We start from the raw sequence: 54,944 nt of genomic DNA, 5'->3' as shown, positions 1-54,944 counted from the left end.
CGCGGACGGCCGGCGAGCAGTGGCCCGCCGAAACCACCGAGGGCAAGGCGGTGCTGGAGTTCGCGGTGATCACCACCAACAAGGGTTCGGCGATTGACACATTGCGAGAGCGCGACTTCGGGGGTGCGGGGGCCACTGCCGTCGTGTACCTGGGCGACGACATCACCGACGAGAAGGCGTTCGCCCGGCTGCGGGACGGCGACGTCGGGGTGAAGGTCGGCACCGGGCCGTCGGCCGCGCAATACCGCGTCGACTCCCCCGAGGATGTCGCGGAGGCATTGGCCTACCTGGCCCGGCGCCGGGCCGGTTAGGCCGGTGGGCCCGAGGTGCGGCCCCGGACCAGTTCGGTGTCGAGCACCTCGATCACCGGGATCCCCGACCGCGGCGGATTGTTCAGCAGGTAGCCGGCCCGCCTGCCCTTCTCCAGGCTCGGCTGGGCCACGGTGGTCAGTCCGCGCGCCAGCGCCTCGGGGACGCCATCGAATCCGGTGACGGTCATCTGGCCCGGCACGTAGATGCCGCGCGACCGCAGGTGGTCCATCGCCGAGAGGGCGAGTACGTCGGCGGTGCACATCAGCGCCGTGATGCGCGGATTGGCTTGCAGTGCAACATCAGCCGCGGCCCCGCCGGAGCTCGGCAGGTGCTCGTAGGTCTCGACCACGGTGAGGGCCTCGGGGTTCAGCCCGGCGGCGGACATCGCGTCGCAGACACCGAGGATGCGCTCGCGCTGCACGTGGAAGTGCGGCGACGTCAACCGCTCCGGGTCCGCGACGGCCGACTGCGCGTCGCCGTGCGGCCAGTGCCGCCCCAGCCGCATGGTCAGCAGACCGATCTCGCGATGCCCAAGGCCGACAACGTATTCCGCGAGCCCGCGCATGGCCGCCCGGTCGTCGATGCAGACCCGCGAGGCCCCCTCGACATCCTTCGGCTGGTCGACGACGACGATCGGCACGCCCCGCTGCTGCACCACCGGCAGATACGGATCGTCGTCCGACGCCGCGTAGACCGCGAACCCGTCGACCCCGGCCGACAGCACGGCGGCGGTGCCGTCCTCGACCGAGCGGTTCGGCCCGGCCGCCACCAGCAGCAGGCCCTGCCCGGCCTCCTCGCACGATTCGGCAAGCCCGGCAACGAAATCCAGCGCAGCCGGATCACGGAACGAATAGTTGAGCGGCTCGGTGATGATCAGCCCGAAGGCACCGGCTTTTCGGGTGCGCAGGGAACGTGCCACCGGATCCGGTCCCGGGTAGCCCATCTCCTTGGCCGCGGCGAGCACTCGCTCACGCAGCTCCGGCGACAGCTGGTCGGGCCGGTTGTAGGCATTGGAGATCGTGGTGCGCGAGACCTTCAGCTCGGCAGCCAGTGAGGCCAGGGTGGCCCGACGCCTCGGGTTGGGGCTCCTCGGCATGTTGTGACGCTAGCGCATCCGATTCGCGCTGCACGGCAACAGTGCACTAGATTTATTGCAAACGGTTTTCATTAACACTAATCCGCAGGAGCATCCATGACCCGGACCAGGCTGATCGCACTGTCCGCCCTGACCGCGCTGACCGTCGGCGGGCTGGCCGCCTGCGGGTCGCAAGGCGACTCCGGGCACGCCACCGGCTCGTCGAAGGTCGTCGCCACCACCAACGTGTGGGCCAGCGTGGCCACCGCCGTGGCCGGCGGGCACGCCGACGTCAAGTCGATCCTCAACAACGACGCCGCCGACCCGCACTCGTTCGAGGCAAGCCCGGCAGACGCGGCCGCCATCGCCGACGCCTCCCTCGTCGTCATCAACGGCGGCGGCTACGACCACTGGGCCGACGACGTGCTGAAGAACCACAAGAACGTCACCACCGTGGACGCCTACTCGCTGTTGCCGCACAGCGCCCCGGGTGAGGCCAACGAACACGTCTTCTACAACATGGCCGTGGCCAAGGCCGTCGCCACCAAGATCGCGGACGACCTGGCCAAGTCCGACCCCGCGAACGCCGACGCCTACCGCACCGACGCCGCTGAGTTCGGCAAGAAGGCCGACGCCATCGCCGCCACCGAGCACGCCATCGGCCAGAAGCATCCGGGCGCCGCGGTGGTCTCCACCGAACCCGTCGCGCACTACCTCCTGTCCGCCGCGGGCGTCGTCGACCTCACCCCGCACGGGTTCGCCGCGGCCGCCGAAGAAGGCCACGACCCCGCTCCGGCCGACGTGGCCGCGGTGCTCGACCTGATCAGCGGCCACAAGATCGACGCGCTGGTGGTCAACAAGCAGACCGAGACCGCCGTCACCACGCAGCTGCAGGATGCCGCCCGCAAGGCCGCTGTGCCCGTCGTCGAGGTCACCGAGACGCTGCCCGCGGGGCAGGATTTCCTGACCTGGCAACGGCAGACCGCCGAGGCACTGGCACACCAGTTGGATACCGCGTCGGCCCCGTCGCGATAATCGATAGCCGTGCCCCCAGATCCCACCCCAGCAGTCGCCGAACTGACCGGCGCGCGGCTGTCATTCGGTGACCGTGTCCTGTGGGACCGGCTGGATCTGACGGTGCGCCGCGGCGAGTTCATCGCGGTGCTCGGCCCGAACGGCACCGGTAAGACCTCGCTGCTCAAGGTGCTGCTGCGCCAACAGCTGCTGACGGCCGGGCGGATGACCACCACCGGTGCCATCGGTTACGTGCCGCAGCACCGCTCACTGGACACCGGCCTGACGCTGCGCGGCCGCGATCTGGTCGGCCTCGGCTGCGACGGGCATCGCTGGGGCTTCGCCGGTCCACGCAAGCGCTCACAACGGCGAGCGGTGGTGACCCAGGCGCTGAGCCAGGTGGACGGCGCCCGGCTGGCCGACGTCCCGGTGTCGGTGATGTCGGGCGGCGAACTGCAGCGAGTCCGGATCGCGCAGGCCCTGGCCTCCGACCCCGCGCTGCTGCTGTGCGACGAGCCGCTGCTGAACCTGGATCCCGCCAACGCCAAACTCGTGTCGAGCCTCATCGACCAGCGTCGCAGGGAGGCCGGTACCGCGGTCCTGTTCGTCACGCACGAGGTCAATCCCGTGCTGCCGTATGTGGACCGCGTGCTGTACCTGGTCGACGGCCGCTTCCGCATCGGCACCGTCGAGGAGGTCATGACCTCCGAGACGCTGTCCGCGCTCTACCGCGCCGACATCGAGGTCGCCCGGATCGGCGGTCAGTACGTCGTCGTCGGCCAGGACGGTGCCGGCGTCGACAACTCCGAGCACGCGAGCGGACACTGCTGTGAATAACTTCTTCAACACGGCACTGACCGCGGACCTGCTCAGCCGCGACTTCGTCCAGCAGGCCGTGCTCGCCGCGGCGCTGCTGGCGCTGCTCGGTGGCCTCATCGGACCGTTCATCGTGATGCGGCAGATGTCGTTCGCCGTGCACGGCTCCAGTGAGCTGTCCCTGACCGGCGCCGCGTTCGCACTGCTGACCGGGCTCAACGTCGGCCTCGGCGCCCTGGTCGGAAGTGCCCTGGCGGCAATCCTTTTCGGCATCCTGGGGCAGCGCTCACGCGAGCGGGACTCGGCCATCGGCGTGGTCCTGGCCTTCGGCCTGGGTCTGGCGGTGCTGTTCATCCACCTGTACCCCGGCCGCACCGGCACCAGTTTCGCGTTGCTCACCGGGCAGATCGTCGGCGTCGGCTATTCGGGACTGACGCTGCTGGCAGTCGTCACCGTGCTGGTGGTCGCGATCCTCGCAGCCTGTTACCGGCCGCTGCTGTTCGCCACCGCCGACCCGGAAGTGGCTGCCGCCCGCGGGGTTCCGGTGCGAGCGCTGGGCATCGTGTTCGCCGCGCTGGTCGGTGTCGCGGCCGCCCAGGGCGTGCAGATCGTCGGGGCACTGCTGGTGATGTCGCTGTTGATCACCCCGGCCGCCGCGGCGGGCCGGGTCTTCAGTTCCCCCGTCACCACCATCGTGGCGTCGGTGGTGTTCGCCGAGATCGCCGCGGTCGGCGGCATCGTGCTGTCGCTGGCGCCGGGTGTGCCGGTCTCGGTGTTCGTCACGTCGATCTCGTTCGGCATCTTCCTGCTGTGCTGGGGCGCGGGAAGGCTCAGTCGCCGGTAGCGGGATCGACCACCCGTCGCTACGCTCGCCCGACCGCTCGGCCCGGCTCGTTGCTCCACTGCGACCACGAACCGGGGAACAGCGCGACGTCCCGACCCGCCGCCGCCAGTGCGGCCACCGCCACCGCCGCGGTGACGCCCGAACCGCAGTAGACACCGTCCACGTCTGCAGCGGCATCGGTGCGCAGGGTGCCGTCGGCCGCCAGCACGCTCGGCAGGTTGATCGCCCCCGGAATGTGCCCGGCGATGGGGTCGATGGGTTCGACGTCGCCACGGAACCGTTCCGGTGCGCGGACGTCGCCCAGGCGCGGGCCCAGGGCCGCGGCCTCGTCGGCGGTCAGCGTCGGCATGGCGCCGGCATACAGGTCCTGGTGCGTGACGGTGACGTCGCCCGGTGCCGGTTCGACGTCACCGCGGTCCAGCGGACCACCCGAGGTGGTCCAGGCGGCCAGCCCGCCGTCCAGGATGCGGACGTTCTCGACGCCCGCGGCGCGCAGCACCCACCAGGCGCGCGCGGAGCCCGCACGGTTCCAGTCGTCGTAGATGACGGTCGGCACGCCGTCCCGCACGCCCCAGCGGCGCGCGGCCTCCTGCACGGCGGCGCCCGACGGCAGCGGATGACGGCCGCGGCCGGTGACGGTGTGATCCGACAGATCGTCCTCCAGCGAGACGTAGACCGCGTCGGGGATGTGCCCGTCCAGGTAGTCGTCGCGGCCGTCGGGCTTGGCCAGCTGCCAGCGCACATCGAGCAGCGTCACGTCGCCGGCGGCGATCAGCTGGGCGAGACCGAAGGCGGTGATCAGAATGTCGTCACGAGTGGACATGGCGTCGAGCCTAGGCTGGCTGCCATGGCGGTGGTGGATCTCAATGCCGATCTCGGCGAGGGCTTCGGGGTGTGGAGCCTCGGTGACGACGACGCGATGCTCGATCTGGTCACCAGCGCCAACATCGCCTGCGGCTTCCACGCCGGTGATCCGGCCGGCCTGCTGCGGGTATGCCGGGCGGCCGCCGAGCGCGGCGTGCGCATCGGCGCGCAGGTGGGCTACAACGACCTGGCAGGCTTCGGCCGCCGCTATATCGACGTCAGCCCGGAAGACCTGACCGCCGAGGTGATCTATCAGGTTGGCGCGTTGCAGGCGCTGGCACAGGTCGCCGGGTCGACCGTCAGCTACGTCAAACCCCATGGCGCCCTGTACAACACGATCGTCACCGATCATGTGCAGGCGCGGGCGGTGGCTGCCGCGGTGCACGCCGTGGACCCGGCGCTGCCCGTCTTGGGGCTGGCCGGTTCGGCGTTCTTCGCCGCCGCCGACGAACTCGGGTTACGCACCGTTCCCGAGGCCTTCGCCGATCGCTCCTACCGCCCCGACGGCCAGCTGGTGCCGCGCACGCAACGTAATGCGGTGCTGCACAACGTCTCGACCATCGCCGACCGGGTGGCGTCCATGGTGACCGCGGGCCGCGTCGGCGCCGTCGACGGTTCCACCATCAAGATCACCGTGAAATCAATTTGTGTACACGGCGATTCGCCCGGCGCCGTCGACATCGCCCGGGCGGTCCGCGACCGGCTGACCGCCGAGAACGTACAGATCGAGGCTTTCTGCTGATGCGACCCAAACTCGGCCGGCCCGACCTGGCCGCCTACACCCGCTACTTCGACCAGCCGGCGGCCGGGTCCGACTCCCCGCTGACCGTCACCTGGGCCGGCGTCACCACCATGCTGGTGTCTGACGGCTCGTCAGCGCTGCTGACCGACGGCTTCTTCTCCCGGCCCAGCCTGCTGTCGGTGGGACTGGGCCGGCTGACGCCGTCGGTACCCAGGATCGACGGCTGCCTACACCGGCTCGGCATCGACCGGCTCGACGCCGTGCTGCCGGTCCACACACACTTCGACCACGCCATGGACTCCGCGGCGGTCGCCGCGCGCACCGGGGCGAAACTGGTGGGCGGCACGTCGGCCGCGAACATCGGCCGGGGCGGTGGGCTCCCCGACTCGCAGTTGACGGTGGCCATTCCCGGCGAGCCGATCACGTTGGGCGCCTTCGACGTAACGCTGTTCACCGGACACCACTGCCCACCCGACCGCTTCCCCGGCACCATCACCGCGCCGGTGGTGCCGCCCGTGCGGGCGTCGGCGTACAAATGTGGCGAGGCGTGGTCGACGCTCATCCATCACCGCAGCAGTGGCCGCCGTCTGCTCGCCGTCGGCAGCGCCGGTTTCGTACCGGGTGCCCTGGCCGGGCAACGCGCCGAGGTCGTGTATCTCGGGATCGGGCAGCTCGGTCTGCAGCACGAGCAGTACCTCGTCGACTACTGGAACGAGACGGTCCGGACCGTCGGTGCGCGCCGGGTGGTGCTGACGCACTGGGACGACTTCTTCCGACCGCTGCACGAGCCGCTGCGCGCCCTGCCGTACGCCGGTGACGACCTCGACGTCTCGATGCGGGTGCTGAGCCGGCTGGCCGCCGAAGACGGCCTGCCGCTGCATCTTCCGACGCTCTGGCAAAGCGCCGACCCCTGGCTGTGAGCACCGCACTGCAGGAGGTCGGTCGACTGCTGCCCGTGGTCGGATTCCTGGCCGCGGTCCTGGTCCTCGCCAAACTCTCCGACGACGAAGGACTCTTCCACGCCGCCGGCGTCTACATGGCCCGGCACAGTTGGGGCGCAGGACAATCCGCGGCCCGACGGCTGCTGACCACCGTGTTCCTGATCGCGGCCGGCACCACGGCCGTGTTGAGTCTCGACGCCACCGTCGTGCTGCTCACACCCGTCGTGCTGTCGACCGCGCGCACACTGGGCGTGCCGGCGCGGCCCCACGGCTACGCCGCCGCCCACCTCGCCAATTCCGCATCGCTGCTACTGCCGGTGTCGAATCTGACCAATCTGCTGGCCTTTTCGGCCGCGGGCCTGAGTTTCACCCGGTTCACCGCAGCCATGACGCTGCCCTGGCTGTTCGCCGTCCCCGCCGAATACGCGGTGTTGCGTTGGCTTTTCCGGCGCGAATTGCGGGTCGGTACCAGTGACCGGGACGCCCCGCCCCCGCCGGAGATCCCCTATTTCGTCCTCACCGTGTTGGTCCTGACGCTCATCGGCTTCGGCGTGACGTCACTGCTCGGCCTGGCGCCGGCCTGGGCCGCGTTCGCCGGCGCGGCAGTGCTCGCGATCCGGGCTGTCGTGCGCGGTCACGAGACGCCCCTGGGCATCGTGCGGGCGGCCAACGTGCCGTTCCTGATTGCCGTGCTGGCGCTCGGCGTCCTGGTGAGCGTGGTACTGGACCTCGGGCTGGGGCGCTGGCTCTCCCAGCTGCTACCGCACGGCACCACACTGCCGGCCCTGCTCGCCATCGCCGCCGTGGCCGCGGTGCTGTCCAACCTGATCAACAACCTGCCCGCGGTGCTGGTACTGCTGCCGCTGGTCGCGGCCGGCGGCCCGGTCGCCGTGCTCGCCGTGCTCATCGGGGTGAACATCGGGCCGAACCTGACGTACCCCGGGTCGTTGTCGAACCTGTTGTGGCGCAACGTGGTCCGTGGCCAGATGAGCGCGTCGGCGCGGGAGTTCACGGTCATCGGGCTGGCGACGGTGCCGGTCACTCTGGTTTTGGCCGTCTCCGGATTATGGTTGGGCTGTTCGGTGTTGGGGATGAACTGACGGAAGGGCTGCACAACATGGCCGACAGCTGGAATCAGCAGATCATCGACGAATTCCGGGCCAACGGCGGCAAGGTCGGCGGCCAGTTCGCGAACTTGACCCTGCTCGTGCTGCACACCACCGGCGCCAAAAGTGGTCAGCCGCGGGTGAACCCGGCGGCCACCTTCGTCATCGACGGGAAGCGGCTGATCGTCGGGTCTGCCGGCGGCGCGGACGCCGACCCGGCGTGGGTACACAACCTGCGGGCAAATCCCAACGCCCACATCGAGATCGGCACCGACGAATACGACGTCGTGGCCCGGGAATTGCCCCGCGAAGAACGCGACGCAGCCTACGCCCGCATCGTCGAGCAGGCTCCCGGGTTCGCCGAGTACGAGAAGAAGACCGACCGGGTCATCCCGGTCGTCGAACTGCGGCGCCGCTGAATCAGCGCCGCTGCCGGGCGATCTCGGCCAGCACCACACCGGCGGCCACCGACGCGTTGAGCGACTCGGTGGGTCCGGCCATGGGGATCGAGACGATGTGGTCGCAGTTCTCCCGCACCAGGCGGGAGAGCCCCTTGCCCTCGGAGCCCACCACGACCACCATCGGCCCGGAGGCGTCCAGTTCGTCCAGGGTGGTGTCGCCGCCGGCGTCCAGACCGACGATCGTCAGCCCGGCGTCGGCCCAATCCTTCAGTGTCCGATTGAGATTCGTCGCCCGAGACACCGGCAGCCGGGCCGCGGCACCAGCGCTGGTGCGCCAGGCCACGGCACTGACCGAAGCCGAACGCCGCTGCGGGATCACCACGCCGTGGCCGCCGAACGCCGCCACCGAGCGCACGATGGCACCCAGGTTCCGCGGGTCCGAGATGTTGTCGAGCGCGACCAGCAGCGCCGGGGTGGAGTCCGTGGTCGCGGACTTCAGGAGGTCGTCCGGGTGCGCGTACTGGTACGGCGGCACCTGCAGCGCGATGCCCTGGTGCATGCCATTGCTGGTGATGCGGTCCAGGTCGTGGCGCTGCACCTCGAGGATCGCCATGCCGGCATCGGCTGCGCGAGTGACGGATTCGGTCAGCCGCTCGTCTGACTCGGTCCCCAGCACCACGTACAGCGCGGTGGCGGGCACTCCGGCCCGCAGGCATTCCAGGACGGGGTTGCGGCCGACCACGACCTCGACGTCGTCGGTCTTCTTGTGCCGCCCTTGATTCGACCGGGCGTTCTTCTGCGCGATCTTGTACGCCTTGTGGTTCGGGCGCTGGTCGGCACGCGGGGTTGCCCCCTTGCCCTCCAACCCACGTCGACGCTGACCGCCGGAGCCGACGGTCGGGCCCTTCTTGGTGCCCTCTTTACGAATTGCGCCGCGGCGCTGGGAGTTTCCGGCCATGGTCAGGCCCCATCAGTCAGGGCCCATTGCGGGCCATCAGCGGTATCGGTGACCTCGATGCCGGCCAGCTTCAGCTGGTCGCGGATCGCGTCGGCGGCAGCCCAGTCCCGGTTCTCCCGGGCCTCGGCGCGGCTCTTGAGGGCCCACTGCACCAGGGCGTCAACAGCATTCAGCGCTGCCGACGTCTCGTCACGGCTTTCCCAGCGCTCGTCGAGCGGGTCGCACCCGAGGATGCCCATCATGGCCCGGATGGACGTCGCTGCGGCCATCGCGCCGGCGTGGTCGCCGGCGTCCAGTGCGCGGTTGCCGTCGGCGCGGGCGGCGTGCACCTCGGCCAGTGCCGCGGGCACCGCCAGGTCGTCATCCAATGCGGCCGCGAACTTCTCGGTCCAGGTACCGACCTCGACGGCACCCACCCGGGTGCGGACCCGGTGCAGGAATTCCTCGATGCCGGTGTAGGCCTTGGCGGCGTCCTGCAGCGAGTTCTCGGAGAACTCCAGCATGGACCGGTAGTGCGCACTGCCCAGGTAGTAGCGCAGCTCGGCGGCACGAACCCGTTGCAGCACAGCCGGGATCGCCAGCACATTGCCCAGCGACTTGCTCATCTTCTCGCCACCCATGGTGACCCAGCCGTTGTGCAGCCAGAACCGCGCGAACTCGTCGCCGCAGGCGTTGGCCTGCGCGGTCTCGTTCTCGTGATGCGGGAAGATCAGGTCCATACCGCCGGCGTGGATGTCGAACACGGAGCCCAGGTACTCCTGGCACATCGCGACGCACTCGGTGTGCCAGCCGGGGCGGCCCCGGCCCCATGGCGTCGGCCACGACGGCTCACCGGGCTTGGCACCCTTCCACAGCGTGAAGTCGCGTGGATCGCGCTTGCCGGTCGCCACGCCCTCGCCCTGGTGCACGTCGTCGATGCGGTGCCCGGAGAGCTTGCCGTAGTCGGGCAGGCTCAGCACGTCGAAGTAGACGTCGCCATCAGCCGCGTAGGCATGCCCGCGCTCGATCAGTTTCTCGATGACCTCGACCATCTGCGTGATGTGCCCGGTCGCCCGCGGCTCAGCCGACGGCGGCAGCACGCCCAGCGCGTCGTAGGCGGCCGTGAACGCCCTCTCGAAGGTGGCGGCCCACTCCCACCACGGCCGGCCGGCGTCGGCGGCCTTGTTGAGGATCTTGTCGTCGATGTCGGTGACGTTCCGGATGAACGCGACGTCGTAGCCCTTGGCCGTCAGCCAGCGCCGCAGGACGTCGAAGGCGACGCCGCTGCGCACATGGCCGATGTGCGGTAAGCCCTGCACAGTCGCGCCGCACAGATAGATGGATGCGTGTCCGGGCCGCACCGGGGTGAAGTCCCGCACGGCACCGGTCATGGTGTCGTAGAGCCGTAAGTTGTCGGTCACTCTCGCCGACCGTTCGCTCCGCTCACGACGGGCCAGCTTACCGGCCTAATCGAGCGAGACCACCAGCGCCGTCGCAATCGCGGCCAGACCCTCGCCCCGGCCGGTCAGCCCGAGGCCGTCCGTGGTGGTCGCCGAAACCGAGACAGGCGCGTCCAGAAGCGCCGACAGCACTTGCTGGGCCTCTTCCCTGCGAGGCGCGATTTTCGGGCGGTTGCCGATCACCTGGACCGCGGCATTGCCCACCCGGAAACCGGCTCCGGCCAGCAGCGTGGAGACATGTTTGAGCATGTCGGCGCCGGTGACACCGCGCCATTCGGGACGGTCGGTACCGAAGACGCTGCCCAGGTCACCGAGGCCGGCAGCACTCAGCAGGGCATCACAGAGTGCGTGCGCAGCGACGTCGCCGTCGGAATGACCGGCACAGCCGTCGGCATCGTCAAAGGACAGGCAGAGCAGCCAACACGGCCGCCCTGCCTCGATGGGATGAACATCGGTCCCGAGACCGATACGGAAATTCACTGCGGCGTTCAGGACGCCGCGGCGAGAACCTCGTCCAGGATGGTCGCGGCCTTCGCGTCATCGGTGTTCTCGGCCAGGGCCAGCTCACCGACCAGGATCTGACGAGCCTTGGCCAGCATGCGCTTCTCGCCGGCGGACAGACCGCGCTCCTGATCACGACGCCACAGGTCGCGAACGACCTCGGCGACCTTGTTCACATCACCGGACGCCAGCTTCTCCAGGTTCGCCTTGTAACGACGGGACCAGTTGGTCGGCTCCTCGGTGTGCGGGGCGCGCAGCACCTGGAACACCTTGTCGAGGCCTTCCTGACCCACCACGTCGCGAACACCGACGTATTCAGCGTTTTCTGCGGGTACTCGAACGGTCAGATCGCCCTGCGCAACCTTGAGGACGAGATATTCTTTCTGCTCGCCTTTGATGGTCCGGGTTTCAATCGCCTCGATCAATGCTGCACCGTGGTGTGGGTAAACGACGGTGTCTCCGACCTTGAAAATCATCAGATTCGGGCCCCTTTCACATAGCAATGTTAGCACGGGGGTCGGACACCTGCGGATCAACGATGCAGGTCAGGGGCCATACAGATGCGCGAAAGGGGTTGACAGCGCAGCGTTTACGTGCAGTGGCGAGGGCCACAATACGGTCGAATTGCGCCCGATTCACGTCGTATTCACCAGCCATTCGCGGCCCCCGGACCACTCCCCGATCAGGCTCTGCGCAGCCGAAAGCCGCCTGAACCGGGCCGATAGCGGGGCTCCGCTACCGCCGCCCAACGCCACCTACTACTCTGCATAGTCGAACGCCGGAGCAGTCCGGGAGCACAAGCAGGAGGCTTGAGTGAACCGCATGAAATCGCGCGCTTCTGCCGTCACGCTGGCCGCCTTCGGGCTGGCCACCGCGGTGACCCTCACCGGCTGCAGCAGCGGCCAGATTTCGCAGAGCGCCAACCAGCTGCCCGCGGTAAACGGCACGGCCGCCACCCTCGGCAACGAGAAGGCCGGCGTCGACCTGCGCAACGTGTACCTGCGCGCGCCGCAGACCCGCGACTTCGTCAAGCCCGGCACCATGGTCGAGCTGCTCTTCGTCGCGACCAACAAGTCGCCCGACAACGCCGACAAGCTGGTCGGGATCAGTTCCGACGCAGGTGAGGTGCTGCTGAACGGCAGCACCACCGTGCCCGCCGGCGGCGTGTTGCTGGTCGGCACCCCGGACGGCCAGAAGCAGACCCTGCCGCGGTCCGAGGACGCCACGACCTCCATCGCGATGGTGGCGCTGACCAAGCCCATCACCAACGGCCTGAACTACAACTTCACGTTCAAGTTCCAGAACGCCGGCGAGAAGACCATCGCGGTGCCGATCTCCGCTGGTGAGGCCCCGCGCCGCGAGGTCGGCGAGGGTGCGGCAGCACCCGCCCCGGCCGGCGGTGGCGAGGGACACCACTAACCTCCCGCTGCGCCTGCCCGATTCTGTCGGTGCCGACGACTAAGTTCGCGGCATGGCCAGAACCGGTTCGAAAGTACGTTCGCAATTCCGTTGTTCGGAATGCCAGCACACCACCGCCAAGTGGGTGGGTCGCTGCCCGGACTGCGGCACCTGGGGCACGGTCAACGAAGTCGCGGTTCTGAGCTCTCTGACGCCGGCGACGCACCGCGCCGTCGCACCCGCGTCGCCCGCGGTGCCGATCAGCTCCATCGATCCGGGCACCACGCGGCACTTCCACACCGGCATCAGCGAATTGGACCGCGTGCTGGGTGGCGGCGTGGTGCCGGGCTCGGTGACGCTGCTGGCCGGTGATCCCGGCGTCGGCAAGTCGACGCTGCTGCTCGAGGTCGCGCACCGCTGGGCCATGTCCGGTCGCCGGGCGCTGTATCTGTCCGGTGAGGAGTCGGCAGGCCAGATCCGGCTGCGGGCCGAACGCACGGGCTGCGCCCACGACAACGTCTATCTCGCCGCCGAATCCGATCTGCAGACGGCACTGGGACACATCGAGGCCGTGCAGCCCACGCTGGTGGTGGTCGATTCGGTGCAGACCATGTCCACCACCGAGGCAGACGGCGTCACCGGCGGCGTGACGCAGGTCCGCGCCGTCACCACGGCGCTCACCATGGCCGCGAAGACGACAGGCATCGCGATGGTCCTGGTCGGCCACGTCACCAAGGACGGCGCCATCGCCGGGCCACGGTCCCTGGAGCACCTGGTGGACGTGGTGCTGCACTTCGAGGGTGACCGCGCGTCGGCACTGCGGATGGTCCGCGGCGTGAAGAACCGCTTCGGCGCGGCCGACGAGGTCGGCTGTTTCATGTTGCACGACAACGGAATTGAATGCGTAGCCGATCCGTCGGGGCTGTTCCTCGACCAACGGCCGGCCCCGGTGTCGGGCACCGCGGTGACGGTGAGCCTGGACGGCAAACGACCGATGATCGGCGAGGTACAGGCGTTGATCGGCTCACCGTCGGCCGGGTCGCCGCGCCGCGCGGTCAGTGGCATCGACTCGGCCCGCGCGGCCATGATCACCGCGGTGTTGGAGAAACGGGCACACCTGCCCGTCGGCACCAACGACATCTATCTGTCCACGGTGGGCGGCATGCGGCTGACGGACCCGTCGTCGGATCTGGCGGTGGCACTGGCCATCGCCTCGGCGTACACCGACCTGCCGCTGCCGGCGACCGCCATCGCCATCGGTGAGGTGGGCCTGGCAGGCGATCTGCGCCGGGTCACGGGCATGGAACGCCGGCTCGCCGAGGCCGCCCGGCTCGGTTTCACGACGGCCGTGGTCCCCGCCGGAATCGAGTCGCCACCGCGGGGCCTGCGGGTGCTGCCGGCCGAGAACATCACCGCGGCGTTGCGGGTGTTACGCAAGATCACAGAGAATGTGGACCGAAACAGGTAGAGCAGGAGTGCATTCATGTCGGTGAAAGCAGGAACCCGGGCCGGGCGCGGCAACGTGGTGCATCTGACCCGGCCGACGCTGCGCGAGACGCTGGGCAAGCTGGCGCCCGGCACTCCTCTGCGGGACGGCCTGGAACGCATCCTGCGCGGCCGCACCGGCGGCCTGATCGTGCTGGGCTACGACGACAGCGTCGAAGCCATCTGCGATGGTGGCTTCCCGCTGGACGTGCGGTTCGCACCGACCCGGCTGCGGGAGCTGTCGAAGATGGACGGCGCGGTGGTGCTCTCCAGCGATCTCACCCGCATCCTGCGGGCCAATGTGCAGCTGGTGCCCGATCCGTCGATCCCCACCGACGAATCCGGCACCCGGCACCGCTCGGCCGAACGTGCTGCCATCCAGACCGGTTTCCCGGTGGTGTCCGTCAGCCACTCGATGAGCATCGTGACCGTGTACGTGGCCGGTGAGCGGCACGTCGTCCCGGAATCGGCGACCATCCTGTCCCGCGCCAACCAGACCATCGCCACGCTGGAGCGCTACAAGTTCCGGCTCGACGAGGTCAGCAAGCAGCTTTCGATGGCCGAGATCGAGGACTTCGTGACACTGCGGGACGTCATGACCGTCGTACAGCGCATGGAGATGGTCCGCCGGATCAGCCTGGAGATCGATGCCGACGTGGTCGAGCTCGGTACCGACGGCCGGCAGCTCAAGCTCCAGCTCGACGAATTGGTCGGCGACAACGACGCTGCCCGTGAACTGATCGTCCGCGACTACCACGCCAACCCCGACCCGCCGACGGCCGACCAGGTGACCGCGACGCTCGAAGAGCTCGACGCACTGAGCGACAACGAGCTGCTCGACTTCACCACGCTGGCAAGGGTTTTCGGCTACCCGTCGACGCCCGAGGCACAGGATTCGGCGATGAGTTCGCGCGGCTACCGGGCCATGGCGGGCATTCCGCGGCTGCAGTTCGCACACGTCGACCTGCTGGTGCGCTCGTTCGGATCGCTGCAGGGCCTGCTGGCCGCGAGCGCCGACGACCTGCAGTCGGTGGAGGGCATCGGGTCCATGTGGGCCCGGCACATCCGTGAAGGGCTGTCGCTACTGGCCGAGTCGACGATCGCCGACCGGCTGGCCTGAGATCAGTTGGCCGGTCCGGGCGGCGTGGGCTCGCCGGGAACAGGTGCGGCCGGTGGCGGCGGCGGTGCTTCGCCCGCCGGCGGCTCACCCGGTCCGGGCTGGTGCGCCTCGGACAGGACGAACGGCACCGGAGCCGACCGCAGATTGCCGAGCTGGACGACCAGGTTGTAGGTGCCCGGCCCGATGGCCTGACGCGGCAGCGGGCAGTTGGGCGCCGAGCCCATACCCGTCCAGGTCACCTCGGTGGTCACCTGCTCGCCCGGCTTGAAGCCCCGGACCAGGGTCTCGTTCGACGGCGCGCAGTCGAGGTTGGACCACAGCCGGTTGTTGTCCAGCGAGTAGACGTAGGCGGCGAGTACGGCGGCGCCGACGTCACGCTTGCACTCGACCAGGCCGATGTTGGTGACCACCATGGTGAACTTCGGCTGATCGCCGATGACGTAGGTGGGCTGGTTGGTGATGCCCTTGGCCGCCAGCGTGGTGTCCGGGCAGTCGTCGCCCGCCTTCAGCACCGGCGGCGGGGTGACCGCGGTGGTCGGCGTGGGCGTCGGGGCCGGAGACGCGTTCGGCGGCGGTGCGATCGGACTCTTCACCCCGGGCGTCTCACCCGGCAGCGGGGTCGCGGACGTCGACGTCTTCGCGGTGGGCTGAGTCTGTTTGGAATCGCCCGTGCTGTTGCTGAAGACCACTACCCCGATGATCACGACCAGGAGCACGACGACCGCGCCGACACCGATGGCCAGCATCCGCCGTCGCCAATAGATCTGGGATGGCAGCGGGCCATGTGGTTCTAGATCCGGCACATTGTCACGGTAAGGGCACAAAACGTGGTGCGCCCTGACCCGGTGCGGCGTGTCGTCTGTGAACTGGGCCTCTGGTTACTCCCCGATGTCGCCGACGTGGTCGCGCTTGGTCACGCGCCCCTCGGCCAAGTGGTAGGTGGCGCCGACGATGGCGACCTTGCCCGAGTTCAGCTTGTCGGCGATCACGTTGGACCGCTCGCTCAGCAGGCGCACCGTCTCGTTGACGTGCTTGGCCTCGAGCTCGTCGACCTCAGAGAGTCCCTCGCGGCGGCCGACCAGGATGGACGGCGTCACGCGCTCCACGATGTCCCGGACAAATCCGCCCGGCACCGCGCCGTCGTCCAGAGCCGTGATGGTGGCCTTCACCGCCCCACAGCTGTCGTGGCCGAGCACCACGATCAGCGGTACCTCGAGGATCGCCACGGCGTACTCGATGGATCCGATCACCGCGGAATCCAGGACGTGGCCGGCGGTGCGCACCACGAACATGTCGCCTAGGCCCTGATCGAAGATGATCTCGGCGGCGACGCGGCTGTCGGCGCAACCGAAGAGCACGGCGGTCGGCTTCTGCCCGCCGGTCAGCTCGGCACGGCGCTCGATGCTCTGGCTGGGGTGCAGCGACTCGCCGGCAACGAATCGGTCGTTACCCTCTCTGAGTGCTTTCCAGGCGTTTATCGGGTTCGAGTTGGGCATGCCGCTCATTCTGCCCTGTTCACATAGCCGCGGCGCAATGAGTTCAGGGCAAATTCTCATCCCCGCCGACGAGCTTCTCGGCTGGTACCGCACCGCCCAGCGGGACCTGCCATGGCGCGCCCCGCATGTGACCGCGTGGCAAATCCTGGTCAGTGAATTCATGTTGCAGCAGACCCCGGTGTCGCGGGTCGAACCTATCTGGCGCGACTGGATCGCCCGCTGGCCCACCCCGTCCGCGACCGCCGCAGCCGGCGCCGCGGACGTGCTGCGGGCCTGGGGCAAATTGGGTTATCCGCGCCGCGCCAAGCGGTTACACGAATGCGCCGAAGTCATCAGCACCGAGCACGGCGGTGAGGTGCCCCGCGACGTCGAGACCCTGCTGACACTGCCGGGCATCGGTGCCTACACCGCAAGGGCCGTCGCCTGTTTCGCCTATCAGCAGGACGTCCCGGTGGTCGATACCAATGTCCGCCGGGTGGTGGCACGCACCGTGCGCGGTGTGGCCGATACCCCGGCACGTGCCCGGGATCTGGACGACGTCGCCGCCCTTCTGCCCAAAGATGGCACGGCGCATGTGTTTTCGGCTGCGCTGATGGAACTCGGAGCCATCATCTGTACCGCCCGGGCGCCGAAATGCGGGATCTGCCCGCTGACCGCGTGCGCCTGGCGGAACGCCGGCCACCCGGAGGTGGATGCGCCCACTCGGCCCGTGCAGAAATACGCAGGCACCGATCGGCAGGTCCGCGGCCGGTTGCTGGATGTCTTGCGCGGCAGTGCAACTCCGGTGACGCGGGCGCAATTGGATGTGGCGTGGCTCACCGATCCCGCGCAACGCGACCGGGCGTTGGACTCACTGCTGATCGACGGCCTGATCGAGCAAACCGCCGACGATCGGTATGCGCTGGCCGGTGAGGGCGAGCGCTGAAACCCCGTTTCCATGAGAACGGCATGAGTTCCTACCACGCGCCGTGATCCTTGGCTAGAACGGAAGCATGACCGCATACCGAATTTCAGGTGAACAGAAAGCAAACAACTACCGACGCGGCCTCGTTATCGCCGGAGCCGCCGCGGCCGCATTTGCCGCCGTGGCCATCGCCCCGGCCACGGCATCAGCAATGCCCACCGGCGGCGGCTCAGCAGTCGAAACCATCAACGAGCTGCAGGCCCGGGGGTATCACGTCCAGCTCAACAAGAACAACACCGCGCCTCTGTCGCAGTGCTCGGTCACGGACGTACACGGGTTGTCCGGCACCAACTTCGACAGCAAGGGTCACCGGATCAACTCCGGACAGTTCGACACCGTGCACGTCAACGTGTCGTGCCAGCCACAGGACTAGTCGATCGGTTGTGCCGCAACCAAATTGGGGCAGGCAAAGCGCCGCCGGTAATCCGACGGATTGACGCCGACAACGCGCCGGAAATGGTGCCGCAGCAGAGTCGCGGTACCGAATCCGGCCTTGTCGGCCACCCGGTCCACATCGAGGTCCGTCTCCTCCAGCAACCTTCGCGCGTAGAGCACCCGCTGATCGGTGACCCACTGCATGGGCGTCCGGCCCGTCTCCTCCACGAACCGCCGCGCAAAGGTGCGGCCCGACATGCTCGCCCGCTTGGCCAGGCTGGCCACCGTGTGCGGTTGACGCAGGTTGGTCAGAATCCAATCCAGATGTGGCGCAAAGCCTTCCGAGCACCGCACCGGGATGGGCTGCTCGATGAACTGCCGCTGCCCGCCCTCGCGCTGTGGCGGCACCACCATGCGGCGCGCGATCTTGTTGGTGATCTCGCTACCCATCTCACGGCGCACCAGGTGCAGGCAGGCGTCGATACCGGCAGCCGTCCCCGCGCTGGTGATGAGATTTCCGTCGTCGACGAACAGCACGTCACGATCGACGCGGGCAGTGGGAAACATGCGGGCCAGCTTGTCCGCGTGCATCCAGTGCGTGGTGCACGCACGACCGTCGAGCAGCCCCGCGGCGCCGGCAACGAACACCCCTGAGCAGATGGTCAGGATGATCGAACCGGAGTCCGCGGCATTACGCACGGCGTCCAGCGCCGATTGCGGATAGCCCGGACCCGCCACCGCCGGAATTGCGACGAGGTCGACGCCCAGGAGCTGGTCGAACCCGTGATCAGGGATCAGTGACGCACCGACCGACGTGCGCACCGGCCGCCCGGCCTCCGGACCGCACACCTTGAAATCGAAGTTCGGCACGCCGTCACCCGACCGGTCGATGCCGAACACCTCGCACACCACTCCGAACTCGAACGGTGCGACCCCGTCCATCACCAGGACCGAGACACTCTTGATCATGGCTGTATTTTATCGAATGCCGTCAGTACTGCCACTGTTTATTCGGTTGCCCGCGAACCGAGAATGAAAGACATGAACACCGTCCTGACCCTGATCGCGATGATCGCGATCATGGTCGCCCCATTCGCACTCGGCGCCGCGCTGAGCGCCATCACCCGAAATCCCGGTGCGCGCAATGGTTTCGGCAACTTCAACTGGACCGACGTAGGAGACTCCCGGGACCTGGACCGCGCCGTGCACGACCTCGCCGCGGTGCGCTCCCGATTCGAGTAGTCACACGGACGCGAGGAAACCCTCGACCGCGCGGCGGTAGGCGTCCGGATCGTCGTCGTGTACCAGGTGACCGGCGCCCGGAACCTCCAGATATGTTGTCTGATAGCCGATTTCGGCCATCTTGCGCATCTGTCCGGGCGGCGCGACCCCGTTGCCGGCTTCGATGAGCAGCGTCGGCACCCGCACCGCGGCCCACTGCTGCCAGTAGTCCCGAGTGCCCCACTCCGCGGCGATCGCGACCCAGTGCCCGGCCTCGCCGTGCAGCCGCCAGCCGGTCTCGGTGCGGTCGAACGCGTCCAGGAAGTACTGGCCGGCGATAGGTCCGAACAGATCGAAAACCTGCTGCGCCGAATCGAATTCGACGGGAATCGAGTGGGTCCACGGGTCCCAGGCGCCGATGGTGAAGCCGACGAAATCCGCGGCCATGTCCTCGACCACCAGCGCGGTGACCAGTTCCGGATGGGCCGCAGCCAGGCACCAGCTGTGCAGCCCGCCCATCGAGTGCCCGATCAACCGCGCCGGACGCCCCAGCGAGCCGACCGCGTCGGCCAGGTCGGCGACGAAGCGCTCGGTGCTGATGGCCTCGGAATCGGGGACATCGCGGCCGCGGTGCCACGGCGCGTCGTAGGTGTAGACCTCGCCCAGTTCGGTCAACCACGGCAGCTGCCGGTCCCACGTCGTACCGCGGCCCATCAATCCGTGCACCAGCACAATCGGCTCGCCGGCGCCGCCGCGGGCGGTGAGCAGGTCGGTCGTCATGGCCCCATCCTGCCTGTCGACTAGCGCGGTAACCTGAACCACATGCCTGTGGTGAAGATCAACGCCATCGAAGTTCCGCCCAACGCCGGCCCGGAATTGGAGAAGCGGTTCGCGAACCGTGCTCACGCCGTCGACGGCCAGCCCGGCTTCCTCGGGTTCCAGCTGCTGCGCCCCGTCAAGGGCGAGGATCGCTACTTCGTCGTGACGACGTGGGAGTCCGACGAAGCGTTCCAGGCCTGGGCCACCGGCCCCGCCGTCGAGGCGCACGCCGGGCAGCGGGCCAACCCCGTCGCCACCGGCGCATCCCTGCTCGAGTTCGAGGTTGTGTTGGACGTTGCTGGTTCCGACCAGCAGGCGTAGGACCCGCACTGCGCTGGCCACGGCCGGCGCAGTCATCGTCGTCCTCGGTGGCTGCAGCACGCCTGCCGCCGCCCCGCCGCTATCGAGCGCTGCCTACGGTGCGCTGATCGACATGAGCACGCCTCAGGGCATGCGGTCGCGGCAGACCATGGACATGCTCAACTCGGACTGGTCCATCGAGCCGGCCGGTGTGAAGACGCTGGCAGCGCCCGATCAGGTGGACGACATCACCTACCGGATGAAGTGGATTTGGTGGGACCGCCCGTTCAAGCTCACGGGCATCGACATCGGCGCCGGGCACTCGACGCTGCACGTCACCAACTCCTACGGCGTGAACCAGGACATCGAGCTACACGTCGACAGCAAGGGCACCGTCGACCGCATGGAGGTCTCGCTGCGTCCGCCGCCCGTCAAGTCCTGGGCCGACGTCGACGCGGCGATCGCGAAGTCCGGCGCGCACTACTCGTATCAGATCGCCAAGGTCGTCGACGGCAAGTGCGTCAAGGTCGCCGGCACCAACGTGGACGAGCCGATGCCGCTGGCGTCGATCATGAAAGTCTATGTGCTGCTTGCCGTTGCGCGAGCGGTGTCGGCGGGGACCCTCAGCTGGGACGACAAGGTCACCGTCACCGCCGAGGGCAAGAAGCTCGGTTCGGCGGGCCTGGACAACCTGGCGCCGGGTACGCAGGTGACGGTCCACGAGGCGGCCCAGCAGATGATCTCGGTCAGCGACAACATGGCCACCGACATGCTGATCAACAAGGTGGGGCCGGCCGCGGTCGACGAGGCGCTGGTCGTGGCCGGACATCACGACCCGGCGAGCCTGACGCCCTACCCGACCATGCACGAACTGTTCTCCATCGGCTGGGGTAAACCGGATGTCCGCGACCAGTGGAAGAACGGCGACAAGGCGCAACGCACGGCGCTGCTGCAGCAGGTGAGTTCACGCCCCTACGAACCGGATCCGTACCGCACGCGAACACCGGCCTCCAGCATCGGGGCCGAGTGGTACGGCAGCGCCGCCGACATCTGTCGCGAGCATGTCGCGGTGCAGGCCGCCGCCACCGGCCCGGCCGCGCCGGTGCGCGACATCATGTCGAAGGTCGCCGGCATCGACCTGGACCGCGACAAGTGGCCGTACCTCGGCTCCAAAGGCGGGAACCTGCCGGGCGACCTGGGTTTCAGCTGGTATGCCGTCGACCGCACCGGTCAGCCGTGGGTGGTGAACTTCCAGTTGACCTGGCCGACATTCAAGGGGCAGACCGCGGCGCAGTGGCTGCTGAGCATCATCAAGCAGGCGTTCGACCTGATCCCGGTGCGGTGAGCACGCAGTCGCCGCAGCACGCCTCCCGGTCGCCCGCCAGCTGGTAGATCAGGCAGCAGCTGTTCCGCCGGAATTCCGGACCCGAGCGCAGCACTCCCCCGTCGACCCGGGGATCGGCGAGCACCCGGTCGGCCGCCGCGGCAGCCGTTTCGGCCAAGTCGGGCTGCGCCCGGGTGATCTGCTGAGCCGCACTGTTGGCGGCCGATCCCACATTGCCCCACAACACTTTCGGGCTGACGCCGAATGGCCCGAAGGCTTCGGTGATGGCCTCGACCGCGGACCGCCCACCAGCAGGCGCAGCCGACACCGACAACGGATACGGCCCACCCAATTGGTCCTGCCAGAACAGGTCCGCCAAAGACCACGACACCGGTTCACCGAGAGCGGCGGCACCGATCATCGGGGCGATCAACCGCGCCACCAGCCCGAGGTGCGCGACCGACGCGGCGACGCGAATCTCCGGCTCCCCGTTGCCCATCAACGCAGACCGCACCTTCTGCACGCGAGCGAACAGCACGTCGGGATCCGTCAGCTCGCTCATCGGGCGCCACGGCGGCGCCGGCGAATCCTGATGCCGCGTGGCGGCAAAGAACGGGCCGAACCCGGCCAGGTCGTCAGGCACCGGCGGGCTGCTGAACCAGTCGGCGGGCGGCTTCGGCGGCAGCGGACCGACGCACGGCAACGGTTTCCGGGGACAGCGGCTGGTCGACGATGCGGTCGATACCGAACCCGCCCGCGGCGAGCGCGTAGGTCATGTCGTTGAGCAGTACCAGCAGATCCATGGGGCGCCACGATGGGTCGATGATCCCACTGCGCTGCGCTTCGGCGATCCGGTCCAGCTTGGACTGGAAAATCCGGCGCAGCACGTGGTCTCCGAACATCCCGCCGGCGGCTTCCAACTCGATCCACCGCTGCAGCCGCGCACCGACCGGATCGGCCACCATGTAGTCGAACAGCGCAACGGCATACGCGGGAACGTCGTCCGGCTTGAAGATGGCGTCGTAAGGCGCGTCCTGAATCCACTGCTCGATCACGGCCTCGAACAGGTCCTGCTTGCCCTGGAAGTAGCTGTACAGCCGTTCCTTGCTGGCATTCGCTTCGGCCGCAATACGATTCAGCCGGGCGCCGGCGAATCCCAACGCGGAGAACTCCGCTTTCGCCGCAGCCATGATGCGCTCACGTGTCGCATGCCCAGCGGCTCTCACCGGTCACGTTCGAGGAGGAAGTAGAGGAACTGACCGTCGGCGCGCTGACGCTTGCCGTTCATGATGCCCATCAGGGTGTCGTCGTCGACGCGCTTGAAATGGTCGAACACGGGCTGGCCGTCGTAGACCATGGTTCCGGTCACCTCGCCGCGAAACTCGATGTCCCACAACGTCGCTCCACCGCGACTCAAGTCGCGGTTCGAAAACAGTTGTCCCGCTTCGTCGTAGCAGACGATGGGCTCGACGTCGTTGATCGACTTGAACGTCTTGCCGTACCACCGGGCAGCTTGAAGTTGGCCGTTCATCTTGTGGCCGGTATGGAACTCGTCGCCTTTCCAGTTCCCGATCATGTCGTCGGCGCGAACCGGTTCCAGTGCAGCCCAGATTTCGTCCAGCTCGGCCGGATCGACATTCGTGTGGCCCCGCAGTTCAGTGAATCGGGCACGGGCGGTAGCAATGTCCACAAGGACCGACTCTAAATCCGAACCAACTGGTTCGGCAAGTGGCTTACGGCACGATGACGAGCTTGCCCTGAACATGGCCGGCCCGATCTGTTCCGTGCGGGCCGGCTACCGGGGCCGATTACCCTGTGTGGCCCGGGCCGGCCGGGCCACCGCCGTAACCCAACTGCTGCGCGGTGTAGCGGGCGGCGTCGGTGACCGGAACCGCTTGCACCGCAGTGCCGTACGCGCAGATCTCGGTCCACACGTCGCCGATCTCGGTGGTGTCGAACCGCATCCCGATGATGGCATTGCCGCCGCGGGCCTGACATTCCTGGAGCAGCCGGCCCATGGCCTCGTTGCGGCTTTCTGCGAGGTTCTTGGTCATGCCCTGCAGCTCGCCGCCGAACATCGCCTTGAAGCCTGCGCCCATCTGGGCGAACGCGTTCCGGGACCGGACGGTCAGGCCGAAGACCTCACCGCAGACGCGCTGAATCTCCCACCCGGGCAGGTCATTTGTCGTGACAACCAGCATGCTGCAGCCTTTCTGTGTCGGTACGGCTCGAACTGTAGTGCCCGCCGACGTAGCGCTCGACCAGCCAACCGAACACCAGCCCGAGGACCGCCCAGATCAACGCCTGATCGATCAGCGAGTACCACCGGAACTTCCACAGCAGGTCGGCGTCGAAACCCGGATAGATAAGCTGTCCGGGCGCGTAGACCTTGCCGTCGACCGTGACCGGCGTGGAGAACGTGTTGGTGATCGGCTGCGGCGTCTCGGTTGCCGCGCGCGCGAAGCCGAAGTCGCCGGAGTGCTCGACGTTGGCCGACAGATCACCCAGCGACGGCAGGGCCGCCAGCAGACCGCCGTACACGACGAAGAACCCGACGACCGCGATCCCCACCGCGCGCCCCCAGCCGACCTTGCCGGACAACCTGCGCGCCACGAACACCGCGAGCCCCAGCAGCGTCAGCGAGCCCCAGACCATGCCGAGGTACAGGAAGCCGCGGGTCTCCATGGTGAACTCGTGGCCGATGGCCGGCGGGTTCGACGGGTATTTCACGAACGGCAGCAGGTAGACGCCGAGAAAGCCGAATCCGGCGACGGTCCAGCCCAGCACCTTCGGCCGCACCCCGAACCGGCCGTGCAGCACCAGATACGCGACGGCCACCAGCGCACCCATCGCCACCGAGAACGCGATGATGCCGGTCGCCGCACCGACTCCCGACTGGATGGATCGACTGAACAGCTCCGGCCCGTCCGGTTCGACCGGATGCCCCATGGCGGTGTGGACGGTCGAGAGCACGTTCATGCGGCCGGACTCGTAGTCGATGGCCTTGTCGATGGTGGGCTCGGCAAAAATCCAGGCAAACAGGAACCCCACGAAGCCGGCGATCAGGCCGGCGAGGGCTCCGCGCCCGATGACGCGGATCTCCACAAGAAGTCCCGTGGGTCAGTGGCAGGGGAAGCCGAGGAAGTGCCTCGAGTCGTGCACCCACTCGTGGACCACGACGGTCTTGCCGAACAGCGACATCATGCCCTCGTCGATACCGACCAGGTAGTACGCCAGCATCGCGAGGAAGATCGTCACCCCGAGCAACACCGCCACCCGGACGCCCGAAAGCGCCTTGGTCGATACACCCGGCTTCGCAACCGCAATACTCGTCATGGTCAAACCTCCTACGGGGTCACGCGCCCCTACTTTGTTCGGTTCTGCACGACGGCGAAAGATCTGACTCGCCGCAGAGGGCTCACAGTGGCGCAACCGTGCCGGATTCTCACCGGCTTCCATGCACCGTCGTAACGGGATCAACATACACCGACGACTTCCCGGGCCGCGCAGATCTGTAGGGACTTCCCTGATATCGGCGGCTGCGCTGCGCGCATACCGTCAATCTCAGGCCATCCCCACAGCGACGGAAAGGCACAGCGATGTTCCTGGTCACCACAACCAAATTGGCCTGCGCCGCGGCCGCCACCGTGCTCGTGACCGCCGGATGTGGCGGATCCGGCCAGAGCTCGAGCGCCGGCGGCGCAGCAGTCCCACCCGCGACCGGCGGCGGCAGCAGCGCCAGCGACTTCTGCACCCTCGACGCGAAGCTGGTCGCGCGCAAGCAACACGACCTGAGCGCAGCTCTCGGCAGCGAGACGGCCAACCAGAGCCAGATCGTCGACGATCTGCTCAAAGACGCACCCGTCACGCAAAGCGATCTCGCCGCGGCCGCGCCCGCCGAGCCCCGCCGCTACCTGGACGCCCTCGCCGACCCCGGCAACCTGGACGCGGTGACGGACAACATGAAAGGCCTGAACAATTGGGCGCTCAAGAACTGCGACGCGAAGTACCGCCCGCTGTTCGAATGGCAGGACAAGTTCCTCCTCGGCGGCTGATCAACACAAAAAGCCCCCGACGAATCGGGGGCTTTTCGCGTTGCGTAACTACTCCGAGGCGGTCGCTCCGGCCTCGGCCAGGTCGGCCGATTCCTTGCGACGGCCGGCGAAGGTGAACACCGCGTCCTCGATGTTCCCGCTCTCGCCGTCCCAGTTGTCGACGTCCACGGTGACCAGCTGACCGGGCCCGACCTCTTCGAAGAGAATCTTCTCGGAGAGCTGGTCCTCGATCTCGCGCTGGATGGTCCGGCGCAGCGGACGGGCACCCAGCACCGGATCGAAGCCGCGCTTGGCCAGCAGAGCCTTGGCCTTCGGCGTCAGCTCCATCTCCATGTCCTTGGCCTTGAGCTGCTTGCCGACCCGGCCGATCATCAGGTCGACCATCTGGATGATCTCGTCCTGCGTCAGCTGGTGGAACACGATGATGTCGTCGATACGGTTCAGGAACTCCGGGCGGAAGTGCTTCTTCAGCTCGTCGTGCACCTTGAGCTTCATGCGCTCGTAGTTGTTCTCGCCGCCACCCTGGGTGAAGCCGAGGCCAACCGCCTTGCTGATGTCGCTGGTACCGAGGTTCGAGGTGAAGATCAGCACGGTGTTCTTGAAGTCGACGGTGCGACCCTGACCGTCGGTCAGGCGACCGTCTTCGAGGACCTGCAGGAGGCTGTTGTAGATCTCCTGGTGGGCCTTCTCGATCTCGTCGAACAGCACCACGCTGAACGGCTTGCGGCGCACCTTCTCGGTGAGCTGGCCGCCCTCTTCGTAGCCGACATAGCCCGGAGGGGCTCCGAACAGCCGCGACGCGGTGAAGCGGTCGTGGAACTCGCCCATGTCGATCTGGATGAGCGCGTCGTCGTCACCGAACAGGAACTCGGCGAGCGCCTTCGACAGCTCGGTCTTACCGACACCGGACGGGCCGGCGAAGATGAACGAGCCCGACGGACGCTTCGGGTCCTTCAGGCCGGCGCGGGTACGCCGGATGGCCTTCGAGACCGCCTTGACGGCGTCGACCTGGCCGATGATGCGCTTGTGCAGCTCGTCTTCCATGCGCAGCAGGCGCGTGGTCTCGGCCTCGGTGAGCTTGAAGACCGGGATGCCGGTCCAGTTGCCCAGGACCTCGGCGATCTGCTCATCGTCGACCTCAGCGACCACGTCGAGATCACCCGAACGCCACTGCTTCTCCCGCTCGGCGCGCTGGGCGACCAGCGTCTTCTCCGAGTCGCGCAGCCGGGCTGCCTTCTCGAAGTCCTGCGCGTCGATGGCCGATTCCTTCTCCCGGCGGGCGTCGGCGATCTTCTCGTCGAACTCGCGCAGGTCTGGCGGAGCGGTCATCCGGCGGATGCGCATGCGGGCACCGGCCTCGTCGATCAGGTCGATGGCCTTGTCCGGCAGGAACCGGTCGTTGATGTACCGGTCGGCCAGAGTGGCAGCGGCCACCAGCGCACCGTCGGTGATCGAGACGCGGTGGTGCGCCTCGTAGCGGTCGCGCAGACCCTTGAGGATCTCGATGGTGTGCTCGACGGTCGGCTCGCCCACCTGCACCGGCTGGAACCGGCGCTCGAGTGCGGCGTCCTTCTCGATGTACTTGCGGTACTCGTCGAGGGTGGTCGCACCGATGGTCTGCAGCTCGCCACGGGCCAGCTTCGGCTTCAGGATGCTGGCTGCGTCGATGGCGCCCTCGGCGGCACCCGCACCGACGAGCGTGTGCAGCTCGTCGATGAACAGGATGATGTCGCCGCGGGTGTTGATCTCCTTGAGCACCTTCTTCAGACGCTCTTCGAAGTCACCGCGGTAGCGGCTGCCGGCGACCAGCGAACCCAGGTCCAGCGTGTAGAGCTGCTTGTCCTTGAGCGTCTCGGGGACCTCGCCGTGCACGATGGCCTGGGCCAGGCCCTCGACGACCGCGGTCTTACCGACACCGGGCTCACCGATCAGCACCGGGTTGTTCTTGGTGCGGCGGCTCAGCACCTGCATGACCCGCTCGATTTCCTTCTCGCGGCCGATGACCGGATCGAGCTTGCCCTCGGCGGCGGCGGCCGTGAGGTTGCGGCCGAACTGGTCCAGCACGAGCGACGTCGACGGGTTGCCCGTCTCGCCACCGCGGCCACCGGTGCCGGCTTCGGCGGTCTCCTTGCCCTGGTAGCCCGAGAGCAGCTGGATGACCTGCTGACGCACACGGGTCAGCTCGGCGCCCAGCTTCACGAGCACCTGAGCGGCGACGCCTTCGCCCTCACGGATCAGGCCGAGCAGAATGTGCTCGGTGCCGATGTAGTTGTGTCCGAGCTGCAGCGCCTCGCGCAGCGACAGCTCGAGCACCTTCTTGGCACGCGGCGTGAACGGAATGTGGCCGGACGGGGCCTGCTGACCCTGGCCGATGATCTCTTCGACCTGGCTGCGCACGCCCTCCAGCGAGATGCCCAGCGATTCCAGCGACTTGGCGGCTACGCCCTCGCCCTCATGAATGAGGCCAAGCAGGATGTGCTCGGTGCCGATGTAATTGTGGTTGAGCATCCGGGCTTCTTCTTGAGCCAGGACGACGACCCGACGGGCCCGGTCGGTGAATCTCTCAAACATCGGTGGTTACCTGCTCTCCCTCGTAGCGCACGTCGCAACGCTGTGCGCCTACCGTCCACTCTAATGGGCGGCGACCATGCGTGCCCTGCGGTATCCCCTAGCTCGCAAGGCCACTCAGCGCTGCGAAAAGGCCAACGCGCTGCGGCTACGAAACGTTTCCCGAATCAACTCGACCGGGCTACGCCGAAAGCGAACAGGCAATCCCTGATTATGTTGCCCGGAGGATTCAGGTCGCGGCGTGGAACGCGTCGATGATCTCGGCGGGAATGCGACCGCGGCTGGACACATTGTGGCCGTTGCGGCGGGCCCATTCCCGGATCGCAGCGCTCTGCTCGCGATCGATGGACGCGCGGCCGCGCCCCGTCGAACCGGCGCTGGCCCGGCCGCGACGACGACCGCCGACACGACGGCCGGCCTCGACCCATTTCTTCAAATCATTACGGAGCTTGGTGGCGTTCTTCGTGGTGAGGTCGATCTCGTAGTTCACCCCGTCGAGAGCAAATTCGACCGTCTCATCCGCCGCGCCTTCACCGTCGAAATCGTCGACGAGCGTGACAGTCACTTTCTTTGCCATCGGCCCACACTAACCCTTCTGCCTTGTTAAACACGCAGAAACGACTCTGCCACAACAATGCTGGCATAGGACCGCAATTCCTTCAACAAGTCCGTGGTTAGGGCACTGTTCAGTCGGCCTGACGGCGCACAATCGGGAACAAAACCGTGTCCCTAATCGTCAACCCCGTCAACGCCATCAGCAAGCGGTCGAGTCCCATTCCTGTTCCGGTGGTCGGCGGCATCGCATACTCCAATGCGATAAGGAAATCCTCATCGAGTCGCATTGCCTCGTCGTCACCGGCGGCAGCGGCACGAGCCTGGTCCTCGAAACGTGCCCGTTGAATCACCGGATCGATCAACTCCGAATATCCGGTCGCCAGCTCGAACTTCCGGACATACAGATCCCATTTCTCTGTAACACCCGGAATACTGCGGTGGGCCCGGGTCAGCGGAGTGGTCTCCACCGGGAAATCCCTGACGAAGGTCGGCGCCCAAAGGTGATCACCGACGGTGTGCTCCCACAGTTCCTCGATCAATTTCCCGTGTCCGTATCCACGGTCCCTGGGAATCTCGGCGCCGAGTCGCTCGGCCACCTTCCACAGGTACTCGACCGAGGTCTCGGGCGTGATCTCCTCGCCAAGGGCTTGCGACAACGACGGATACATTTCGATGGTCGCCCATTCACCATCGAGGTCATAGGTGGAGCCGTCGGGCAGCGGCACCATTCGGGTACCAATGGCCTCGTCGGCAACCTCCTGAATAAGCTCACGCGTCACAATCGCGGAATCGTCATATGTGCCGTAGGCCTGATATGTCTCCAACATCGCAAATTCCGGGGAATGCGTGGAATCGGCGCCCTCGTTGCGAAAGTTCCGATTGAGCTCAAAAACCTTCTCAAAGCCACCGACCAGGCAGCGCTTCAGGAACAACTCCGGCGCGATGCGCAGATACAGATCCGCATCGAGCGCGTTGGAATGGGTGATGAATGGGCGCGCCGCCGCACCACCGGGCAGGGTCTGGAGCATCGGCGTCTCGACTTCGAGAAAACCGCGCCGCTCCAGTGCCGAACGCAAAGCACGCACCACCGCAATGCGCTGCCGGGCCACATTGCGGGCTTCCGGACGCACGATCAGGTCGACGTAACGCTGCCGAACCCGGGTCTCTTCATTCAATTCCTTGTGCGCGACGGGAAGCGGTCGCAGGGCCTTCGACACAATTTGCCAGTTCTGGGCAAGCACAGATAATTCGCCGCGACGGGAACTGATGACCTCGCCCTCGACGAACACGATGTCGCCCAGGTCGACGTCGGCCTTCCAGGCGTCCAGCGATTCCTTGCCGACCTTGTCGAGGCTCAGCATGGCCTGCAGCTGGGTACCGTCGCCCTCCTGCAGCGTGGCGAAGCACAGCTTCCCCGAGTTCCGGGCGAACACGACGCGCCCCGCCACGCCGACGATATCGCCGGTGGCGGTGTCCGCGACGAGCTCCGGGTACGCCGCCCTCAGCTCGGCGAGGGTGTGGGTACGCGGGACCTCGACCGGATACGGATCGCGCCCCTCGGCGAGCAGCCGCTCACGCTTGGCCTGGCGGATGCGGAACTGCTCGGGAATGTCGGGGCTGTCGGCTTCGCTCACGAAATGCCAGCTTAATGTTCAGACCGGGTCATGCTCTGCGCGCACCCGGGCAGCGATCTGGTCGAGGTGGGCGTCCCAAGTACCGCAGCAACCACCCCAGATATCGATGTGCGGGTACTGGTGCGCGAGCCCACCCATCAGCTCACCGAGCTGGTGTGGGTCACCCGATTCCAGATGCCCGAGCGAGCACAGCGAAATCTTGTCCATCAGGGCGGCATTGGGCCGCAGACACCGTACCCGCTCGAACCACGAACCAGGCTCGATCGCAGGCAGGAACTCCAGCGGGTGGCTGCAGTTGACGCCGTAGAACGCGGGTCGGTCCTGTCCCAGTTGGTTGTCGACGGTCTCGATCGCCTGCTTCAGGCTGGGGCCGGAAGGCAGTCGATTGGTGGCGTGATCGAGGGTTAACGACACCGAGAGCGGCAGCCCGGCTCGGGCTGCGGCGCGGGCCAATCCGATCACTTCGGGAATGCCGTTGAATGTCATGGCCTCCACCAGGTCGACGCCCGCGCGGGCCAGCGTCGCGAGTTGTTCGCTGTGGTAGTCCTCGGCTTCGGGGGCGGTGATCGCCCGGTCGGTCCCATAGGCGTCACCGCGCGGTCCTACGATGCCGGCGTACCTGACGTCGGGCAGCTGCCCCAGAAAGGGTTTTGCCGCATCGCGCAGGAAATCGATTGAGCGCAACTGCATCTCGGCCAATGACTCGGTCGAATAGCCGAGCAGCGAGCCCCAGTCCCGGCTGGCCCGGTAGTCGAGACCACCGACGATGACGCCGAAGCCGTGCCGGGCGGCGGTGTCGAAGTAGCGGTCGTACATCCGGCGCAGTTCCGCGACGGCCCGTGGGTTGTCGAGCAACGGGAACATCGCGAAATGCGGCAGATCAAACCCGTATTTGTACATGATCTCGGTTTCGGTGCCGCCCTCGGTCAGGTAGTTCAGACCAGGCTGCTGCGCGGGAAAGTCGTTGTGTGTCATGGGATCACCGGGACAAGCCGACGAGGTCGGGCAGCGTCGCCTCGCCGGGTGTGACGGCACGCGGGTAGATGGTCAGGCAATCGCCATCTGGAGCGCAGCTCATAACCGCCTTGCGGGTGTAGCAACCGTAGCCGGGATGTTGTTTGTCCGGCGGAAAGTACGTCCCACCGGCTTTCTCACACCCCGCCTTGACCTGGTCCGCAGTGAAGTGATTGTGACTATCCGGGGTTGCGACGGCGGGTGCGACCGCGGCGAAGATGGCGGAGCCGGTGACTAGCGCCGCCGCGACGGCCCGGGTTGATCGAAATTTCATTGGTGCTCTCCTCTGTGGTTGGTGTGGCCAGAATCCGCCGGCGCATTGCAGGGTGGTTGCAGCTCGATTGCGCCGTATTGTTTGCCCATGGACGTGCGGGTCCTCGGTCCCCTTGAGGTGCGCCAGGAGGGTAGGGACGTCACGCCGACGAGTCCCAACCAACGCATCCTGCTGGCCGTACTCGCTTCTCATCCCGATCAATACGTCCGCACCGACACACTGGTCGACGCTCTCTGGGGCGACGATCCGCCGCCGACCGCAGAACGCACCCTGCGCAGCTACGTGTCCCGGCTGCGCACCGTCCTGGGCACTGCCGTCGTCGCCGGTGGCGGCGGATTGTGCTTGCGCACCAACACCATTCGGCTCGATTCTGCCGATTTCGAAAACCGCGTGACCGCGGCGGAACTACTCGTGCCCAAAGCTGCGGCCGATGCCTTGCGATCGGCCATCGGGCTGTGGCGCGGCGGCGCGTTCGGTGAGTTCGCCGACCTCGATGCTGTGAGCACAACTGCCCGTTCGTTGGAAGAACGCAGGGTGACGGCCCGTCGCCAGCTCTCCGATGCACTGCTGCGGTGCGGCGAATTCGCTTCGGCAGTAGTCGAATCCGAAGCTCTGGTAACCGAGTATCCGCTCGACGAGGCCGCGTGGGAAACCCTGATCCGGGCCCTCAGCGGGGCGGGACGCACCGCTGACGCGTTGGCCGCATACCGCCGGGCGTACGACGAACTGTCCGCCGTCGGGCTCGAACCGTCAGAACGGTTGCGCCACGCCGAAAGTGCAGCCTTCGACGCGCCGCCCGCGGTTCCGCCGGCCGTAGCCGATACCGATCTACTCGGCCGAGATCAGGACCTCGCCGCCCTGGCCGACATCGTCGATCAGCACGCCCTCGTCACAATTGTCGGACCCGGCGGAGTCGGCAAGACCGCCCTCGGCCGCGAGGTCACCATGCGCCGAGGTACGGCCCACAGCGGCAGCATCCGGATCGTCGAGCTGGCCGCCGTCACCGAGCCCGCCGCCGTTGCCGACGCCGTGGTGACCGCCCTCGGCCTGACCAGCGACGGCAGCTCACCCCTGACCCTGCTGCGCCGAGCGCGATTCATGGACCTTGTTGTCCTGCTGGATAATTGCGAGCACGCGCTGGACGCCGTCTGCGAGGTTCTGGATGCCATGGTCGGGCCGGAGCCGTCGGCGCTACGGGTCATCGCGACGAGCCGGGAGCTGCTCGGGATGCCGAACGAGCACTCCTGGCCGCTCGGACCGCTCGACACCGCACTCCCCGACTCGCCGGCCCAGCGATTCCTGCGGCGCAGGGCCGACGCCGCCCGCCCCGGCGCGGGGGCGGCGGCCGACCCGGATACGGTCACGGCCATCGTGCGCCGCCTCGACGGGCTGCCATTGGCGATTGAACTGGCCGCCGCCCAGGTGGCGACCATGGGCATTGCCGATGTCGCCGAACAGGTCGACGCGTCACTCGATCGGCTGACTCGCCGGGGCGGCGAGCCGCGGCACCGCACGCTGCGCGCGGCGATCGAATGGTCGCGGCAACTCCTGCCCGGCGACGCGCGTCACACGCTGGCGCAGTGGACTGTTTTCGCCGGATCGGTAGGCCTGGCCGATGCTCAAGCGGTGCTACAGGTGACCCCGCAGGTCATTGATCAGCTGGCCCGGCGCTCGCTGCTCAGCGTCGAAATCCGTTCCGGGCGAACCTATTACCGGATGCTGCAGACCGTTCGCGCGGTTGTCGGGCCACCCTCGCCGAAGACCGAGCAGCGGCATACGGAGTATTTCGTGAACCTGGCGGCAGAGGCCGCGGCCGCACTGGAAACGCCCGATGAGCCCAGTGCGCACCTGCGCATCGTCGACGCTATCGACGAGTTGCGCCTGGCGCATAGCCGGGCGCGCCGCACCGATGTTGCGGCCGCTATCCGAATGTCCATGTCGCTGCACCGGTTCGGGGTATCCCGTCTGCACACCGAGATGCTCGGGTGGGCGGCCATGGTCGAGCCGTTGGTCGGCGACCAGCCTGAGCTCCGGGCCGCGGTCGATTCCACCCTCGCCTACCGCGCCGTCATCGCCGAAGACCTCGACACGGCACAGCACCTTGCCCGACGCGCGCTGGCCGAAGCCGCCGATGACGAGACCCGCTGTCGTGCTCTGGAAGCACTCGGTGACACCAGCCTGTTCCTCGGCGATCTCGAACGCGGTCTCACCTACTGGTCCGAACTCGCGGCAGTCGGCCACCGCGCGGGTCAGCTGTACTACGACCTGATCGGCCACGTCGGCACCGGTATGTCGTTGGCTTACAAGGGTGAAAAGGAAGCGGCCCGCCGGTACCTCGCCGAGGTGGAACGACAGTTCGTCGCGGCACCGTTGAGCAATACGCACCGCAGTTGGCTGGCATACCTACGCGGCGAGGTGTGGCTGGACGATGACCCGGACACTGCGCTCGCGGCGTTCGCGCGGGCCGTCGATCTGGCCGACGCGGCCGGCAGCCACTACGTCGGTGGGGTTGCGCGGGTCTCCGCGGTGACGCTGCAAGCCCGCCATGCCCCGGCCGGCGACGCCCTGCCGCTGTATGCCGCTGTCATCGACCGTTGGCTGGAGGTCGGATCGTGGTCGCATCTGCTCACCACACTGCGCAATCTGGTCCCGACGTTGACGGCTGTCGGGGCGTACTCGGCCGCGGCACGCCTACTCGGCGCCGTCACCCGCCCCGATCAAACGCCGACGTACGGCGAAGAGTCAGAACGGCTTTCGATCAGTGTGGCCGTCCTCCAGGACAATCTCGGCGACGTCGACTTCGCACGTGAGCGTGACGGTGGTAGCGGGTTGGACCTGGCCAGCGCGGGCCGTGCCGCCGTCAAGGCAATCCGCGACTCGCTCTAAATTAGGACCCATGGCAACCGGTTTGGAGCAGTCCGCCGTAGACGCGCTGGACCACGAGCCCATCGACTGGAAATTCAAAGGCCTGCCGTCCTCCTGGTGGGGTCAGACCCCTGCCCAGATATGCCGCCGGCGGCCCAGCCTGTTCGCGGACGGCGCGGTGTCTCCGATCGCCGCACTGCGCACCCAACCGCTGGTGCACAACATGGTCACGATGGCGCGCTGGTGCCGGCGCCGGGGCGTGCAACTCGCGCCGCACGGCAAGACCCACATGGCCCCGCAGCTGCTGGCCCGCCAGCTCGGGGCCGGCGCAGTGGCCGTCACCGCGGCGACCATCAGCCAGGTCCGGGTGTTCCGGGCCTTCGGGGTCCGCCGGATCATCCTTGCCAACGAACTGGTCGACGTCACCGGGCTGCGCTGGCTGGCCGCCGAGCTGGATACCGACCCCGACTTCGAGCTGACGTGCTGGGTGGACTCGGTCCGCGGGGTACAGCTCATGACGTCCGCGCTGACGGGCCGACGCCGCCAGGTGGACGTATGCGTCGAGGTCGGGCAGGCCGGGGGCCGCACCGGCTGCCGGGACGCCGAGACGGTGGACGCGGTGGCGCGGGCGGTGGTGGAATCCGACCGGCTGCGGCTGGTCGGCGTCGCCGGATACGAAGCGGCCACGGGCCATGAGATCACTGAAACGGCCGTGGCGGCAGTGACCGCGTACCTGCAGACGATGCGAGACGCCGTCATCCGGCTGCGGCCGCTGTTCGAAACCGACGAGATTCTGGTGACGGCCGGCGGCAGCACCTACTTCGACCTGGTCGCCGACATCCTCACCGGCTGGCCCGACGACATGACGGTGCGCACCGTCGTGCGCAGCGGCTGCTACCTGACGCACGATGACGGCCTCTATGCCCGCACGTCGCCATTGGGCCGCACCGACGACGGCCACCTGGAGCCCGCGCTGAGCGTGTGGGCGCAGGTGTTGTCGCGACCCGAGCCCGACCTCGCCATCGTGGGCATGGGCCGGCGGGACGTGTCGTTCGATCAGGACCTGCCCATGCCGTACGGACGGCCCGACAGCCGTGTTGAGAAACTCAACGACCAGCACGCCTACCTGCGGCTGGCACCGGCCGACCAGAGCGTCGAGGTTGGCGATTGGCTGGAGTTCGGGATCTCGCACCCCTGCACGGTGTTCGACAAGTGGCAGCTGATCCCGGTGCTCGACGCCGACCACCGGGTGGTCGAGCTGGTCCGGACCTTCTTCTGAGTGATTTGTGCACGATTTTCCGCGGTGACCGCGGAAAATCGTGCACAAATCACTGGTTGCGGCGGGCGTTGCGCTGATTGCGCTCGAAGACCATGCGCAGGCCGTCGAGCGTGAGGTGCCTCTCGTAGTGCTGCACGGTCCGCAGATCGGGCAGCACCAGTTGCGCGGTATGCCCGGTCGCCACCACGGTGACGTGGTTTCCGTCGAAGCCCTCGACATCCTCACGCACCCGGTTCACCAGACCGTCCACCAGCGCGGCGAAGCCGAACACCGCACCGGCCTGCATGCACTCGACGGTGTTCTTGCCGATGACCGAACGGGGCCGGGTCAGCTCGACGCGGCGCAGCGCCGCCGACCGCGCCGCCGCGGCGTCCGAGGACACCTGGACGCCCGGGGCGATGGCGCCGCCGAGGAACTCACCCTTGGCCGAGACGACGTCGACGCAGATCGATGACCCGAAGTCGACTACGATGGCCGCGGTGCCGTACTTGTGGTACGCCGCAAGGCAATTGACGATCCGGTCGGCCCCGACCTCCTTGGGGTTGTCGACCAGCAGCGGGATGCCGGTGCGCACACCCGGCTCGATGAGGACATGCGGCACCTTCGGCCAGTACTGGTCCAGCATCACCCGGATTTCGTGCAGCACCGACGGCACCGTCGACAAACCCGTTGCGCCCAGCAGGTTTTCGGCGTCGTCACCGATCAGACCGTCGATGGTCAGCGCGAGCTCGTCGGCCGTCACCTCCGACTCGGTGCGAATCCGCCAGTTCTGCACCACTTTCGCGTGATCCCCGGAGCCGGAGATCAACCCGACGATGGTGTGGGTGTTGCGGACATCGATTGCCAGCAGCACCGGCGTTACCGCGGCGACAGCAGGCCGTCGACACCGTCCGGGACGTGCGCGGCGTCGTGCGAGAAGTCGATCTGCTTGTTCTGCGCGTCGACGAAGATGACGTTCGGCTGGTACGTGCGGGCCTCGGCGTCGTCCATGGTGGCGTAGGCGATCAGGATCACCAGGTCACCCGGGTGGATGAGGTGCGCTGCGGCACCGTTGATCCCGATGATGCCGGTACCGCGCTCACCGGTGATGGCGTAGGTGACCAGCCGGTTGCCGTTGTCGATGTCGACGATGGTCACCTGCTCGCCCTCGAGGATGTCGGCGGCATCCATCAGGTCGGCGTCGATGGTCACGGAGCCGACGTAGTGCAGGTCCGCCTGCGTCACCGTGGCCCGGTGGATCTTGGACTTCAGCATGGTGCGAAACATCAATTCCTCCAAGGTAATTCGTGGTTGCCGTCCGGGGCCCCGTCATTGCCGAGGGCAGACCCCACATTGGGGTGACCGTCGATCCCTGCGGATGCGCCGATGTCGATGGCGATGTTGTCCAACAATCTGGTCTTGCCGAGCCGGCCCACCACCAGCATCCGGGCCGGGCCCGTCGCCGGTGCCGGACCCAGCCAGGGGTCCCGGACCTCCAGATAGTCGACGTCGATGGCGGGTACCTCGTCGAGGACCGCCCGGGCCGCATCGAGTGCGGCGGCCGCGCCGTGCGGCGCGGAGTACTTGCCGGCGAGCAGCGCCGCGGACAACGCCCCGGCCTGCTCGCGCTGTTCAGCATCGAGGTAGCGGTTGCGCGACGACATGGCCAGTCCGTCGGACTCACGCACGATCGGCACTGCCTGGATGCGCACGTCGAGGTCGAAGTCGTCGACCATCTGGCGCACCAGAACCAGCTGCTGGTAATCCTTTTCGCCGAAGAACGCGCGGTCGGGGTGCACGATGTGCAGCAGCTTGAGCACCACCGTCAGCATCCCGGCGAAGTGCGTCGGCCGGGAGCCGCCCTCCAGTTCCGCGCCGAGCGGACCCGGCATGACCGTCGTGCGCTGGCCATTCGGGTACATGTCGGCGGCGCTGGGCGCGAACACGATGTCGACGTCCTCGCCGCGCAGCTGCTCGACGTCGGAGTCCAGGGTGCGCGGGTAGGCGTTCAGGTCCTCGCCGGCGCCGAACTGCAGGGGGTTGACGAAGATCGACACCACCACGACGGCGCCGGGCACCTTCTTGGCGGCGCGGACCAGCTCGAGGTGGCCGTCGTGCAGCGCACCCATGGTCGGCACGAGCATGACCCGGCGCCCGGTGGCGCGCAGCACCCGCGACACGTCCGACACGTCGGTCGGGTTGGTGTAGAGGTTCAGCTCGCCGGCGGTGAACTTCGGCGGCCTGCGATCGGTCACTGAGCGCTCCCTGAATCGGACGATGTCAACACGGCGAAAACCTCGGTGGGTGCGTGGGCACGTTGTGCGGTGCGCAGCGACATGGCCCGATATGCCTGCGCCAGTTCAGGATTCGCTTCGTCCAAGGCGTGCAGGTGGGCCGCGACAGCAGCACCGTCGCCGCGGGCCACCGGGCCCGTCAGCGCACTCTGCCCACGCTGCAGCGCGTTCTCCAGCGACGCCCGCGCCAGCGGCGCGAGGATGCGTTCGGCGATACCGGCGGGGTCGCCTGTGACCAGTTCCTGGCCGAGCAGTTCCTGACCGGCCAGCGCGCCGCGCAGGGCCTCAACGGCGTCGAGGGCGACGGTGATGACGTGATTGCCTGCGTGGGCCAACGCCGCGTGATAGAGCGTGCGGGCGTCCTCGCGAACCCGGAACGGTTCGCCGCCGATCTCGAGGACCAGGGACTGGGCGATCGCGTAGCCGATGTCGTCGGCCGCGGTGATCCCGAAACAGGTCTCCGAGAGCCGGGCGATGTCTTCGTCCGAGCCGGTGAACGTCATGGCCGGGTGGATGGCCAGCGGAATACAGCCCTGCTCGGTCAGCGGGGCCAGCACGGCGATGCCGTTGGCACCCGAGGTGTGCACGACGATGGTGCCGGGACGCACCGATCCGGTGGCCGCCAGGCCCGCCACGACGGACGTCAGCTCCGCGTCCGGCACGGCCAGCAGCAGGAGTTCGGCCTTGGCGGCGACGTCGTGCGCGGGGAGTATCTGCGTGTCGGGCAGCCGCCGCTCAGCGCGGCCGCGCGACGCGTGGGAGATCGCGCTACACGCGACGACGACGTGGTCGGCGCGCTCCAGCGCAACCCCCAGTGCACTGCCGACCCGCCCTGCCGAAATGATTCCGACAGTGAGCCGGGCCGGACGCAGTCCGTCGAGCTGCTTCATTGCAGCGACCTCACAAGTGGTGTTCACAGTCGTTCCAGTCCTGCCTGGCAGGTACCGGACGGTCACCGCAGAGCGTAGCTCAGTCCTCGCGGCGACGTCGACGGCCACCGCCTCCGGTGTTGGCCTGCAGCCGCGCCAGCAATTCGGCCGCCGGCTGTCCGCCGACGTGCTGACCTGCAGGTTCGTCGTCGGGGTCAGCGCGGCGCCGACGGCCGGATGTGACAGGGGTCTCTGGCTGCGCGGGCTCCGCGGGGGCCCCGTGACGGCCCCGGCGCGGCGGTTCGGGCTCGGGAACGGGCGGGACGACCGGCAGGGTCATGGTCTCCTCGACGGGCGGCACCGGGGGCTGCGCCGGTTCCGGCGCCGCAGGGGCCCAGTTGCTGCCGGGCTGGCCCGCCGGGATCCACTGGCCTTCGGCCGGGGTGGGCTGCCAGTCCGACGGCGCCGGCTGCGGGGGCAGACGGTGTGCCCCGCCGAAAGGCGGCTGCGGGGGCGGCGGTGCCCACGGGTCGGGAGGCACATGAGGTTCGGCCGCCACGTCGATGATGGGGCTCTCCTCGGTGTTCGGCTCCGACATCAGGTCGGGCCGGTCCTCCGTGTCGATCCGGCTGGCGACGACGCGGCCGACGGGCACGGCCTGGCCACTGCGGTCGGTCTCGAGCGCCGGGCGGTGCGCCAGATCGGTGTCGAAGTAGAACTCCAGGTTCGCGCGGAGTGCGGCCAGTTCTGCGCGCAGCGCGGCGACCTCGTCGGCCGATTGGGCACGCAACTCGGCGGCGAGCTCGCGGCGCAGGTGCGATTCGAGCGACAGTTCGTATTCGCGGCGCGCCGAAATCTCGCGGTCGAGCTGGAGGTCGTAGACGAGCTTGAGATCGCGGGCCCGGGCCTGGTCCAGATCGGCCTGACGCCGGTACACGAACGACGCGAACGCCGCCGCCACCGCGGCCCACAGGGCGATGACCACGGCGAGCTTCAGCAACTCGACCTGATCGGTGAACACCAGCGCGGAACTGGCCACGATGGCCAGCACCAGCAACGCCGTCAGCAGCAACCAACCCGGCCTGCGGTTTGCACGCCTGCCGCGCGCCGCCCGGGTCGGATCGATCATGGGCTGACTGTACCGTTCAGCATTCCCCTCGCAGGTCGAGCGACACCGCATCCGGCCCGATCGTTACCTATTCGATTGCCCCGTCAGGCTTCTCCTGCGGGTCCAGCGGGGCACGGCAGCAATGCTGCAGCCACAACGCCGCCACCACGAGCGCCAGCGCACTGACCGCCGCAACCACGGCACCGGGAGTCGCGGCCGCCGGATAGGCGAAATGTGCGCGCCGCGGCAGCAGGTAGCCCAGCACGCCGAGCCACCACCCCAACGCCATCGCGCCCACCCACGCCGACGCCTTGGCCACCACGACCGATCGCGCCACCGCCAGCGGATGGATCCGTCCGCCGCCCACCCCGATGTCACCGGCACGGATCTTGGCGCGCACGTAGAACGCCCACCCGGCTTCCCCACCGGCAAAAACCAACAGCGACAACCCCGTCCAGACCGTGATGGGCGGCAGCCAGCCGTACACCAGGACCACCAGGCCATACGCGGCGATGGTGGCCAGCACCGTGCCGATCGCCAGGTCGCGCTTGCGGGTGGGTCCCATCAGGGCACCAGCACCAGATCGCTCGGCCGGACGCCGTCCCGTTCGTCGGCATCGAGTCCGGCCAGCAGCTCGGCGACCGGAACACCTCGCAGCTCCGCCTCCGGATCGGCGGCCAGCCACGGCACCAGTACGAAAGCGCGCTGATGCGCCAGCGGGTGCGGCAATGTCAGGACCGGATCGTCAGAGCGCAGTTCGACGCCGCCGTCACGGCAGCTGACGATGTCGACATCGAGAGTGCGTGGGCCCCAACGCTGTTCGCGCACCCGGTCTGCCGCGTTCTCGAAGTCGTGGGCCCGGCGCAGCCAGCCCGGGCCGTCGAGGCTGGGGTCGTCGGCCAGCACGACGGCGTTGAGGAACGGCCCCTGCTCGACGCCGCCCCAGGCGTCGGTCTCGTAGACCGGTGAGACGGTCCGGACCGCACCACCGAGCCCCGAGACCACCGACTGCAGGTGGGCGAGGCGGTCGCCCAGATTGGAGCCGATGGAAAGGACGACGCTAGCCACGACCACCACGCCTGGACCTGCGCGCCACCACCGCAACGTCGTTGAACGTCAACGGAATCGGCGCGCTGGGCTTGTGCAGCACCACCTCGACGGCATGGACCCGCTGGTCGGTCATCACCGAATCGGCGATCTCGGCGGACACCGTCTCGATCAGATTGCGCGGCGGCCCGGCGATGATGTCGGCCGCCTGCTGCGCCAGCGCGCCGTAGTCCAGGGTGTCCGACAACTCGTCGCTCATTGCGGCGGCGACCAGGTCGATCCACACCGTGATGTCGACGACGAAGTCCTGACCGTCCTGCCGCTCGTGGTCGAAGACCCCGTGGTTGCCACGAACGGTCAAGCCGCGCAATTCGATTCGATCAGCCATGCCAGGCTCCCACCACTTTCACCGCATCCACCGAAGCTCGCACATCATGCACCCGCACTCCCCATGCGCCGTGCTGCGCAGCCAGCGCCGAGATCACCGCGGTGGCGGTCTCCCGGCCGTCGGGCTCGCGCGGCGTGCCGTCGGCGTCCGCCAGCAGGCTGCCCAGGAATCGTTTCCGCGACGCCCCCACGAGCACCGGAATCCCGGTGCCGACCAGGTCCGGCAGGGCCCGCAGCAGCGCCCAGTTGTGCTGCGCCGACTTGGCGAAACCCAGACCCGGATCGATGATCAGGTTGCCCGGCTCCACCCCGGCGGCGACGGCGGCGTCGACCGCGGCGAGCAGCTCGGCCCGGACATCAGCCACCACGTCGGTGTACTCCGGAATCCGGTGCGGCTCGGCGGCGTCGACCTCGCGCCAGTGCATCAGCACCCACGGCACCCGCGCGCCGGCAAGCAGTGGGGCCATGTCGGGATCGGCCCGGCCGCCGGACACGTCGTTGACGATGTGCACGCCGCATTCCAGCGCGGCCTCGGCCACGTCGGCGTGCATGGTGTCGACGCTGACGGTGATGCCTTGGGCGACAAGCTCTTTGATCACCGGCAGCACGCGGCTGCGCTCGACATCGGGGTCCAGCCGGGCCGCACCGGGCCGGGTGGACTCCCCGCCGACGTCGATGATCTGTGCGCCCTGCGCCGCCAGCGCCAGCCCGTGCTCGATGGCGCGATCGTGGTCGAGGAAGCGTCCCCCGTCGGAGAACGAATCGGCGGTGACGTTGACGACGCCCATCACCACCGGGGCGAGCGGAGCGACGGGATGGCCGCCGGTGTGAAGTGGACTCACTTCCGCAAGATCAGATCCAGCGCCTCGGCTCGCGACGACGCGCAGGTCTTGAACTGGCCGCGCACCGCGAACGTGGTGGTCACCGCGCCGGGCTTGCGCACCCCGCGCATCGCCATGCACAGGTGCTCGGCCTCGATCACCACGATGGCGCCCTGCGGGTCCAGCTTGCGCATCAGGGCGTCGGCGATCTGGCCGGTCAGGCGCTCCTGCACCTGTGGCCGCTTGGCGTACAGGTCGACCAGCCGGGCGATCTTCGACAGCCCCGTCACGCGGCCGTCTTCGCCCGGGATGTACCCGACATGCGCGACGCCGTGGAACGACACCAGGTGATGCTCGCAGGTCGAGTACATCGGGATGTCTTTGACCAGCACCAGCTCGTCATGACCCTCGTCGAACGTGGTGTCGAGCACCGAATCTGGGTCGGTGTACAGGCCGCCGAAGATCTCTTCGAAAGCACGGGCAACGCGGCCTGGCGTGTCCCGGAGCCCGTCCCGGTCGGGGTCCTCGCCCACGGCGAGCAGCAGCTCACGCACCGCCGCTTCGGCTCGATCGTGATCGAACCTCGGCGGGGTGAGCCTGGCCGAATGGATCTGCGACCGCGTCATCTATGCGCCTACTCGTCGTTGGGTTTGGCAGGCGGCGGTGCCGGCTGCTGCGGATACGGCTGGTAGCCGGGCGGCGGACCGGGCTGGCCCCAGCCCGGTTGCGGGTACCACTGGCCCTGCTGGCCGTGGCCATGCTGCGGCGGCCAGCCCGGGGCCTGCCAGCCCGCGGGTGCGCCGTAGTTCGGCTGGGTCTGACCATGTTGCGGCTGCGGCTGCCCGTTCGGCGCGGCGTGCGCGCCGTTGGTGCCGTTCACGCCCGCGGCTGCCTGGCTGGCCGCGGCGATGGCCGCCTTGAACGCCGGCTCCTTGACGGGCGGCGGCCACGGCTCGCCGCGCTCGATGGCCAGCTCGCCGGGCGTCTTGATGGGCGGCTTCTCCGACGGAATCCGGCCACCGAAGTCGTCGAACATCGTCAGCCGGGGCCGCTTCTCGACGTCGGCCAGGATGCGCTCCAGGTCGGGACGGTGCAGCGTCTCCTTCTCGAGCAGCTCGCCTGCCAGGGCGTCCAGCTGGTCGCGGTACTGCGTCAGCACATCCCACGCCTCGGTGTGCGCGGCCTCGATGAGCTTGCGCACCTCGTCGTCGATGAGCTGTGCGACCTCATGGCTGTAGTCGGCCTGCGTGCCCATGGTGCGCCCCAGGAACGGGTCACCGTGTTCGGTGCCGTACCGGACAGCGCCCAGCCTGGCGCTCATCCCGAATTCGGTGACCATGGCGCGGGCGATCTTGGTCGCGTTCTCGATGTCGGACACCGCGCCGGTGGTGGGCTCGCGGAAGATCAGCTCCTCGGCGGCGCGGCCACCGATCGCCATGACCAGACGTGCGACCAGCTCGGAGCGGGTCTGCATGCCCTTGTCGTCCTCGGGGACGGCGACGGCGTGCCCACCGGTGCGGCCGCGGGCCAGGATGGTCACCTTGTAGACCGGGTCCAGGTGCGGCATGGCCCAGCCGGCCAGCGTGTGTCCGGCCTCGTGGTACGCGGTGATCTTCTTTTCCAGCTCGCTGATGATGCGGCCCTTGCGGCGCGGACCACCGACGACACGGTCGACGGCCTCCTCCAACGCCGGTCCGGTGATCACCGTGGCGTTCTCGCGGGCCGTCAGCAGCGCGGCCTCGTTGATGACGTTGGCCAGGTCGGCGCCGGACATGCCGACGGTGCGCTTGGCCAGGCCGTCGAGGTCGGCGTCGGGGGCGATGGGCTTGCCGGCCGAGTGCACCCGCAGCACGGCCTTGCGGCCGGCCAGGTCGGGCGCCGATACCGGGATCTGCCGGTCGAAACGGCCGGGACGCAGCAGCGCGGGGTCCAGGATGTCGGGCCGGTTGGTGGCGGCGATCAGGATGACGCCCTGGCGGTCGCCGAAGCCGTCCATCTCGACCAGCAGCTGGTTCAGTGTCTGCTCGCGCTCGTCGTGGCCGCCGCCCAGGCCGGCGCCGCGCTGGCGGCCGACGGCGTCGATCTCGTCGACGAAGATGATGCACGGACTGTTCGCCTTGGCCTGCTCGAACAGGTCGCGCACGCGGGAGGCACCGACACCGACGAACATCTCGACGAAGTCCGAACCGGAGATGGTGAAGAACGGCACCCCGGCCTCGCCGGCGACGGCACGCGCCAGCAGCGTCTTACCCGTTCCGGGCGGGCCGTAGAGCAGCACGCCCTTGGGGATCTTGGCGCCCAGGGCCTGGTAGCGGCTCGGGTTCTGCAGGAAGTCCTTGATCTCGTAGAGCTCTTCGACGGCCTCGTCCACACCGGCGACGTCGGCGAACGTCGTCTTCGGCATGTCCTTGCCGAGCAGCTTGGCCTTGGACTTGCCGAAGCCGAAGCCCATGCGGCCGCCGCCCTGCATGCGGGAGAACATGAAGAACAGGCCGACCAGCAGCAGCAGCGGCAGCAGGTAGATCAGCAGTGAGCTGAGGATGCTGCCCTGGTTGACGACGGTCTTGGTCTTGACGTTCTTGCCGTTGAGTGCGTCGAACAGCGGCACCGCATAGCCCGTCGGGAACGACGTGATGATCTTGTTGCTGTTGTCGGTGTCGGCGCTGACGCTCTTCAGGTCCAGCCGGACCTGCTGTTCGCGATCGTCGATCTGGGCGCCGGTGACGTTCCCGGCGTTGATCTGAGCGACCGCCACAGACGTGTCGACCTGGTGATAACCACGCGTGTCATCACTGAAATAGAAGAAAGACCAACCCAGCAGCAACACGACCGCGACGACGGTCAGGGTGCGGATGACGTTTTTTCGCTTCATCGACATATTTCGGCCGGCGAATACTCGTCGGCCAGGTCCTTCCGAGACACAGATGCGGGATAGTTCACAGGTTACCGCTATGCAAACGATCGGCAGTTCCCGGAGGGAAACCTGTGCTTTGGTGAAACGGTGATGACGTCCACCGAGCGGTTCATCGAAACGGGCGGCGTGCGACTGCGGGTCACCGAAGCCGGTGACCGTGGCGCCCCGGTCGTGGTGCTGGCGCACGGCTTCCCCGAACTGGCGCACTCCTGGCGGCACCAGATTCCCGCCCTCGCCGCGGCCGGCTACCACGTGCTGGCCCCCGACCAACGCGGCTACGCCGGCTCGTCCCGGCCGGCTGCCATCGAGGACTACGACATCGTCCACCTCACCGGGGACCTGGCCGGCCTGCTCGATGACGTCGGCGCCGAGCGCGCGGTGGTCGTCGGGCACGACTGGGGCTCGCCGGTGGTGTGCAACTTCGCGCTGCTGCACCCGGACCGGGTGACGGCCGTCGCCGCGCTGAGTGTGCCGCCGGTGCCGAGGGCCTCGGCGCCGCCCACCGAAATCTGGCGCCGGCGGGTCGGGGACAACTACTTCTACATGCTCTACTTCCAGGAACCGGGGCCCGCCGACGCGGCATTGGGACGCGACGTCAGGGCCTCGATGCGGCGGATGCTCGCGGAGGAGGGCTTCACCGCCCCACCTGACACGCTCGTCGACAATCCGCTGCCACCGCTACCGGACTGGCTCAGCGAAGACGAATTCGAGCCGTACGTCACAGCTTTCACCGAGAGTGGCTTCACCGGGCCGCTGAACTGGTACCGCAACTTCGACCGCAACTGGGAGCTGACGGAGACCACCCCCGCCTCGACCATCACGGTGTCGACGCTGTTCCTGGCCGGCACCGCCGACCCGGTGCTGAGTTTCACCCCACGAGACCGGGTCCGCGACGTCGTCGCCGGTGACTACCGCGAGGTGATGATCCCCGGCGCGGGACACTGGCTGCAGCAGGAGCGGCCCGACGAGGTCAATGCCGTACTCATCGAGTTCATCGAAGGACTGAAATGACGCTTCGCCCACTGGATTTCGGCGTCTTCCTCACCCCGTTCCACCCCACCGGCCAATCGGTCACCACCGCACTGGAATACGACCTGGAGCGCACCGTCCGGCTGGACCGGCTCGGCTACGACGAGGTCTGGTACGGCGAACACCATTCCGGCGGTTACGAATTGATCGCCTGCCCCGAGGTGTTCATCGCCACGGCGGCCGAACGCACCAGGAACATCCGGTTCGGCACCGGTGTGGTGTCCCTGCCGTACCACCACCCGCTCATGGTCGCCGACCGCTGGGTGCTGCTCGATCACCTGACCCGCGGCCGGGTGATGTTCGGCACCGGCCCGGGCGCATTGCCGTCGGACGCCTACATGATGGGCATCGACCCGGTGGATCAGCGCCGCATGCAGCAGGAATCCCTGGAAGCCATCCTGTCCCTCTTCCGCGCCGGACCCGATGAACGGATCACGCGCGAGACCGACTGGTTCACGTTGCGCGACGCCGCCCTGCACATCCGGCCGTACACCTGGCCCTACCCCGAGATATCCACGGCGGCAATGGTTTCCCCGTCGGGGCCGCGGCTGGCCGGGCAGTTGGGCACGTCGCTGCTGTCGCTGTCGATGTCGGTGCCGGGCGGTTATGCCGCGCTGGACACCGCATGGGACGTCGTCCGCGACCAGGCCGCGAAAGCGGGCCGCCCCGAGCCCGACCGGAAGGGCTGGCGCGTGCTCGGCACCGTGCATGTGGCCGATACCCGCGATCAGGCGATCGAAGACTGCACCTACGGCCTGCAGGACTTCTCGAACTACTTCGGTGCAGCAGGTTTCGTGCCGCTGGGCAGCCGGACCGGCCCCGCACCGACGCCCCGGCAGTTCGTCGAAGACTATGCGGCCAAAGGCAATTGCTGTATCGGCACCACCGCCGACGCCATCGAGTACATCCAGGGCATGCTGGACCGGTCCGGCGGCTTCGGCGGGTTCCTGATGCTGGGCCACGACTGGGCCTCGCCGGCGGCCACGATGCACTCCTACGACCTGTTCGCCCGCGAGGTGATCCCCCATTTCAAGGGCCAGCTCACCGCGCCGCACGCCTCGCACGAATGGGCAAAAGGCCTGCGGGATCAGATGTTCGGCCGGGTCGGCGAGGCGGTGGGCAACGCGATCGCCGAGCACGTCAGCGACACGTCGGTACGGTAGAAACATGTCACGTACCGCTGCCCTGACCCTTGCCGGACTCGCGATCGCCACAGCCGTCGGCGTTGCCGGGTGCGGCTCCGACTCCGATGGCAAACCGACCACCCGCGAGGTCACCGTCGTCGGCAACGGCAAGGTGCAGGGCACGCCGGACACGCTGAACGTCACCGCATCGGTCGAGGCCACCGCGCCAGACGTCACCGCAGCCATGAATCAGACCAGCAGCCGGCAGCAGGCCGTGATCGACGCGCTGGCCGGGGCCGGTATCGACAAGAAGGACATCGCCACCAAGCAGGTCGAGCTGCAGCCCGACTATCGCGACTCCGTCATCACCGGCTACCGGGCCAGCAACACCATCGACATAAAGATCCGCAAGCTCGACACCGCGTCGCAGGTGTTGGCGAAGATCGTCACTGCCGGTGGCAATTCCACGCGCATCAGCAACGTCGCCTACTCCATCGACGACGACTCGCAGCTGGTGAAAGACGCCCGCACCCGCGCCTTCAACGACGCCAAGGACCGGGCCCAGCAGTACGCCCAGCTGTCCGGATTGAACCTGGGCAAGGTGGTCTCGATCTCCGAGGCGACCGCCGGCACCACCCCGACGCCCATGCCGGCGCCGCGGATGGCCATGGCCGAAGCCGTGCCGCTGTCCCCCGGCCAGCAGACCGTCAGCTTCTCGGTGACGGTGATCTGGGAACTCGGCTAGCCGGCAGCCGATATCTCGACCGGGATGCCGTTGAGCACCGCGGTACCCGACAACCGGTCCAAACTGGTTCCGTCGTTGAGCTGGTTGACGTTTACGCCCGGATGGCTGCTGGCGAGCTGCTGACCGGTGCCGCCGCGGTTGTGGCCCCAGCCGTGCGGCAGCGACACCACGCCGCGCCGCATCACGTCGGTCACCTCGATGGGGGCCAGCAGTTCACCGCCCGGGCCCTTGATGATCGCGACGTCGGTGAGGCCCAGGTCGGCGGCATCGTCGGGGTGAATCTGCAGGGTGCACTGGTTGGACCCACCCGAGAGCGCCGGCAGGTTGTGCATCCAGCTGTTGTTGGAGCGCAGGTGCCGCCGGCCGATGAGCAGGAAGCCACCGGCCGAGCGGCTCAGCGCCTCGCGTAGCCGCACCACGTCGGCGACGATGGGCTCGGGCGCGAGTTCGATTCTGCCGCTGGGGGTTCGGAGGACCTCGGGGATGCGCGGCTGCAGCGCGCCCAGGTCGATGCCGTGCGGATTGGCCTTGACCTTCTCGAGCGTCAACCCGCCGGGCTTGGCGCCGAACGCGTCACCGTATGCCCCGAGGCGCAACATCATGTCGAGCCGACGCTCGTAGCCGGGGCCCGCGGGGAGCATGGCGGTCAGTTCGTCGACATCCCGGCCGGCGACCGGAGAATCGGGGTCGGCCACTTCTTTGGCGAGCGTCATCGCGATCACCTGCGCGTCGACCAGCGCGGGATCCGCTTGTGCCCCAAGGCCGGACAGGATCAGGGCGAGACGCGACAGGATCTCGGCCTCGTCCGGCCGGTTGTCGAGCGGCAGCACCGGCGGTGAATAGCGCACGTTGTTGCGCACCGCGAGGTTGTTCAGCAGCACGTCGAAGTGGGGGCTCTGCGCGGGCGGGGGCGGCGGCAGGATGACGTCGGCGTGCCGCGTCGTCTCGTTGAGATAGGGGTCGACCGACAGCATGAATTCGACGCTGTCCAAAGCCTTGTCGAGCCGGTCGCCGTCCGGTGCGGAGAGCACTGGGTTCCCGGCGACGGTGATCATGGCCTTGATCTGCCCGTCGCCCGCGGTGTCGATCTCCTCGGCGAGCGCGGCGGCCGGCAGCTCGGACATCACTTCGGGATGGCCCGAGACCCGGCTGGCCCACCGTCCGGTCCGGAACCCGCGGCCGGGCTTGGGCGGCCGCGGCGCCGGGGCCGCCGCACCGAGCGGGAACATCACGCCACCGGGCCGGTCCAGGTTGCCGGTGAGGACGTTGATCACGTCGACCAACCAGCTGCCGACGGTGCCGAATTCGACTGTGGAGGTGCCGATCCGGCCGTACACGGCCGCCGTCGGCGCCGCCGCCAGCTCACGGGCCAGTTCCCGGATCTCGTCGGCGCCGATCCCGCAGGCCTGCTCGACCGCGTCGGGCGCGAAGTCGGCGGCCAGGGCCCGGACCTGCTCGACGCCGACGACGTGCTCGGCGTTCCCGCCGAGATCGACCAGACCCTCGTCGAACAGCACGTGCACGACGGCGAGCAGCAGCGCCCCGTCGGTCCCGGGCCGCGGGGCCAGGTGCCGGTCGGCGAGCTTGGCGGTCTGGGTCCGGGCCGGATCGATGACGACGAGCGTGCCGCCGCGCTTCTTCAGCGCCCGCAGCTTGCCGGGGAAGTCGGCCGCGGTGGTCACGCTGCCGTTGGACACCAGCGGATTCGCGCCGATGATCACCAGATAGTCGGTGCGGTCGAGGTCCGGCACCGCGAACGCGCCCGGGCTGCCGAACATCAGGCCCAGCGCAACGTGTTTGGGCATCTGGTCGAGCGTGCTGGCGCTGAACACCTGCCGGGTGCCCAGGCCCTTGACGATCAGCGGCGCATACAGCGCGCCCGCGATGGTGTGCGCGTTCGGGTTGCCGAGGTACACCCCGACCGATGCACCGCCGTGCGCGGCGATGACCGCACCGAGGCGTTCGGCGACGACGGCGTACGCCTCGTCCCACGTGGCCTCGGTCAGCACGCCGTCCCGGCGTACGAGCGGGCGCGTCAGCCGGTCGGGGTCGTTGTCGAGCTCACCGAAGCTGGCGCCCTTGGGGCAGATGAATCCGGCGCTGAAGACGTCGTCGTGGTCACCGCGGGCGCCCGTCACACGACCGTCGTCGATGGTGAGGGTCAGGCCGCAGGTGGCTTCACAGAAGGGGCAGATCCGGAGCGCGGTAGGCATGCCTGCGATTCTGCTCCGGCTCAGTGCCCTGAGTACACCTTCGGATCGAGCGTGCCGATGTAGGGCAGGTCCCGGTAGCGCTCATCGAAGTCGAGGCCGTAGCCGACGACGAACTCGTCGGGGATGTCGAACCCGATGTGCGCGACGTCGATCTCGGCACGCATGGCGTCGGGCTTGCGCAGCAGCGTGCAGACGCGCAGCGAACGCGGGCCGCGGGTGGCCAGGTTGCGCAGCAGCCACGACAGGGTGAGGCCGGAGTCGATGATGTCCTCGACGATCAGCACGTCACGGCCGCTGATGTCGCGGTCGAGGTCCTTGAGGATGCGCACCACGCCGGACGACGACGTCGACGACCCGTACGAGCTGACGGCCATGAACTCCAGCTGCGTCGGCAGCGGGATGGCGCGCGCCAGGTCGGTGACGAACATGACCGCGCCCTTGAGCACGGTGATCAGCAACAGATCCTGGTCGCCGGAGTCGGCGCGGTAGTCCTCGGCGATGAGCTCCGCCATCTCGGCGATGCGCGCCTGAACCTGCTCCTGCGACAGGAGAACCGACTTGATGTCACCCGGATACAGCTCCACGGCACAAGCGTGCCATGCCGCCTGGCCCAGTACCAAGACCGTCCCGCTTGCCGGTCGCTCACACGGGCCGGACGGCCACCGTGAGCAGCCCGGCGCGACGGCTGACGATGAGGCGCTGATACCGCAAACGCGAGGTCACCGCCGCCCCGCCCTGCCCGTGCCAGTCCGAGACCAGCGCATCGACGGCGCGCAGTTGGACGTCGGTGAGTGCGGTCGCTCCGACGCCCAGCAGCCAGCCGCGGATCACCCGGCGGCGCAGGGCCGCGGGGAGGTCCGCGAGTCCGGCGACAGTCAGTCCGTCGTCGGTGCGCAGTGTGGCCAGGTGACCGGCGGCCAGGGCGTCGAGCGCGTCGTTGTCCTCCCGCAGCGCCGCGGCGGTGCGGGCCAGGGCCGGCGCGACGCCGCCCGCCAGGACGTCCTCCAGCAACGGCAGCACCTCGGTGCGCAGCCGGACCCGGGTGTAACGGGGATCGGTGTTGTGCGGGTCCTGCCACGGCGTGAGTCCCAGCTCGGCGCAGACGGCTTCGGTGTCGGCGCGCCTTACCTCGAGGAAGGGCCGGCCCCATGGCGGGTCCCAAACCCGCATGCCGGCAATGGATCTCGGTCCCGAACCGCGCCCCAGCCCGAGCAGCACGGTCTCGGCCTGGTCGTCGAGGGTGTGCGCCAGCAGCACCGGCGCACCGTCGCGGGCGCCGTTCAGGGCGTCGTACCGGGCGCTGCGGGCAGCGGCTTCCGGGCCGCCGTCGGTACCGACACTGACGGAAACCACTTGGGCGTCAACGCAACCCAGTTGTCGGGCCTGCGCGGCAGCAACGGCCGCGACCTCCGCCGATCCGGATTGCAGACCGTGGTCGACGATCAGCGCCGTGGTCGGTTTGAGGGCGGCGGCGACGGCTGTCAGAGCAAGGGAGTCGGCCCCTCCGGAGAGCCCGACGCACCACCGGTCTGCCGGGTGCCGGCGCGCGAAGTCGGCCACAGCCGCGCGCAGCGGCGTCAGAGCACTCGATCGATCCATCGCCGCGGCTCATCGATTTCGGTTGGCAGCGGCAGGGTTTCGGCGTCGGTCCAGATCGCGTTGAACCGCTTCATGCCGACGGTCGCCACGACCTCGTCGACGAACTTCTTGCCACGGGTGTACTGGGCCACCTTGGCGTCGACGCCCAGCAGGGCACGGACGATCCGTTGCAGCGGAGACTGTTTGCGATGCCGACGCTCGTCGAACCGGCTGCGGATGGTGGCGACCGACGGCACCACCGCCGGGCCGACGGCGTCCATCACGTGGTCGGCATGGCCTTCCAGCAAGGTGCCGAGCACCAGCAGTTGATCGAGCGCACGCCGCTGCTCGTCGGACTGCATGATCCGCATGACGCCCAGGATGCCTTGCGAATTCGGGTCGGATTCGCCGTCACGCTGCGCCCGCACATACTCGGCCAACCGGGCGACGACGTCACCGGTGTCCAGGCCGGAGTCATCGGTCAGGACGGCCAGCGCCTGCGACATGTGGTCGGTGAGCCACGGATTCGCGCGGAACTGCACGCGGTGCGTCACCTCGTGCAGACACACCCAGAGCCGGAAGTCGGCCGGGTCGACCTTCAATTGCCGTTCGGCGGCAAGCACATTCGGCGCGACGAGCAACAACGTCCCGCCGCCGGCCGCGAACGGGTCGTACTGCCCGAGGATCGCCGACGACACGAACGCCAGCACCGCGCCCGTCTGCGCGCCGGTGATCCGCCCGGTGACCATGGCGGCAAGGCCTGTGGCACTTGAGGTTTCACCGCCCGTCATGACCCGCATGGACTCGGTCGCGGCGCGCACCCAGTCCTGCCGGTCGACGACGCGGGCCGACGGCACCCGCTCGCCTTCACCGAGCAGCGTCACCTCCCGTACCGGAAGCTCGGCACGGCGGGCCGAATCGGCGAGCTGCTCACGCACCTGGTTGCGGGTGTAGTCGGTGGTCGCCGGTTCCGGCCGGGTCAGCTTGACGCCGACGGTGGCGGCGAAGCCCCAGTCGACGGAGCGACCGACGGTCGGGGTCCGGCTCACGAGCCGCACCCGCAGGACCGGAACGCCGCAGCCAGGGCGTCCAGCGCGGTGCGTCCCTCCGGACCGGCGTTGTTCGAGATGAGCGCGAACGTCAGGACCCGTCCGCTCTGATCGGTGACGACGCCCGCCAGCGCGTTGGTCCCGGTCAACGAGCCGGTCTTGGCCCGCAGGTACCCGGCGGACGGGGTGTCGACGTAGCGGTTCCACAGCGTGCCGCTGCCACCGGCGATCGGCAGGACGTCGAGCAGCGGGCGCAGCCGGGGCTCGCTGTTGCCCGCGGCGGCGTTGACCACGTCGTCCAGGACCGTCGCGGTCAGCCGGTCGTTGACCGACAGGCCGCTGGCGTCGAACAGCGTCGCGCCCGACGTCGTCAGGCCCGCTTTCGACAGCTGCCCGAGCACGCCGCGGACCCCGCCGTCGAAGCTCTGGGGCAGGTTCACCGCGGCGGCGACCTCGCGGCCGATCGACTCCGCCATCACGTTGTCGGACGCCCACATCATCTCGCGCAGCCGCTCGATCAGCGGCGGGGACTGCACCGCACCGAGCTGCTGGCCACCGGTCGCCGGCGTGGTCCGGACCGTCACGTTCGCCGGGTCGATCTTCAGCGCCATGGCCAGTGCCCGCCCGGCGTCGAGGGCCGGCGTGGTCGAGCGCCTGGACTCGACGGTGGTGGGCTGGATGCGGCCGGCGTCGATCATCACCGACTGGATCGGCGCGAAGTCGCCGCCGTCGATGTCGGCGACGTCCCAGCCCGGCGCCATGGTCGGGCCGGAGTAGAGGCTGACGTCGACCTGAACGGCGCGCGGGGTGACCCCGGCCTTGCGGACCTGGTCCGCCAGATCAGAGATACGGGCCGCGTCGCCGTACCAGGTGTCGGTACCGGGCGGCGCCGCCGACAGCGTCGGATCGCCGCCGCCCTTGAGCACCACCACGCCCGGAGCATCGCCGGACAGGACCGTGGTGGTCAGCCGGGCATTGCGATCGAGGGTGAGCAGTGCCGCGGCCGCGGTCAAGGTCTTGTTGGTCGAGGCGGGCTGCAGCGGAACGTTCTCGCTCAGCGCCCACAGCTGCGCGCCGGTGATGGCGTCGGTGACACGGCCCCCGAGCAGGCCGAGATTCGGGTTGGCCGCCAGCGGCGCCAGGACGGCGGCCAGCTGCGCGGGCACCGGTTGCGCGGCCGCATCGGACACCGGCTGCACCCTGGGCTGCGCCGTGACGAGCGCGGGTTGCGGCCTGACGCTCGCACCGGCCGCCGGGGTGGCCTCGTGCCGCGTCATCACCGCGGCCGCTGCCACCAGCGCGGCAACCAGCACCAGAACTGCCACACCGATCACCACGTGGGTCGATCGGCGCCACCGGGTGGGCCGCATATTGCTCCTGAACTCGTACGGGTCACTCAGCAGGGTATCGCTCGTCTAAGGTGTAGCCGGTTATCAGCACAGAGCTAAGGAGTCTCCCGGTGGAGCACGAAGTCGTCATCGAGATCCCCAAGGGTTCGCGTAACAAGTACGAAGTGGACCACGAGACCGGCCGGGTGAAGCTCGACCGCTACCTGTTCACCCCCATGGGCTACCCCACCGACTACGGGTTCTTCGAGAACACCCTCGGCGAGGACGGCGACCCGCTGGACGCGCTGGTGCTGCTGACCGAGTCGGTATTCCCGGGTTGCATCGTCGACGCCCGCCCGGTCGCCATGTTCAAGATGACCGACGAGGCCGGCGGCGACGACAAGCTGCTGTGCGTGCCAGCCGGTGACCCGCGCTGGGACAACGTCCAGGACCTGAGCGACATCTCGCAGTTCGAGCTGGACGCCATCAAGCACTTCTTCGTCCACTACAAGGACCTGGAGCCGGGCAAGTTCGTCAAGGCTGCCGACTGGGTCGGCCGTAAAGAGGCCGAAGAAGAGCTGGCCCGCTCGATCGCCCGGTTCGAAGAGCAAGAACACTAGTCTTTCGTCGGTCCTGACCCGCCGTATCCTGGAGTTCAGCGGCGGGGCAGGAATTCGGGGATGGGATGGTTTTCAGCAAC

General features: G+C 68.3%; 60 protein-coding genes and 1 riboswitch (1 of these 61 running past the window's edge). Of the genes, 23 read left to right on the top strand and 37 right to left on the bottom strand.

Going from position 1 to position 54,944, the window contains the following annotated elements; translation table 11 throughout:
- A protein-coding gene (gene otsB, locus EB75_RS05710) for a trehalose-phosphatase (protein WP_073694502.1) crosses the window boundary here: on the top strand, positions 1-311 show its 3' portion. 445 nt of this gene lie to the left of the window's left edge; the window shows 311 of its 756 coding nt (coding positions 446-756); its start codon lies off the left edge, out of view; the stop codon is at positions 309-311.
- Here the strand turns inward: otsB and EB75_RS05705 are convergent.
- On the bottom strand, positions 308-1,408 hold the full coding sequence (locus tag EB75_RS05705; RefSeq protein WP_073694501.1) for an Rv3575c family transcriptional regulator: 1,101 nt from the start codon (positions 1,406-1,408) through the stop codon (positions 308-310). The genes otsB and EB75_RS05705 overlap by 4 nt on opposite strands.
- Before the next feature lie 96 nt (positions 1,409-1,504).
- On the opposite strand from EB75_RS05705, the gene EB75_RS05700 reads away from it, so the two are divergent.
- From EB75_RS05700 to EB75_RS05690, 3 genes are read left to right on the top strand one after another with little or no spacing between them, the layout of a single operon-like run.
- Positions 1,505-2,422: a metal ABC transporter solute-binding protein, Zn/Mn family gene (locus EB75_RS05700; protein ID WP_073694500.1), complete on the top strand. Its 918-nt coding sequence runs from the start codon at positions 1,505-1,507 to the stop codon at positions 2,420-2,422.
- Between the two features lie 9 nt (positions 2,423-2,431).
- Complete coding sequence (locus EB75_RS05695) at positions 2,432-3,238, top strand: metal ABC transporter ATP-binding protein (RefSeq protein ID WP_286150087.1); 807 nt, start codon at positions 2,432-2,434, stop codon at positions 3,236-3,238.
- Positions 3,231-4,061, top strand: a complete 831-nt coding sequence (locus tag EB75_RS05690) for a metal ABC transporter permease (RefSeq protein ID WP_073694498.1) — start codon at positions 3,231-3,233, stop codon at positions 4,059-4,061. The genes EB75_RS05695 and EB75_RS05690 overlap by 8 nt, the downstream gene beginning before the upstream one ends.
- Before the next feature lie 19 nt (positions 4,062-4,080).
- Here the strand turns inward: EB75_RS05690 and EB75_RS05685 are convergent, their stop codons facing one another.
- Positions 4,081-4,884, bottom strand: coding sequence for a sulfurtransferase (locus EB75_RS05685; RefSeq protein ID WP_073694497.1), 804 nt, complete (start codon positions 4,882-4,884; stop codon positions 4,081-4,083).
- A 24-nt stretch (positions 4,885-4,908) separates the two neighbouring features.
- On the opposite strand from EB75_RS05685, the gene EB75_RS05680 reads away from it, so the two are divergent.
- From EB75_RS05680 to EB75_RS05665, 4 genes are read left to right on the top strand one after another with little or no spacing between them, the layout of a single operon-like run.
- Positions 4,909-5,667 carry a LamB/YcsF family protein gene (locus EB75_RS05680; RefSeq protein ID WP_073694496.1) on the top strand — a complete coding sequence of 253 codons (759 nt, stop codon included), beginning with the start codon at positions 4,909-4,911 and terminating at the stop codon, positions 5,665-5,667.
- The gene (locus EB75_RS28380; protein WP_083611996.1) at positions 5,667-6,587 is read left to right on the top strand and encodes an MBL fold metallo-hydrolase; all 921 of its coding nucleotides are present in this window, start codon (positions 5,667-5,669) and stop codon (positions 6,585-6,587) included. Before EB75_RS05680 ends, EB75_RS28380 begins: the two co-directional genes overlap by 1 nt.
- Positions 6,584-7,708: an SLC13 family permease gene (locus EB75_RS05670; protein WP_142239443.1), complete on the top strand. Its 1,125-nt coding sequence runs from the start codon at positions 6,584-6,586 to the stop codon at positions 7,706-7,708. Before EB75_RS28380 ends, EB75_RS05670 begins: the two co-directional genes overlap by 4 nt.
- Before the next feature lie 17 nt (positions 7,709-7,725).
- Positions 7,726-8,133, top strand: coding sequence for a nitroreductase family deazaflavin-dependent oxidoreductase (locus EB75_RS05665; RefSeq protein ID WP_083611992.1), 408 nt, complete (start codon positions 7,726-7,728; stop codon positions 8,131-8,133).
- Between the two features lies 1 nt (position 8,134).
- Here the strand turns inward: EB75_RS05665 and rlmB are convergent, their stop codons facing one another.
- The 4 genes from rlmB to carD are packed head-to-tail and all read right to left on the bottom strand — an operon-like array spanning position 8,135 to position 11,489.
- Positions 8,135-9,073, bottom strand: coding sequence for a 23S rRNA (guanosine(2251)-2'-O)-methyltransferase RlmB (gene rlmB / locus EB75_RS05660; protein ID WP_073694493.1), 939 nt, complete (start codon positions 9,071-9,073; stop codon positions 8,135-8,137).
- A 2-nt stretch (positions 9,074-9,075) separates the two neighbouring features.
- A complete protein-coding gene (gene cysS, locus EB75_RS05655) occupies positions 9,076-10,473 on the bottom strand; it encodes a cysteine--tRNA ligase (protein ID WP_073694492.1) in 1,398 nt (465 codons plus the stop codon).
- A gap of 45 nt (positions 10,474-10,518) precedes the next feature.
- Positions 10,519-10,992: a 2-C-methyl-D-erythritol 2,4-cyclodiphosphate synthase gene (gene ispF / locus EB75_RS05650; RefSeq protein ID WP_073694491.1), complete on the bottom strand. Its 474-nt coding sequence runs from the start codon at positions 10,990-10,992 to the stop codon at positions 10,519-10,521.
- 8 nt (positions 10,993-11,000) lie between these two features.
- Positions 11,001-11,489, bottom strand: a complete 489-nt coding sequence (carD, locus tag EB75_RS05645; RefSeq protein ID WP_020100886.1) for an RNA polymerase-binding transcription factor CarD — start codon at positions 11,487-11,489, stop codon at positions 11,001-11,003.
- Between the two features lie 346 nt (positions 11,490-11,835).
- Here carD and EB75_RS05640 point away from each other — a divergent pair, with 346 nt between their 5' ends.
- Genes EB75_RS05640 through disA form a run of 3 tightly spaced genes read left to right on the top strand, consistent with a single transcriptional unit; the run spans position 11,836 to position 15,016 of the window.
- Positions 11,836-12,432 carry a copper chaperone PCu(A)C domain-containing protein gene (locus EB75_RS05640; RefSeq protein ID WP_142239442.1) on the top strand — a complete coding sequence of 199 codons (597 nt, stop codon included), beginning with the start codon at positions 11,836-11,838 and terminating at the stop codon, positions 12,430-12,432.
- Positions 12,433-12,484: 52 nt separating this feature from the next.
- Positions 12,485-13,879, top strand: coding sequence for a DNA repair protein RadA (gene radA, locus EB75_RS05635; RefSeq protein ID WP_073694489.1), 1,395 nt, complete (start codon positions 12,485-12,487; stop codon positions 13,877-13,879).
- Positions 13,880-13,936: 57 nt separating this feature from the next.
- Complete coding sequence (gene disA / locus EB75_RS05630; protein ID WP_174557630.1) at positions 13,937-15,016, top strand: DNA integrity scanning diadenylate cyclase DisA; 1,080 nt, start codon at positions 13,937-13,939, stop codon at positions 15,014-15,016.
- Positions 15,017-15,018: 2 nt separating this feature from the next.
- Here the strand turns inward: disA and EB75_RS05625 are convergent, their stop codons facing one another.
- Both EB75_RS05625 and EB75_RS05620 read right to left on the bottom strand, forming a co-directional pair.
- A complete protein-coding gene (locus EB75_RS05625; RefSeq protein ID WP_073694487.1) occupies positions 15,019-15,819 on the bottom strand; it encodes a hypothetical protein in 801 nt (266 codons plus the stop codon).
- Between the two features lie 75 nt (positions 15,820-15,894).
- Positions 15,895-16,512 (bottom strand): carbonic anhydrase, encoded by a 618-nt coding sequence (locus EB75_RS05620; protein WP_073694534.1) that lies wholly within the window; start codon positions 16,510-16,512, stop codon positions 15,895-15,897.
- Positions 16,513-16,549: 37 nt separating this feature from the next.
- Between EB75_RS05620 and EB75_RS05615 the strand changes: the two genes are divergently transcribed.
- Positions 16,550-17,437, top strand: a complete 888-nt coding sequence (locus EB75_RS05615) for an iron-sulfur binding domain-containing protein (protein WP_073694486.1) — start codon at positions 16,550-16,552, stop codon at positions 17,435-17,437.
- 67 nt (positions 17,438-17,504) lie between these two features.
- On the top strand, positions 17,505-17,849 hold the full coding sequence (locus EB75_RS05610; RefSeq protein WP_083611988.1) for a hypothetical protein: 345 nt from the start codon (positions 17,505-17,507) through the stop codon (positions 17,847-17,849).
- On the opposite strand, the gene EB75_RS05605 is transcribed toward EB75_RS05610, so the two are convergent.
- Complete coding sequence (locus EB75_RS05605) at positions 17,846-18,820, bottom strand: GlxA family transcriptional regulator (RefSeq protein ID WP_073694485.1); 975 nt, start codon at positions 18,818-18,820, stop codon at positions 17,846-17,848. The genes EB75_RS05610 and EB75_RS05605 overlap by 4 nt on opposite strands.
- A gap of 72 nt (positions 18,821-18,892) precedes the next feature.
- Here EB75_RS05605 and EB75_RS05600 point away from each other — a divergent pair, with 72 nt between their 5' ends.
- The gene (locus tag EB75_RS05600; protein ID WP_142239441.1) at positions 18,893-19,093 is read left to right on the top strand and encodes a hypothetical protein; all 201 of its coding nucleotides are present in this window, start codon (positions 18,893-18,895) and stop codon (positions 19,091-19,093) included.
- Here the strand turns inward: EB75_RS05600 and EB75_RS05595 are convergent, their stop codons facing one another.
- Positions 19,094-19,852: an alpha/beta fold hydrolase gene (locus tag EB75_RS05595; RefSeq protein WP_073694483.1), complete on the bottom strand. Its 759-nt coding sequence runs from the start codon at positions 19,850-19,852 to the stop codon at positions 19,094-19,096.
- A 42-nt stretch (positions 19,853-19,894) separates the two neighbouring features.
- Between EB75_RS05595 and mhuD the strand changes: the two genes are divergently transcribed.
- Both mhuD and EB75_RS05585 read left to right on the top strand, forming a co-directional pair.
- Positions 19,895-20,212, top strand: coding sequence for a mycobilin-forming heme oxygenase MhuD (gene mhuD / locus EB75_RS05590; protein WP_073694482.1), 318 nt, complete (start codon positions 19,895-19,897; stop codon positions 20,210-20,212).
- Complete coding sequence (locus EB75_RS05585; protein WP_502689339.1) at positions 20,187-21,536, top strand: serine hydrolase; 1,350 nt, start codon at positions 20,187-20,189, stop codon at positions 21,534-21,536. Before mhuD ends, EB75_RS05585 begins: the two co-directional genes overlap by 26 nt.
- Here the strand turns inward: EB75_RS05585 and EB75_RS05580 are convergent.
- From EB75_RS05580 to EB75_RS05555, 6 genes are all read right to left on the bottom strand, one after another.
- Positions 21,502-22,158 (bottom strand): (2Fe-2S)-binding protein, encoded by a 657-nt coding sequence (locus tag EB75_RS05580; protein ID WP_073694532.1) that lies wholly within the window; start codon positions 22,156-22,158, stop codon positions 21,502-21,504. The genes EB75_RS05585 and EB75_RS05580 overlap by 35 nt on opposite strands.
- Entirely contained in the window at positions 22,151-22,705 is a 555-nt protein-coding gene (locus tag EB75_RS05575) for a TetR/AcrR family transcriptional regulator (protein ID WP_073694480.1), read from the bottom strand. Before EB75_RS05575 ends, EB75_RS05580 begins: the two co-directional genes overlap by 8 nt.
- Before the next feature lie 32 nt (positions 22,706-22,737).
- Positions 22,738-23,205, bottom strand: coding sequence for a DUF4334 domain-containing protein (locus EB75_RS05570; RefSeq protein ID WP_073694479.1), 468 nt, complete (start codon positions 23,203-23,205; stop codon positions 22,738-22,740).
- Positions 23,206-23,323: 118 nt separating this feature from the next.
- Positions 23,324-23,716 carry a YbjQ family protein gene (locus EB75_RS05565; protein ID WP_073694478.1) on the bottom strand — a complete coding sequence of 131 codons (393 nt, stop codon included), beginning with the start codon at positions 23,714-23,716 and terminating at the stop codon, positions 23,324-23,326.
- Entirely contained in the window at positions 23,694-24,620 is a 927-nt protein-coding gene (locus EB75_RS05560; protein WP_073694477.1) for a CbtA family protein, read from the bottom strand. The genes EB75_RS05565 and EB75_RS05560 overlap by 23 nt, the downstream gene beginning before the upstream one ends.
- A gap of 15 nt (positions 24,621-24,635) precedes the next feature.
- The gene (locus EB75_RS05555) at positions 24,636-24,851 is read right to left on the bottom strand and encodes a CbtB domain-containing protein (protein WP_073694476.1); all 216 of its coding nucleotides are present in this window, start codon (positions 24,849-24,851) and stop codon (positions 24,636-24,638) included.
- Between the two features lie 48 nt (positions 24,852-24,899).
- Positions 24,900-24,984: riboswitch (adenosylcobalamin (AdoCbl) riboswitch) on the bottom strand.
- Positions 24,985-25,114: 130 nt separating this feature from the next.
- On the opposite strand from EB75_RS05555, the gene EB75_RS05550 reads away from it, so the two are divergent.
- On the top strand, positions 25,115-25,570 hold the full coding sequence (locus EB75_RS05550; RefSeq protein ID WP_073694475.1) for a hypothetical protein: 456 nt from the start codon (positions 25,115-25,117) through the stop codon (positions 25,568-25,570).
- Positions 25,571-25,618: 48 nt separating this feature from the next.
- Here EB75_RS05550 and clpC1 read toward each other — a convergent pair whose 3' ends face one another.
- The 5 genes from clpC1 to EB75_RS05525 all read right to left on the bottom strand — a co-directional run bounded on the left by clpC1 (position 25,619) and on the right by EB75_RS05525 (position 31,615).
- Complete coding sequence (gene clpC1, locus EB75_RS05545; RefSeq protein WP_073694474.1) at positions 25,619-28,141, bottom strand: ATP-dependent protease ATP-binding subunit ClpC; 2,523 nt, start codon at positions 28,139-28,141, stop codon at positions 25,619-25,621.
- Positions 28,142-28,367: 226 nt separating this feature from the next.
- Positions 28,368-28,715, bottom strand: a complete 348-nt coding sequence (gene lsr2 / locus EB75_RS05540) for a histone-like nucleoid-structuring protein Lsr2 (RefSeq protein ID WP_073694473.1) — start codon at positions 28,713-28,715, stop codon at positions 28,368-28,370.
- Positions 28,716-28,824: 109 nt separating this feature from the next.
- Entirely contained in the window at positions 28,825-30,327 is a 1,503-nt protein-coding gene (lysS, locus tag EB75_RS05535) for a lysine--tRNA ligase (protein ID WP_073694472.1), read from the bottom strand.
- An 18-nt stretch (positions 30,328-30,345) separates the two neighbouring features.
- On the bottom strand, positions 30,346-31,302 hold the full coding sequence (locus EB75_RS05530; RefSeq protein WP_073694471.1) for a homocysteine S-methyltransferase family protein: 957 nt from the start codon (positions 31,300-31,302) through the stop codon (positions 30,346-30,348).
- Positions 31,303-31,306: 4 nt separating this feature from the next.
- Positions 31,307-31,615, bottom strand: coding sequence for a hypothetical protein (locus tag EB75_RS05525; protein WP_073694470.1), 309 nt, complete (start codon positions 31,613-31,615; stop codon positions 31,307-31,309).
- An 87-nt stretch (positions 31,616-31,702) separates the two neighbouring features.
- Between EB75_RS05525 and EB75_RS05520 the strand changes: the two genes are divergently transcribed.
- Together EB75_RS05520 and EB75_RS05515 are read left to right on the top strand one after the other, a co-directional pair.
- Positions 31,703-34,501 carry an AfsR/SARP family transcriptional regulator gene (locus tag EB75_RS05520; protein ID WP_073694469.1) on the top strand — a complete coding sequence of 933 codons (2,799 nt, stop codon included), beginning with the start codon at positions 31,703-31,705 and terminating at the stop codon, positions 34,499-34,501.
- A gap of 10 nt (positions 34,502-34,511) precedes the next feature.
- Positions 34,512-35,759 carry an alanine racemase gene (locus tag EB75_RS05515; protein ID WP_073694468.1) on the top strand — a complete coding sequence of 416 codons (1,248 nt, stop codon included), beginning with the start codon at positions 34,512-34,514 and terminating at the stop codon, positions 35,757-35,759.
- Positions 35,760-35,808: 49 nt separating this feature from the next.
- On the opposite strand, the gene EB75_RS05510 is transcribed toward EB75_RS05515, so the two are convergent.
- The 11 genes from EB75_RS05510 to ftsH all read right to left on the bottom strand — a co-directional run bounded on the left by EB75_RS05510 (position 35,809) and on the right by ftsH (position 45,136).
- On the bottom strand, positions 35,809-36,612 hold the full coding sequence (locus EB75_RS05510) for a type III pantothenate kinase (RefSeq protein WP_073694467.1): 804 nt from the start codon (positions 36,610-36,612) through the stop codon (positions 35,809-35,811).
- A 5-nt stretch (positions 36,613-36,617) separates the two neighbouring features.
- Complete coding sequence (gene panD / locus EB75_RS05505; protein WP_073694466.1) at positions 36,618-37,025, bottom strand: aspartate 1-decarboxylase; 408 nt, start codon at positions 37,023-37,025, stop codon at positions 36,618-36,620.
- On the bottom strand, positions 37,025-37,993 hold the full coding sequence (panC, locus tag EB75_RS05500; protein ID WP_073694465.1) for a pantoate--beta-alanine ligase: 969 nt from the start codon (positions 37,991-37,993) through the stop codon (positions 37,025-37,027). Before panC ends, panD begins: the two co-directional genes overlap by 1 nt.
- Positions 37,990-38,922 (bottom strand): Rossmann-like and DUF2520 domain-containing protein, encoded by a 933-nt coding sequence (locus tag EB75_RS05495; protein WP_073694464.1) that lies wholly within the window; start codon positions 38,920-38,922, stop codon positions 37,990-37,992. The genes panC and EB75_RS05495 overlap by 4 nt, the downstream gene beginning before the upstream one ends.
- Before the next feature lie 79 nt (positions 38,923-39,001).
- Positions 39,002-40,030 (bottom strand): DUF6779 domain-containing protein, encoded by a 1,029-nt coding sequence (locus EB75_RS05490; protein WP_073694463.1) that lies wholly within the window; start codon positions 40,028-40,030, stop codon positions 39,002-39,004.
- A 67-nt stretch (positions 40,031-40,097) separates the two neighbouring features.
- Positions 40,098-40,574 (bottom strand): DUF3180 domain-containing protein, encoded by a 477-nt coding sequence (locus EB75_RS05485; protein WP_073694462.1) that lies wholly within the window; start codon positions 40,572-40,574, stop codon positions 40,098-40,100.
- A complete protein-coding gene (gene folK / locus EB75_RS05480) occupies positions 40,574-41,077 on the bottom strand; it encodes a 2-amino-4-hydroxy-6-hydroxymethyldihydropteridine diphosphokinase (protein ID WP_073694531.1) in 504 nt (167 codons plus the stop codon). The genes EB75_RS05485 and folK overlap by 1 nt, the downstream gene beginning before the upstream one ends.
- Positions 41,070-41,444 carry a dihydroneopterin aldolase gene (gene folB / locus EB75_RS05475; protein ID WP_073694461.1) on the bottom strand — a complete coding sequence of 125 codons (375 nt, stop codon included), beginning with the start codon at positions 41,442-41,444 and terminating at the stop codon, positions 41,070-41,072. Before folB ends, folK begins: the two co-directional genes overlap by 8 nt.
- Positions 41,437-42,231: a dihydropteroate synthase gene (gene folP, locus EB75_RS05470; protein ID WP_073694530.1), complete on the bottom strand. Its 795-nt coding sequence runs from the start codon at positions 42,229-42,231 to the stop codon at positions 41,437-41,439. Before folP ends, folB begins: the two co-directional genes overlap by 8 nt.
- Before the next feature lie 50 nt (positions 42,232-42,281).
- A complete protein-coding gene (gene folE, locus EB75_RS05465; protein ID WP_073694460.1) occupies positions 42,282-42,890 on the bottom strand; it encodes a GTP cyclohydrolase I FolE in 609 nt (202 codons plus the stop codon).
- Positions 42,891-42,898: 8 nt separating this feature from the next.
- Positions 42,899-45,136, bottom strand: coding sequence for an ATP-dependent zinc metalloprotease FtsH (gene ftsH, locus EB75_RS05460; protein ID WP_073694529.1), 2,238 nt, complete (start codon positions 45,134-45,136; stop codon positions 42,899-42,901).
- Positions 45,137-45,268: 132 nt separating this feature from the next.
- On the opposite strand from ftsH, the gene EB75_RS05455 reads away from it, so the two are divergent.
- The 3 genes from EB75_RS05455 to EB75_RS05445 are packed head-to-tail and all read left to right on the top strand — an operon-like array spanning position 45,269 to position 48,076.
- Complete coding sequence (locus EB75_RS05455) at positions 45,269-46,189, top strand: alpha/beta fold hydrolase (protein ID WP_168175989.1); 921 nt, start codon at positions 45,269-45,271, stop codon at positions 46,187-46,189.
- Entirely contained in the window at positions 46,186-47,370 is a 1,185-nt protein-coding gene (locus EB75_RS05450) for an LLM class flavin-dependent oxidoreductase (protein WP_073694458.1), read from the top strand. The genes EB75_RS05455 and EB75_RS05450 overlap by 4 nt, the downstream gene beginning before the upstream one ends.
- A 4-nt stretch (positions 47,371-47,374) precedes the next feature.
- Complete coding sequence (locus EB75_RS05445; protein WP_073694457.1) at positions 47,375-48,076, top strand: SIMPL domain-containing protein; 702 nt, start codon at positions 47,375-47,377, stop codon at positions 48,074-48,076.
- Here EB75_RS05445 and EB75_RS05440 read toward each other — a convergent pair.
- Genes EB75_RS05440 through dacB form a run of 5 tightly spaced genes read right to left on the bottom strand, consistent with a single transcriptional unit; the run spans position 48,073 to position 54,286 of the window.
- On the bottom strand, positions 48,073-50,289 hold the full coding sequence (locus EB75_RS05440) for a molybdopterin-dependent oxidoreductase (protein ID WP_073694456.1): 2,217 nt from the start codon (positions 50,287-50,289) through the stop codon (positions 48,073-48,075). The two genes, EB75_RS05445 and EB75_RS05440, sit on opposite strands and share 4 nt — an antisense overlap.
- Positions 50,290-50,309: 20 nt before the next feature.
- Complete coding sequence (hpt, locus tag EB75_RS05435; RefSeq protein WP_073694455.1) at positions 50,310-50,909, bottom strand: hypoxanthine phosphoribosyltransferase; 600 nt, start codon at positions 50,907-50,909, stop codon at positions 50,310-50,312.
- 22 nt (positions 50,910-50,931) lie between these two features.
- Positions 50,932-51,888 carry a tRNA lysidine(34) synthetase TilS gene (tilS, locus tag EB75_RS05430; RefSeq protein WP_073694454.1) on the bottom strand — a complete coding sequence of 319 codons (957 nt, stop codon included), beginning with the start codon at positions 51,886-51,888 and terminating at the stop codon, positions 50,932-50,934.
- Entirely contained in the window at positions 51,867-52,916 is a 1,050-nt protein-coding gene (locus EB75_RS05425; protein ID WP_073694528.1) for an Rv3626c family coenzyme F420 biosynthesis-associated protein, read from the bottom strand. The genes tilS and EB75_RS05425 overlap by 22 nt, the downstream gene beginning before the upstream one ends.
- The gene (gene dacB / locus EB75_RS05420; RefSeq protein ID WP_073694453.1) at positions 52,913-54,286 is read right to left on the bottom strand and encodes a D-alanyl-D-alanine carboxypeptidase/D-alanyl-D-alanine endopeptidase; all 1,374 of its coding nucleotides are present in this window, start codon (positions 54,284-54,286) and stop codon (positions 52,913-52,915) included. The genes EB75_RS05425 and dacB overlap by 4 nt, the downstream gene beginning before the upstream one ends.
- Before the next feature lie 89 nt (positions 54,287-54,375).
- Between dacB and EB75_RS05415 the strand changes: the two genes are divergently transcribed.
- Positions 54,376-54,864 carry an inorganic diphosphatase gene (locus EB75_RS05415; RefSeq protein WP_073694452.1) on the top strand — a complete coding sequence of 163 codons (489 nt, stop codon included), beginning with the start codon at positions 54,376-54,378 and terminating at the stop codon, positions 54,862-54,864.
- Positions 54,865-54,944: the final 80 nt, after the last annotated feature.

The organism is Mycobacterium sp. ST-F2 (assembly GCF_001905655.1).
In the GTDB taxonomy this organism is placed as follows: Bacteria; Actinomycetota; Actinomycetes; order Mycobacteriales; family Mycobacteriaceae; genus Mycobacterium.
Note: the sequence above shows the minus strand (reverse complement) of the source record. Positions and strands in the feature narration are given on the sequence as shown.

What these genes read in the sequence shown, in the direction of transcription:
- EB75_RS05445 (WP_073694457.1), top strand. Translation starts at nt 47,375, where the DNA reads ATGTCACGTACCGCTGCCCTGACCCTTGCCGGACTCGCGATCGCCACA.
- EB75_RS05575 (WP_073694480.1), bottom strand. Translation starts at nt 22,705, where the DNA reads ATGGCTGCGGCGAAAGCGGAGTTCTCCGCGTTGGGATTCGCCGGCGCC.
- rlmB (WP_073694493.1), bottom strand. Translation starts at nt 9,073, where the DNA reads ATGGCCGGAAACTCCCAGCGCCGCGGCGCAATTCGTAAAGAGGGCACC.
- EB75_RS05440 (WP_073694456.1), bottom strand. Translation starts at nt 50,289, where the DNA reads ATGCCTACCGCGCTCCGGATCTGCCCCTTCTGTGAAGCCACCTGCGGC.
- radA (WP_073694489.1), top strand. Translation starts at nt 12,485, where the DNA reads ATGGCCAGAACCGGTTCGAAAGTACGTTCGCAATTCCGTTGTTCGGAA.
- EB75_RS05665 (WP_083611992.1), top strand. Translation starts at nt 7,726, where the DNA reads ATGGCCGACAGCTGGAATCAGCAGATCATCGACGAATTCCGGGCCAAC.
- EB75_RS05640 (WP_142239442.1), top strand. Translation starts at nt 11,836, where the DNA reads ATGAAATCGCGCGCTTCTGCCGTCACGCTGGCCGCCTTCGGGCTGGCC.
- EB75_RS05490 (WP_073694463.1), bottom strand. Translation starts at nt 40,030, where the DNA reads ATGATCGATCCGACCCGGGCGGCGCGCGGCAGGCGTGCAAACCGCAGG.
- EB75_RS05450 (WP_073694458.1), top strand. Translation starts at nt 46,186, where the DNA reads ATGACGCTTCGCCCACTGGATTTCGGCGTCTTCCTCACCCCGTTCCAC.
- EB75_RS05455 (WP_168175989.1), top strand. Translation starts at nt 45,269, where the DNA reads ATGACGTCCACCGAGCGGTTCATCGAAACGGGCGGCGTGCGACTGCGG.
- EB75_RS05555 (WP_073694476.1), bottom strand. Translation starts at nt 24,851, where the DNA reads ATGACGAGTATTGCGGTTGCGAAGCCGGGTGTATCGACCAAGGCGCTT.
- dacB (WP_073694453.1), bottom strand. Translation starts at nt 54,286, where the DNA reads ATGCGGCCCACCCGGTGGCGCCGATCGACCCACGTGGTGATCGGTGTG.
- panD (WP_073694466.1), bottom strand. Translation starts at nt 37,025, where the DNA reads ATGTTTCGCACCATGCTGAAGTCCAAGATCCACCGGGCCACGGTGACG.
- EB75_RS05680 (WP_073694496.1), top strand. Translation starts at nt 4,909, where the DNA reads ATGGCGGTGGTGGATCTCAATGCCGATCTCGGCGAGGGCTTCGGGGTG.
- EB75_RS05485 (WP_073694462.1), bottom strand. Translation starts at nt 40,574, where the DNA reads ATGGGACCCACCCGCAAGCGCGACCTGGCGATCGGCACGGTGCTGGCC.
- EB75_RS05595 (WP_073694483.1), bottom strand. Translation starts at nt 19,852, where the DNA reads ATGACGACCGACCTGCTCACCGCCCGCGGCGGCGCCGGCGAGCCGATT.
- folE (WP_073694460.1), bottom strand. Translation starts at nt 42,890, where the DNA reads ATGACGCGGTCGCAGATCCATTCGGCCAGGCTCACCCCGCCGAGGTTC.
- EB75_RS05605 (WP_073694485.1), bottom strand. Translation starts at nt 18,820, where the DNA reads ATGATCAAGAGTGTCTCGGTCCTGGTGATGGACGGGGTCGCACCGTTC.
- EB75_RS05495 (WP_073694464.1), bottom strand. Translation starts at nt 38,922, where the DNA reads ATGAAGCAGCTCGACGGACTGCGTCCGGCCCGGCTCACTGTCGGAATC.
- EB75_RS05530 (WP_073694471.1), bottom strand. Translation starts at nt 31,302, where the DNA reads ATGACACACAACGACTTTCCCGCGCAGCAGCCTGGTCTGAACTACCTG.
- folB (WP_073694461.1), bottom strand. Translation starts at nt 41,444, where the DNA reads ATGGCTGATCGAATCGAATTGCGCGGCTTGACCGTTCGTGGCAACCAC.
- EB75_RS05600 (WP_142239441.1), top strand. Translation starts at nt 18,893, where the DNA reads ATGAACACCGTCCTGACCCTGATCGCGATGATCGCGATCATGGTCGCC.
- folP (WP_073694530.1), bottom strand. Translation starts at nt 42,231, where the DNA reads ATGGGCGTCGTCAACGTCACCGCCGATTCGTTCTCCGACGGGGGACGC.
- EB75_RS05520 (WP_073694469.1), top strand. Translation starts at nt 31,703, where the DNA reads ATGGACGTGCGGGTCCTCGGTCCCCTTGAGGTGCGCCAGGAGGGTAGG.
- EB75_RS05525 (WP_073694470.1), bottom strand. Translation starts at nt 31,615, where the DNA reads ATGAAATTTCGATCAACCCGGGCCGTCGCGGCGGCGCTAGTCACCGGC.
- clpC1 (WP_073694474.1), bottom strand. Translation starts at nt 28,141, where the DNA reads ATGTTTGAGAGATTCACCGACCGGGCCCGTCGGGTCGTCGTCCTGGCT.
- EB75_RS05620 (WP_073694534.1), bottom strand. Translation starts at nt 16,512, where the DNA reads ATGCCCAACTCGAACCCGATAAACGCCTGGAAAGCACTCAGAGAGGGT.
- EB75_RS05515 (WP_073694468.1), top strand. Translation starts at nt 34,512, where the DNA reads ATGGCAACCGGTTTGGAGCAGTCCGCCGTAGACGCGCTGGACCACGAG.
- mhuD (WP_073694482.1), top strand. Translation starts at nt 19,895, where the DNA reads ATGCCTGTGGTGAAGATCAACGCCATCGAAGTTCCGCCCAACGCCGGC.
- carD (WP_020100886.1), bottom strand. Translation starts at nt 11,489, where the DNA reads ATGATTTTCAAGGTCGGAGACACCGTCGTTTACCCACACCACGGTGCA.
- tilS (WP_073694454.1), bottom strand. Translation starts at nt 51,888, where the DNA reads ATGGATCGATCGAGTGCTCTGACGCCGCTGCGCGCGGCTGTGGCCGAC.
- EB75_RS28380 (WP_083611996.1), top strand. Translation starts at nt 5,667, where the DNA reads ATGCGACCCAAACTCGGCCGGCCCGACCTGGCCGCCTACACCCGCTAC.
- EB75_RS05610 (WP_083611988.1), top strand. Translation starts at nt 17,505, where the DNA reads ATGACCGCATACCGAATTTCAGGTGAACAGAAAGCAAACAACTACCGA.
- EB75_RS05550 (WP_073694475.1), top strand. Translation starts at nt 25,115, where the DNA reads ATGTTCCTGGTCACCACAACCAAATTGGCCTGCGCCGCGGCCGCCACC.
- EB75_RS05615 (WP_073694486.1), top strand. Translation starts at nt 16,550, where the DNA reads ATGAGTTCAGGGCAAATTCTCATCCCCGCCGACGAGCTTCTCGGCTGG.
- EB75_RS05565 (WP_073694478.1), bottom strand. Translation starts at nt 23,716, where the DNA reads ATGCTGGTTGTCACGACAAATGACCTGCCCGGGTGGGAGATTCAGCGC.
- ftsH (WP_073694529.1), bottom strand. Translation starts at nt 45,136, where the DNA reads ATGAAGCGAAAAAACGTCATCCGCACCCTGACCGTCGTCGCGGTCGTG.
- EB75_RS05705 (WP_073694501.1), bottom strand. Translation starts at nt 1,408, where the DNA reads ATGCCGAGGAGCCCCAACCCGAGGCGTCGGGCCACCCTGGCCTCACTG.
- lsr2 (WP_073694473.1), bottom strand. Translation starts at nt 28,715, where the DNA reads ATGGCAAAGAAAGTGACTGTCACGCTCGTCGACGATTTCGACGGTGAA.
- EB75_RS05685 (WP_073694497.1), bottom strand. Translation starts at nt 4,884, where the DNA reads ATGTCCACTCGTGACGACATTCTGATCACCGCCTTCGGTCTCGCCCAG.
- EB75_RS05700 (WP_073694500.1), top strand. Translation starts at nt 1,505, where the DNA reads ATGACCCGGACCAGGCTGATCGCACTGTCCGCCCTGACCGCGCTGACC.